Source organism: Tenacibaculum sp. SDUM215027, assembly GCF_050566205.1.
Classification (GTDB): Bacteria; Bacteroidota; Bacteroidia; order Flavobacteriales; family Flavobacteriaceae; genus Polaribacter.
Genome location: NZ_JBNXUE010000001.1, coordinates 461,374 through 519,044, shown reverse-complemented (window position 1 = coordinate 519,044; position 57,671 = coordinate 461,374). Strand labels below are relative to the sequence as shown.

At 32.3% G+C, this 57,671-nt stretch carries 57 protein-coding genes and 1 tRNA gene (2 of these 58 only partly in view); 46 read left to right on the top strand and 12 right to left on the bottom strand.

Translation table 11 applies throughout. From position 1 onward, the window contains the following. The 15 genes from ACQYZ7_RS02445 to ACQYZ7_RS02375 form a co-directional block, all read left to right on the top strand. Positions 1–10 carry the 3' end of a hypothetical protein gene (locus ACQYZ7_RS02445; protein WP_430728208.1) on the top strand. The gene continues 173 nt to the left of window position 1, outside the view, so the window shows 10 of its 183 coding nt (coding positions 174–183); the start codon falls outside the window, past its left edge; the stop codon is at positions 8–10. Between the two features lie 10 nt (positions 11–20). Next, complete coding sequence (locus tag ACQYZ7_RS02440) at positions 21–341, top strand: hypothetical protein (RefSeq protein WP_430728207.1); 321 nt, start codon at positions 21–23, stop codon at positions 339–341. Positions 342–681: 340 nt separating this feature from the next. After that, the gene (locus ACQYZ7_RS02435; RefSeq protein WP_430728206.1) at positions 682–1,113 is read left to right on the top strand and encodes a TIGR02594 family protein; all 432 of its coding nucleotides are present in this window, start codon (positions 682–684) and stop codon (positions 1,111–1,113) included. After that, the gene (locus ACQYZ7_RS02430; RefSeq protein ID WP_125066381.1) at positions 1,106–1,534 is read left to right on the top strand and encodes a phage holin family protein; all 429 of its coding nucleotides are present in this window, start codon (positions 1,106–1,108) and stop codon (positions 1,532–1,534) included. Before ACQYZ7_RS02435 ends, ACQYZ7_RS02430 begins: the two co-directional genes overlap by 8 nt. Before the next feature lie 69 nt (positions 1,535–1,603). Then, complete coding sequence (locus tag ACQYZ7_RS02425; protein ID WP_430728205.1) at positions 1,604–2,221, top strand: hypothetical protein; 618 nt, start codon at positions 1,604–1,606, stop codon at positions 2,219–2,221. A 121-nt stretch (positions 2,222–2,342) separates the two neighbouring features. Beyond that, positions 2,343–3,341 (top strand): hypothetical protein, encoded by a 999-nt coding sequence (locus ACQYZ7_RS02420; protein WP_430728204.1) that lies wholly within the window; start codon positions 2,343–2,345, stop codon positions 3,339–3,341. A 260-nt stretch (positions 3,342–3,601) separates the two neighbouring features. After that, the gene (locus ACQYZ7_RS02415) at positions 3,602–4,201 is read left to right on the top strand and encodes a hypothetical protein (RefSeq protein WP_430728203.1); all 600 of its coding nucleotides are present in this window, start codon (positions 3,602–3,604) and stop codon (positions 4,199–4,201) included. A gap of 10 nt (positions 4,202–4,211) precedes the next feature. Beyond that, positions 4,212–7,025 (top strand): hypothetical protein, encoded by a 2,814-nt coding sequence (locus ACQYZ7_RS02410; protein WP_430728202.1) that lies wholly within the window; start codon positions 4,212–4,214, stop codon positions 7,023–7,025. Positions 7,026–7,037: 12 nt separating this feature from the next. Continuing rightward, positions 7,038–7,520, top strand: coding sequence for an SMI1/KNR4 family protein (locus ACQYZ7_RS02405; protein WP_173360496.1), 483 nt, complete (start codon positions 7,038–7,040; stop codon positions 7,518–7,520). 280 nt (positions 7,521–7,800) lie between these two features. Then, a complete protein-coding gene (locus tag ACQYZ7_RS02400; protein ID WP_430728201.1) occupies positions 7,801–8,349 on the top strand; it encodes a zincin-like metallopeptidase toxin domain-containing protein in 549 nt (182 codons plus the stop codon). Beyond that, complete coding sequence (locus tag ACQYZ7_RS02395) at positions 8,346–8,657, top strand: hypothetical protein (RefSeq protein WP_430728200.1); 312 nt, start codon at positions 8,346–8,348, stop codon at positions 8,655–8,657. Before ACQYZ7_RS02400 ends, ACQYZ7_RS02395 begins: the two co-directional genes overlap by 4 nt. Positions 8,658–9,188: 531 nt before the next feature. Then, positions 9,189–9,473 carry a hypothetical protein gene (locus tag ACQYZ7_RS02390; RefSeq protein WP_430728199.1) on the top strand — a complete coding sequence of 95 codons (285 nt, stop codon included), beginning with the start codon at positions 9,189–9,191 and terminating at the stop codon, positions 9,471–9,473. A gap of 142 nt (positions 9,474–9,615) precedes the next feature. Further along, positions 9,616–10,461: a helix-turn-helix domain-containing protein gene (locus ACQYZ7_RS02385; RefSeq protein WP_430728198.1), complete on the top strand. Its 846-nt coding sequence runs from the start codon at positions 9,616–9,618 to the stop codon at positions 10,459–10,461. Between the two features lie 388 nt (positions 10,462–10,849). After that, positions 10,850–11,407 carry a carboxymuconolactone decarboxylase family protein gene (locus ACQYZ7_RS02380; RefSeq protein ID WP_430728197.1) on the top strand — a complete coding sequence of 186 codons (558 nt, stop codon included), beginning with the start codon at positions 10,850–10,852 and terminating at the stop codon, positions 11,405–11,407. Between the two features lie 103 nt (positions 11,408–11,510). Further along, complete coding sequence (locus tag ACQYZ7_RS02375; protein ID WP_121146511.1) at positions 11,511–11,873, top strand: cupredoxin domain-containing protein; 363 nt, start codon at positions 11,511–11,513, stop codon at positions 11,871–11,873. 77 nt (positions 11,874–11,950) lie between these two features. Here the strand turns inward: ACQYZ7_RS02375 and ACQYZ7_RS02370 are convergent, their stop codons facing one another. The 9 genes from ACQYZ7_RS02370 to ACQYZ7_RS02330 all read right to left on the bottom strand — a co-directional run bounded on the left by ACQYZ7_RS02370 (position 11,951) and on the right by ACQYZ7_RS02330 (position 19,259). Beyond that, positions 11,951–12,373, bottom strand: a complete 423-nt coding sequence (locus tag ACQYZ7_RS02370; protein WP_430728196.1) for a hypothetical protein — start codon at positions 12,371–12,373, stop codon at positions 11,951–11,953. Between the two features lie 16 nt (positions 12,374–12,389). Further along, positions 12,390–12,605, bottom strand: a complete 216-nt coding sequence (locus ACQYZ7_RS02365; RefSeq protein WP_430728195.1) for a PLD nuclease N-terminal domain-containing protein — start codon at positions 12,603–12,605, stop codon at positions 12,390–12,392. A 114-nt stretch (positions 12,606–12,719) separates the two neighbouring features. Next, on the bottom strand, positions 12,720–14,012 hold the full coding sequence (locus tag ACQYZ7_RS02360) for an aminopeptidase P family protein (protein WP_430728194.1): 1,293 nt from the start codon (positions 14,010–14,012) through the stop codon (positions 12,720–12,722). A 73-nt stretch (positions 14,013–14,085) separates the two neighbouring features. Further along, a complete protein-coding gene (locus ACQYZ7_RS02355; protein ID WP_430728193.1) occupies positions 14,086–14,670 on the bottom strand; it encodes a Crp/Fnr family transcriptional regulator in 585 nt (194 codons plus the stop codon). An 81-nt stretch (positions 14,671–14,751) separates the two neighbouring features. Further along, positions 14,752–15,528: a DUF4382 domain-containing protein gene (locus tag ACQYZ7_RS02350; protein ID WP_430728192.1), complete on the bottom strand. Its 777-nt coding sequence runs from the start codon at positions 15,526–15,528 to the stop codon at positions 14,752–14,754. A 110-nt stretch (positions 15,529–15,638) separates the two neighbouring features. Beyond that, the gene (locus ACQYZ7_RS02345) at positions 15,639–16,961 is read right to left on the bottom strand and encodes a DEAD/DEAH box helicase (RefSeq protein WP_430728191.1); all 1,323 of its coding nucleotides are present in this window, start codon (positions 16,959–16,961) and stop codon (positions 15,639–15,641) included. Positions 16,962–17,093: 132 nt separating this feature from the next. Beyond that, positions 17,094–17,348: a hypothetical protein gene (locus ACQYZ7_RS02340; protein ID WP_430728190.1), complete on the bottom strand. Its 255-nt coding sequence runs from the start codon at positions 17,346–17,348 to the stop codon at positions 17,094–17,096. Positions 17,349–17,424: 76 nt separating this feature from the next. Beyond that, positions 17,425–18,390, bottom strand: coding sequence for a succinylglutamate desuccinylase/aspartoacylase family protein (locus ACQYZ7_RS02335; protein WP_430728189.1), 966 nt, complete (start codon positions 18,388–18,390; stop codon positions 17,425–17,427). Beyond that, complete coding sequence (locus tag ACQYZ7_RS02330) at positions 18,357–19,259, bottom strand: ATP-grasp domain-containing protein (protein ID WP_430728188.1); 903 nt, start codon at positions 19,257–19,259, stop codon at positions 18,357–18,359. The genes ACQYZ7_RS02335 and ACQYZ7_RS02330 overlap by 34 nt, the downstream gene beginning before the upstream one ends. Before the next feature lie 141 nt (positions 19,260–19,400). Here ACQYZ7_RS02330 and ACQYZ7_RS02325 point away from each other — a divergent pair, with 141 nt between their 5' ends. From ACQYZ7_RS02325 to ACQYZ7_RS02180, 30 genes are all read left to right on the top strand, one after another. Next, the gene (locus tag ACQYZ7_RS02325) at positions 19,401–22,226 is read left to right on the top strand and encodes a VPS10 domain-containing protein (RefSeq protein WP_430728187.1); all 2,826 of its coding nucleotides are present in this window, start codon (positions 19,401–19,403) and stop codon (positions 22,224–22,226) included. 159 nt (positions 22,227–22,385) lie between these two features. Next, positions 22,386–22,748 carry a dihydroneopterin aldolase gene (gene folB / locus ACQYZ7_RS02320; protein WP_430728186.1) on the top strand — a complete coding sequence of 121 codons (363 nt, stop codon included), beginning with the start codon at positions 22,386–22,388 and terminating at the stop codon, positions 22,746–22,748. Between the two features lie 55 nt (positions 22,749–22,803). Further along, positions 22,804–22,874, top strand: a tRNA-Cys gene (locus tag ACQYZ7_RS02315). A gap of 79 nt (positions 22,875–22,953) precedes the next feature. Continuing rightward, positions 22,954–23,799, top strand: a complete 846-nt coding sequence (locus ACQYZ7_RS02310; protein ID WP_430728185.1) for an MBL fold metallo-hydrolase — start codon at positions 22,954–22,956, stop codon at positions 23,797–23,799. An 11-nt stretch (positions 23,800–23,810) separates the two neighbouring features. Continuing rightward, positions 23,811–25,448: a S8 family serine peptidase gene (locus ACQYZ7_RS02305; RefSeq protein ID WP_430728184.1), complete on the top strand. Its 1,638-nt coding sequence runs from the start codon at positions 23,811–23,813 to the stop codon at positions 25,446–25,448. A gap of 69 nt (positions 25,449–25,517) precedes the next feature. Then, positions 25,518–25,922, top strand: coding sequence for a hypothetical protein (locus ACQYZ7_RS02300; protein WP_430728183.1), 405 nt, complete (start codon positions 25,518–25,520; stop codon positions 25,920–25,922). A gap of 1 nt (position 25,923) precedes the next feature. After that, positions 25,924–27,774, top strand: coding sequence for a M1 family metallopeptidase (locus ACQYZ7_RS02295; RefSeq protein WP_430728182.1), 1,851 nt, complete (start codon positions 25,924–25,926; stop codon positions 27,772–27,774). A gap of 215 nt (positions 27,775–27,989) precedes the next feature. After that, positions 27,990–29,681, top strand: coding sequence for a glutamine--tRNA ligase/YqeY domain fusion protein (locus tag ACQYZ7_RS02290; RefSeq protein ID WP_430728181.1), 1,692 nt, complete (start codon positions 27,990–27,992; stop codon positions 29,679–29,681). Between the two features lie 227 nt (positions 29,682–29,908). Continuing rightward, complete coding sequence (locus ACQYZ7_RS02285; protein WP_430728180.1) at positions 29,909–31,351, top strand: PSP1 domain-containing protein; 1,443 nt, start codon at positions 29,909–29,911, stop codon at positions 31,349–31,351. Further along, positions 31,341–31,826 carry a gliding motility lipoprotein GldH gene (locus ACQYZ7_RS02280; protein WP_430728179.1) on the top strand — a complete coding sequence of 162 codons (486 nt, stop codon included), beginning with the start codon at positions 31,341–31,343 and terminating at the stop codon, positions 31,824–31,826. The genes ACQYZ7_RS02285 and ACQYZ7_RS02280 overlap by 11 nt, the downstream gene beginning before the upstream one ends. Then, positions 31,826–34,105, top strand: a complete 2,280-nt coding sequence (locus ACQYZ7_RS02275) for a penicillin-binding protein 1A (RefSeq protein WP_430728178.1) — start codon at positions 31,826–31,828, stop codon at positions 34,103–34,105. Before ACQYZ7_RS02280 ends, ACQYZ7_RS02275 begins: the two co-directional genes overlap by 1 nt. A 60-nt stretch (positions 34,106–34,165) precedes the next feature. Further along, positions 34,166–34,867, top strand: a complete 702-nt coding sequence (locus tag ACQYZ7_RS02270; RefSeq protein ID WP_073182417.1) for a CoA transferase subunit A — start codon at positions 34,166–34,168, stop codon at positions 34,865–34,867. Between the two features lie 2 nt (positions 34,868–34,869). Then, positions 34,870–35,523 (top strand): 3-oxoacid CoA-transferase subunit B, encoded by a 654-nt coding sequence (locus ACQYZ7_RS02265; protein ID WP_430728177.1) that lies wholly within the window; start codon positions 34,870–34,872, stop codon positions 35,521–35,523. Between the two features lie 67 nt (positions 35,524–35,590). Next, positions 35,591–36,352 (top strand): exodeoxyribonuclease III, encoded by a 762-nt coding sequence (locus ACQYZ7_RS02260; protein WP_430728176.1) that lies wholly within the window; start codon positions 35,591–35,593, stop codon positions 36,350–36,352. A gap of 7 nt (positions 36,353–36,359) precedes the next feature. After that, positions 36,360–37,868 carry a LysM peptidoglycan-binding domain-containing protein gene (locus tag ACQYZ7_RS02255; protein WP_430728175.1) on the top strand — a complete coding sequence of 503 codons (1,509 nt, stop codon included), beginning with the start codon at positions 36,360–36,362 and terminating at the stop codon, positions 37,866–37,868. 27 nt (positions 37,869–37,895) lie between these two features. After that, on the top strand, positions 37,896–38,885 hold the full coding sequence (locus ACQYZ7_RS02250; protein ID WP_430728174.1) for a DUF4837 family protein: 990 nt from the start codon (positions 37,896–37,898) through the stop codon (positions 38,883–38,885). A gap of 92 nt (positions 38,886–38,977) precedes the next feature. Next, positions 38,978–39,478, top strand: coding sequence for a DUF1761 domain-containing protein (locus tag ACQYZ7_RS02245; RefSeq protein ID WP_430728173.1), 501 nt, complete (start codon positions 38,978–38,980; stop codon positions 39,476–39,478). A 115-nt stretch (positions 39,479–39,593) separates the two neighbouring features. Next, positions 39,594–41,066, top strand: coding sequence for a DUF5687 family protein (locus ACQYZ7_RS02240; protein ID WP_430728172.1), 1,473 nt, complete (start codon positions 39,594–39,596; stop codon positions 41,064–41,066). A 21-nt stretch (positions 41,067–41,087) separates the two neighbouring features. Then, positions 41,088–41,783, top strand: a complete 696-nt coding sequence (locus ACQYZ7_RS02235) for an ABC transporter ATP-binding protein (protein ID WP_430728171.1) — start codon at positions 41,088–41,090, stop codon at positions 41,781–41,783. Positions 41,784–41,877: 94 nt separating this feature from the next. Continuing rightward, positions 41,878–44,109: a tetratricopeptide repeat protein gene (locus ACQYZ7_RS02230; protein WP_430728170.1), complete on the top strand. Its 2,232-nt coding sequence runs from the start codon at positions 41,878–41,880 to the stop codon at positions 44,107–44,109. A gap of 22 nt (positions 44,110–44,131) precedes the next feature. Then, the gene (locus ACQYZ7_RS02225; protein WP_430728169.1) at positions 44,132–44,539 is read left to right on the top strand and encodes a bactofilin family protein; all 408 of its coding nucleotides are present in this window, start codon (positions 44,132–44,134) and stop codon (positions 44,537–44,539) included. Beyond that, complete coding sequence (locus ACQYZ7_RS02220; RefSeq protein WP_430728168.1) at positions 44,508–44,738, top strand: AtpZ/AtpI family protein; 231 nt, start codon at positions 44,508–44,510, stop codon at positions 44,736–44,738. The genes ACQYZ7_RS02225 and ACQYZ7_RS02220 overlap by 32 nt, the downstream gene beginning before the upstream one ends. Then, a complete protein-coding gene (locus tag ACQYZ7_RS02215) occupies positions 44,731–45,111 on the top strand; it encodes a DUF6168 family protein (RefSeq protein ID WP_430728167.1) in 381 nt (126 codons plus the stop codon). Before ACQYZ7_RS02220 ends, ACQYZ7_RS02215 begins: the two co-directional genes overlap by 8 nt. 124 nt (positions 45,112–45,235) lie before the next feature. Then, on the top strand, positions 45,236–46,354 hold the full coding sequence (gene atpB, locus ACQYZ7_RS02210) for a F0F1 ATP synthase subunit A (RefSeq protein WP_430728166.1): 1,119 nt from the start codon (positions 45,236–45,238) through the stop codon (positions 46,352–46,354). A 42-nt stretch (positions 46,355–46,396) separates the two neighbouring features. Further along, on the top strand, positions 46,397–46,585 hold the full coding sequence (locus ACQYZ7_RS02205; protein WP_099215024.1) for a hypothetical protein: 189 nt from the start codon (positions 46,397–46,399) through the stop codon (positions 46,583–46,585). 107 nt (positions 46,586–46,692) lie between these two features. Next, positions 46,693–47,193 carry a F0F1 ATP synthase subunit B gene (locus ACQYZ7_RS02200; protein ID WP_430728165.1) on the top strand — a complete coding sequence of 167 codons (501 nt, stop codon included), beginning with the start codon at positions 46,693–46,695 and terminating at the stop codon, positions 47,191–47,193. Between the two features lie 7 nt (positions 47,194–47,200). Then, positions 47,201–47,758, top strand: coding sequence for an ATP synthase F1 subunit delta (gene atpH / locus ACQYZ7_RS02195; RefSeq protein ID WP_430728164.1), 558 nt, complete (start codon positions 47,201–47,203; stop codon positions 47,756–47,758). Positions 47,759–47,779: 21 nt separating this feature from the next. Continuing rightward, positions 47,780–49,360 (top strand): F0F1 ATP synthase subunit alpha, encoded by a 1,581-nt coding sequence (gene atpA, locus ACQYZ7_RS02190; RefSeq protein WP_430728163.1) that lies wholly within the window; start codon positions 47,780–47,782, stop codon positions 49,358–49,360. A gap of 73 nt (positions 49,361–49,433) precedes the next feature. Further along, positions 49,434–50,294 (top strand): ATP synthase F1 subunit gamma, encoded by an 861-nt coding sequence (atpG, locus tag ACQYZ7_RS02185; RefSeq protein ID WP_430728162.1) that lies wholly within the window; start codon positions 49,434–49,436, stop codon positions 50,292–50,294. A gap of 98 nt (positions 50,295–50,392) precedes the next feature. Beyond that, positions 50,393–50,932: an energy transducer TonB gene (locus ACQYZ7_RS02180; RefSeq protein ID WP_430728161.1), complete on the top strand. Its 540-nt coding sequence runs from the start codon at positions 50,393–50,395 to the stop codon at positions 50,930–50,932. Positions 50,933–50,985: 53 nt separating this feature from the next. On the opposite strand, the gene ACQYZ7_RS02175 is transcribed toward ACQYZ7_RS02180, so the two are convergent. Together ACQYZ7_RS02175 and ACQYZ7_RS02170 are read right to left on the bottom strand one after the other, a co-directional pair. Continuing rightward, complete coding sequence (locus ACQYZ7_RS02175; RefSeq protein ID WP_430728160.1) at positions 50,986–52,047, bottom strand: hypothetical protein; 1,062 nt, start codon at positions 52,045–52,047, stop codon at positions 50,986–50,988. Positions 52,048–52,171: 124 nt separating this feature from the next. Then, complete coding sequence (locus tag ACQYZ7_RS02170) at positions 52,172–53,050, bottom strand: hypothetical protein (protein WP_430728159.1); 879 nt, start codon at positions 53,048–53,050, stop codon at positions 52,172–52,174. A 193-nt stretch (positions 53,051–53,243) separates the two neighbouring features. On the opposite strand from ACQYZ7_RS02170, the gene ACQYZ7_RS02165 reads away from it, so the two are divergent. Beyond that, a complete protein-coding gene (locus ACQYZ7_RS02165; protein ID WP_430728158.1) occupies positions 53,244–55,937 on the top strand; it encodes an Ig-like domain-containing protein in 2,694 nt (897 codons plus the stop codon). A gap of 50 nt (positions 55,938–55,987) precedes the next feature. Here ACQYZ7_RS02165 and ACQYZ7_RS02160 read toward each other — a convergent pair whose 3' ends face one another. After that, on the bottom strand, positions 55,988–57,671 hold the 3' portion of the coding sequence (locus ACQYZ7_RS02160; RefSeq protein WP_430728157.1) for a 1-deoxy-D-xylulose-5-phosphate synthase. 86 nt of this gene lie beyond the right edge of the window; only the last 1,684 of its 1,770 coding nucleotides appear in the window; its start codon lies off the right edge, out of view; the stop codon is at positions 55,988–55,990.

The window sequence follows — 57,671 nt, the reverse complement described above, 5'->3', positions numbered from 1 at the left end:
CCCCTTTTAAAATTAAGATAATGAAAGAATTAGTAGAGAAAATAAAAAAAGACGTTGAGTACATGGAAAGCACTCATGTAAATGATCCTAAAATAGATGTTTTACTAGATGAAATAGAGCAGGTGTTGTTAAAAGAGCCTAGTGTTACTATAGAGTTGTTAAATCAGTTAGATCTTGTGTCTATCGAGTGGATATGTTCTAGATTTGAAAAGGTTTCTTATGAGTTACAAAGTAAAGAGTTTATAGATTGTCTAGACGGTTTAATTGATAAGTTTTCACCGAATATTAATGGTTTTAAAAATGAAGTTATAGAAGCTAAAGAAGCTTATCAAGCTTTATAGATTAAAAATATTTTTATAAAAGCTTAGTTAGATTTGATAGAAGTTTTAAAACCGCCTAAAATTTTAGGCGGTTTTTTTTATGTAAAAAGTTATAGGGAATTTTCAAGAACATTTCTGAATTAAAACATAATGCAAAATATTTGTAATTTGTTTTGTTTTTAATTGTAATATGTTGTATATTTGTCTTGCTTTTCTAACAGTTCATTGTTATTTATTAATCTTTAATGTAAGCAGAAACGAAAAAAAGTTATGATTAACCCCTTTCAGGTCTAGAAAAAGAAAAAGAATCAACAACTTACAAGTTTTGTCTGCAAGCGCTTTAAAAAAATTAAACATTTGTATGAATAATTTAATATCAGTAGCGTTATCGCAATACGGAGTCAAAGAGGTGAAAGGCTCAAAAGATCATCCTCAAATTGTAAACTATTTTACTTCATTAGGTTTTGATGGAGGAAAATTTAATGATGAAACCGCTTGGTGCAGTGCCTTTGCAAATTGGGTAGCCAAAAAAGCAGGTTATGAACACACTAACCAATTAACAGCACGTAGTTGGTTGTCGGTAGGAGACTCTACTACAAATCCAGAACCAGGAGATGTGGTGGTTTTATGGAGAGAAAATCCTAATAGTTGGAAAGGACATGTTGGGTTCTTAATTAAAGAAACCCGACGATATGTATATCTATTAGGTGGTAATCAAGGAAATAGTGTAAGTATTAAAGCATATCCTAAAAACAGGGTATTAGACTTTAGAAAACTAAAAAAGAATGGATAAATTTTCGCATTTCATTTTTTGGTTGCTTGCTTTACTGTCGCCTTTAAATGGAGTGTTAACTACCATGATGTTACTAATAGTAGTTGATTTTATTACAGGAGCCTATGCTTCTTTAAAATTACAAATACCTATAAAAAGTGAACGAATTGGACATACCATTTCTAAGTTTGTTATTTATAATTTGGTAATAATATCAGCTTATTTTTTAGAAAAACACATTGTAAATGAAGTTCCTTTTTTAAAAATAATAGCAGGATTTATAGCTATTACCGAAACAAAGTCAATTTTAGAAAACTACAACAAAATTTATGGAGTAAACCCCTTTAAAGCATTGCACAGTTTGTTAAAACAAGCGGGTATGCAAAGTACCTTAGAGCAAACAACCGAAAAACAAAAAAACAACGACAAAGAAAAAGTTTAGTCGCTAACACTCTTTTTAGCGACTCTTTTTTATCAAAAACAAATTTAAAAACGATAAAAAAGAACAAAAATGAAACAAAACAAAGAAACCTTAAAGCAATTTTTTGAAACAGGCGATAAACCTACTCAAGAGCAGTATTCCGATTTAATTGATAGTTATATTGATGCCAAACAACCAGAAGGAGAAGCCAACCGAAGGTTTGTAATTAACGAAACAGGAGAGGTAAGTGTAGCTTCTGAACAGCAAGTTCCAACTTACCAAGCAGGAACTAATATTATGATTGATGAAACAGATCCTTTACAACCAGTGATTAACGCAGCACCTAGAGTTAATGTTACAGAAGGTGTATTTACACCTAGTTTTTTTGCTACAGGTTCTTCATTTTCAGTAGAGAATTCAGAAGGGGAGTATTATACTATTGGAGATCGTGTTTTTGTAGATATAAGACTATCAGGTGTAACATCCGATGGGCAAGCTACTTATGAAGAGGTATATATAACTTTAAATGGTATAGGGTTTCCAGTAGGTGTGGGAGCTTCTGGAATAGTTTATAATATAGGTACTTATGAAAATTACGGATGTTTCATTCAGCCAGTTTTTGCAAGAGTAAAATTAAAAGATAGAGTCTGGAATAATGAAACGTTGTATATAAGCTTCTCATATACATCAAGACAAACAGAGGGTTAGAAGTAAAAAAAATAGAAATTAATATTTAAATTAAAAACAAAAGTCTAGCCTCTAACAAAAACAGTTTTTAGTGGCTCTTTTTTATCAAAAACAAATTTAAAAACGATAAAAAAGAACAAAAATGAAACAAAACAAAGAAACCTTAAAGCAATTTTTTGAAACAGGCGATAAGCCAACTCAACAACAATATTCCGATTTAATTGATAGTTATATCGATGCCAAACAGCCTGAAGGAGAAGCGAACCGAAGATTTGTCATTGATGAAACAGGAGAGGTAAGTGTAGCTTCTGAACAACAAGTGCCTGAATATAACTTATCACCCATTTCTGGAACTAATACGGTTGATTTATTAAAAGACGGAGTAAGCGTCTCACAAATTGACTTAACACCGTATTTAGATAATACCAACTTAGCACGTTTGGTTTCAGGTACTGTTGATGCTAATGGATTAGCAACGTTTACACGAGACGATAATTCTACTTTTACAGTAGACTTGAGTAACTTAAAAGATAGTATTCCTCAATATCAAGCAGGAACAAATATTACCATTGATAATACTGATCCATTACAACCCGTAATTAATGCTACTGGAGGTAGCGGAGGAGCCACCAATTTATCATACGATGCAACAACAAGAACTTTAGCCTCTAGCACAGGAACAGATGCAATTATACCAACAGTAACAAGTACAAATGCGGGTTTACAAAAACCTGATTTTTACAAGGAAGATAGTTTTACTCCATCTTTAGTAGATGATGGAGGTGGAGCTACTTATTCAGTAGGAACTACAATGGCTAACTACACGAGAACAGGAAATATTGTGAATTTTTATATATCTTTTGAAAATATTACTACTTCTGGAACTCCTACAGGCACTTTAAAAGTAACTGGATTACCAGAAAACCAAGTATTCGGAGGAACTAGTAATTTTATTATTAAAGTTTTAAAGAATTCAGATATAAGTAGTAGTAATTTAGATAGAGCAGTTATGGATTGGTTTGGTTTTACAGAAATTGCGTTATATAATTATACAGACGCTCTTAGTATACCTTTAGTCACTTTTACAGGTGGAGATTTTAGAATAAGTGGCTCATACAAAACAAACGTATACACACCATAACCCAAAACAAAGTCTAACCACTAACATCAGTTTTTAGTGGTTCTTTTTTCAAGTAATTTTTAGTGTTCTGTGTCATTTCGATCGCTACTGAAATCAAAATATATTTTGATTGAAAGTATGTTGCGAAGCAATCGAGGAGAAATCTCATCTTTAAGAGGTTTCTCGTCACTCATCCTTTGCTCTTTGAACTGACAAACATTTTTCTAATACCAGTTATAATTTCAAGTTGTAAATGGTATAAACGCTAAAACAACAACATCATGAATTTTTTTAATCATAAAACCGATAGGTTGCTATTGGGTGTCATTATAGTGCTGTTATTTGTCAATCTTTTTAGTAAGAGAAGTCAAAAAATAATACCCCAAACCCCTAAAATTACGGTAGTAAAAGACACCGTTTGGCAAACCAAAATAGACACGTTTAAGGTACAAACCATTAAATACCAAAAAGTGTATGTGCATAAAAATGATGTCACCAAGATTGTAAAAGACACCATTTTTATAAAAGATACCACCAATTATGTAGTGGCAAAAATATACCGAGATACCTTACAAAACACCGATATCGAGATTTACAACTACGATTTGGTAAAAGGAAAAATGTTAGATAGCCAGCTATCATACAAACTCAAAGTACCTCGAGAGATAACCATTACCAAAACGATTGAGCATCCAAAAACCTATAGAAGTGGCTTGTATCTCTTTACCGAGATGGGAGGAAATCCACAAACCTTTGACAACCTCAGTTTCGGATTGCAATACAACCGAAAAGGAAAATGGTTTGCTAGTTACCGAGTAAATATCAACCAACTCAATCAACCCACCCATAACATTGGGGTAGGATATCGATTGTTGAATTAAAAGAAAAAGAATGAAAAAAATTATAGATATAGAAGATTTACTTGAGTACTTGAAAATACCAGAATTCAAAGAAAAAGGAAGCCAAGAAGTAATTTTAAAGAAAATTACACAACAAGCATTATTTGAAGAAGAGGTAATGCAAATACGGGCTTTTCAACAAGTATACAAGGAAGTTAGTATACCTCAAATTTTGTATATAGGTGCTAATAATGTAGCATATACCATACATGCTTTTAGTTCGGGAGAAATTTTTTATAAAAACATTTCTTATGATAAAGATGAAAGAGTTTTTGATAAAGAAGATCTTGCTAGCCTTAAAGAAGTAAAGATACCAGATGAACTATATAAGGAAGGATATGAATTTTATATAAATGAAGAAAATCATTTAGTAGCGGTAGTTTCTAATACCTATGCTAGTAGTTCTAACGATTATATAAGCTATAAACCTAGTACATTTTCTTACATAAAAGAATTTACACCTATAGTAACATACCATTATACAAACGTATATGGAACTTCTGCTAATGAAAAAATAAAAATAGAATCTGAAAATACAGGAGGGTTATTACATCGTTTTCCTATTTTATCCAGAAGTGGTGCAAGAGGAGAATATACTTATCAATTATCATATTATTATAAAAAAGATAGTAACGAAGTTAGAAGAGCAGTACCTGCTGAAGAAGATTATCCTTTTATGGGGATACGAATTCACTTTAAAGAGTTAACAACAGTATTAAGCTTTTTAAACCAAACCATCTTTTATTATTACGATGAGTTTAATGATTACAGCTCAAAATGGCGTAGCTATTTTTTAGTAGAAGTTGCAGCACATATAGTAGGAATTTTAAATAGAAGTGGAGCCGATGGAAAAAAAGTAGCATTAATATATCACTTATCACAACCTTTATACGATAGGTTTAAAGGGAATGCCTCTTTATGGAACACCTTAGAAATTTTAGCAAAAGGGTATGTTCGTAATAACTTAAGTATTAACGAAGAAGACTTGATACTAAAGCTGTTAAAAATTATTTACCACAGATATACGCATAAACAGATAGAAGAGACATTTGGTAATAGAACTATTAAAACCGAAAAGGAAAAGCAACATATAGCAGGTATTAATAATGAATTTATCACCAATTTAATTACCAGAAAAGTAGATGGTAAACTATTGTTGTATAAGCTTGTAAAAGGGTTAGATGGAGAGCAGTTTCAAACCTACGTATATTTTATTTGGAAGATCTGGAAAAGTAGTTCATATGCTGACATCAACCCAGAAACAAATAAGCTAATCAACATTACCGAAAAAAGCCCTGTGTTGTTAGACTATCGTTCTGATAAGAAACTTGGGTTTTATACCGACAATGCTAATATAAACTGGGAAGGTAAAAATTCCCTAATGGATATTTCGGTAATTATAAAGACAGGAGAGTTAGAAGAAAAAGAAATAGAGAGAGAAGACACAACACAAAAAATTTTAGTAGAAAAGAAAGAAAAGATAGCGTATCAATATCATCCATTTTCACCTGTAGTATTGGTAAATAGTGAAAACCCTAAGTTTATTTTAAAAGAAGAAGAAAATTCAAATACACTATTTACTAAATTACCAGCCTTTATATTATTTGCAAATAACGAAACAGCTTTTTGGCAAAATGTGTTAAAAGGAGCGGAATATACAGTAGATATTTTAAGCACGATTTCTGGGGTAGGAAACATTCTAAAAGCAGGTCGCTTGGTAAACTTATTAAAAAACGGAAAAACCTTATTTTTTAAAACCAAACAACTCACTACAGCAATTACAGCAGTAACAGCTGCTACAGGGCTTATAGAAACAAGTGCAGCTACCGTAAATATTTTGTTTAAACTTACAGGTTTTGAAGATACTGAATTAGGAAAAGCCATAACCAAATACTTATTTTATTTAGAAATGTTGTCTTTAGCGGGTGAAGCAACAGTGTTTTTAAAAGATAAATTATCTAAAACAGCTAAGGAACTTGTTGAAAACCCTAAATTCACTAAATCTTTAGATGACCTTGTCCGAAATGAAAAGATTAGTGAATTAGAAGAGTTTAAATTTTATGAAGAATTATTTACAGTATATAGACAATATATAGAAGACTTAAAAGTATTAGGAATAGTACCAAAGTTAACACATGCTGCAGAAAAAGCATTTTTAAGAAGATTGAAACAGGTGTTTTATAAACAGTATAAAAGTGTTTTATTGAAATTAAATTCTGATGTAGTTATTATCGAAAAATGGAATAGCATTGCTTTATCAAAGCCATTATTAAAATCAGAGATAGAGGAATTATTAGACTTGAGAAAGTTAAAGAAAAGTGCTTTCAATAAAAATACAGCCATTTTAGAAGTAGATTTGTTAGTTCAGGGAAAAAAAGTAACTTTAAAGTATAAAGCAATTGCAGGAAAAGGACAATCAGCTGAAGGTTTAGTCAAGTCGGCAAACCAAGAAGATCTAATTAGGCAATTGGAGTTAAAAGACAGGAACGAATTAGATAGTCATTTTCAAGCGATAGACAAACAAACAGGTGATTTTAAAAATCGTTTTCAAGATAGTGAAGTAAAAATGCTAGATACGTTTGATGAAGATTTGTCTGTTTTTCATGTTACATATGGTAAAGAAAACATTCAGGTAACAAATATGATATTAAACACATTGTATGAACCCTGTATATCTTGTAAAAAACAGATTATTATTCGTCAAGAAATTTATGATATTAAGGACATAGATGTTAGAGCAGTTTATTTAGGGAAAGGAGAATTTGTTCAAGGAAATAATGATTTAAAAAAACTAGGAATAATCTAAAAAGCATAAATTATGGATATAAAATATTTGAAAAAGTTAGTAGAAAATAAAAAAATAGGAGTAAGAGAGATAAGAGGAGTTTCAGAGGAAGAAATTGACAAAGTAGAAAAAAAATTTAAAATAAAGTTTCCTCAAGCGTATAGAGAATTTTTGTTTTTGGCTGGAGACTATTGTGGAGCATTACCATTATATGATACTGCAGATTTGGAAACATTAGCATCCGATTGGCATCAAGAAATTATGAAAGAAACAATGGAGGAGTTTGGAACAAAAATTAAGAGACCCTTTTGGCTATATGCCGAAAGTAATGGTTGTGAGCAATTTGTTTTTTTCTATTTAGATGAAGGAGACGATCCATACATTTATGTTGTAGATTATGACCATAATAATAATTTTGAGACACAAAAAATAGTAAAATCTAAGAATACCTTTAGTAAAGGGATTGAAGGAGCTATTGAACAAGCCTATGACATTGTTGAAAGAGGGATATGGTAAGTATCAATAAATAGATCTATATAATAACATAGGTGCACAAATAAAAAGTGCACCTATTTTTATTTTGAATTTATACTTTTAAAACAAATTCTTGAGGCTAGAGGAAAAAAGTTAGTTTTATAGTAAAAACGGATAATAGAATAAAAAAATTTAAAAATTTAAAGGACTTTTATCCAGAATTAGAAGAAGTAATTAAAGATTACAAAAGAGCGCAAAAGAAATTGTCAAAAACACAGATGATTTAGAAAAGTATTTAGATGATTTAATAAAGAAAGGGGAGTTGGATGAGGTTGGTAAAAATGATGCTCTTAATGAAATAATTGAAGCCAGTTTAATGGCACGTCCACCAGAAATTGGTAAATTGGGAGGAAAAGTGTTAAGAGCTTCTCAAATAAGAAAATTAAGAGGAGAATTGAAGAAGAAAGGAGTTTTATTACTTTTGGAAGAAGATTTAAAAATCAAGAAATTAACCAATCAATTTAAACCAATATTACTAAACGGAATAAAATTTGAAAAAGCGCAAGATTTATTTTATTTCATGAAAAAAGAAGGTTTTGCAGGTGCTTTTGATGCAAAAACGAAACAGATGGTTTTGGGAGAAAAAGCAACTGAATTGGTTGCTTTTCATGAAAAGGCACATCTACAGCATTTTGAAGAATTAGGAGAAGTATATCATCCATTAAAGCCGTGGCAAAAAGAAACCTATGTTTGGGAACAAATTTGGTCAAGAAAAAGAAATTGGACACAAAAAGAGCTAGAGCATAGTTTAAGATACGTAAATAGTGTAAGAGAAAAAGCAGGTATAGATTTATTAAAAATAAAATTATGAAACATACAGAAGAACAAATTATAAAAAAAGCGAAGAAAATTATACAAGACTTTAGAGGTGAATATTATTTCGAAGATTGTACAGATGGAGCATTATTTAAAGAAAAATATAAAATAGGTTTTGGTATATCAGAGGGAGAAATTATACCTTGTTGGACAGTTTTCGTCAAAGCTATTTTTGATAATATAGATTTATTATTTATTTCAGATGAAACGGGAGAGCCTTTATACTACCATAATTTTAACATGATTTTATTTGAAATAGAAAAAAATAAAGAAGGGAAATACTATAAAATAGAAGAAGAATAAAGATTCTTTTTATAGAAGAAACTTAAAAAGCGATTCAAGATAAAATGGAATCGCTTTTTAGTATCAAAGATGATAGTTATATTTTTTTTCTTAAAAAAACCACGTAAATAAAATAAAGCTGATGAATTTGTGATAGAAACCAGTAATATTTTTGCTCAGTGTACCAGTTGTTCTCGTGAGTTTGTTATGTTGGAAGAATATTTAAAGACACTAGGTAAAAAAGTGAAGTTTGTGGTTAAAACTGATGAAACAATAGAAGGGTTTACTAAACTAAAGAGAACTTATCCAGAGATAAAAAAAAGTATTAATAAATATAATAAAATTTATAAAGAAAATCTAAAGAAATAGAAATATGGAATTAAAATATATGCAACAGTTGAAAGATAATCCTAAGTTGAGTCATAGGATTTCTTTAAAAGGTCTTGATGAAAAAAAATACAAAACATTAGAAATCAGTTTAATGAAGGGAAAGAGTTTCCTGAATCTTTAGAAGAATATTTTTTAATTGGAGGAGAAAGTGAAGCTACGGGAATGGTATATGAATATGATGATTTTGAAGAATTAAGAGAAGATTGTGAAGAAAGTTTAGAAAATTGTGGATATACAATGAATCGACCTTATTTTGTCTTTGATAGACTAGATAGTATATATAGTATCTTTTTTTTAGACGAAGATAAAGAAGATCCGGATATATATATATTAGATCCGTATGGCGCTTATGAAGAGCTTGAACCTTTTTTAAAAGATGTAAAGTATACGTTTAGTAAAATGATTAATGATGCTATTCATAGAAAACTAAATAATATACCGTTATAGGGTCTAGTAACTTAAATAAGCTTATTGAAATTCGCTTTAAAACCCGAACAATAAACTATTCGGATTTTAAAGCGAATTTTTAATTATAAAAAGCTTGTCAGCTCTTCCTGTTTTTTTCGACAAACGATAAAACTATGTATAAATGGCGGTACAAGATATTCAAAACTATTCCTATCAAAATATTTTTTCGTTACAAACAGTTCAGTTTGAAGAACTGTGTGTGGTAAACTCACCACAGCAAATAGATCAATACAAGGTGTTTTGGATAAAAGAAGGAAAAGGGAGGTATAATATCGATTTTAAAAGTTACTCTTTTGAAGATGGAGTATTGTTTTTTTTATCACCAGGGCAGATATTTTCAGTAGATTCAGAAAAAATTAAAGAAGCCTATCAGCTTAGTTTTACTAGAGATTTTTACTGTATTCAAACGCACGATGCTGAGGTATCGTGTAATGGAGTATTGTTTAATAATATATATGAAACACCTTTTGTAGTACCTTCAGAAAAAGAAACGCAAAAATTAGATTTTATTCTTCAAAACCTAATAGAAGAGTTTGAGTTAGAAGAAACAGCCCAATACGATATGCTACAATCGCTTTTAAAGCAGTTTATTGTATATTCTGTACGTATAAAAAAAGAAAAAGATGTTGTAAAGGAGAGTGTAGAAACCAAGCTTTTTAAAGATTTTAGTTTATTGGTAGAACAAAATTTTAAAAAGATACACCGAGTTACAGAATATGCCTATCGATTAGGTTTATCACCAAAATCCTTAACCAAACACCTTCAAAAAATAGGAACAGAAACACCAAGCGACTTTATAAAAAATAGAATTATAACCGAAGCAAAAAGGTTGTTGTTATATACAGATGATTCTATTAAAGAAGTTGCTTTTGATTTAGGATTCAATGACCCTGCGTACTTTTCTCGATTTTTTACAAAATCTACTGGGCAATCGCCAAAACAATTTAAAAGAAGCTATAGCTTATAAAAGAAAAAACCACGCAACGCGTGGTAAACTACACAACTAATAAAGTTTTTTGTTACACTAATACAAACAACCTTTTTTCGACGAGATAAAAGTACTACAGTAAACATGTTAATACGTTACCTGTACTTTATGAAACCGTGAATAAAAAGCTAGCTTTTTGTAAGAAAACTGTTAGCAAAAAAGTATGTCCAAGTTTTAAGAACCTTTGTCCATTTTTTAAGGTCTATTCCTGTCGCACCTTTGTACCAGAATTCAAAAACAAGGAATTATGAGAACAGAAATTAACCAATGCCCAAATTGTTGGGGATATCAAGAATACGACGAGCAGTTTCCAGAAAGAGAATTATGTAACTGCGAAAAAATAAACTAAAAAGACAACATTAAAATTATGAGTACAAGAATTGAAACTTTAGATCCAGAAACCACAACAGGAAAATCAAAAGAATTGTTTGATGCAGTTCAAAATAAGTTAGGATTTATTCCAAACCTAATTAAAGTAATGGGGAATTCACCAGCACTTTTACAAAGTTATTTAAGCTTAGGAGAATTAAACGGAAGTGGAAACTTTTCAAACAAGTTTAGAGAGCAATTAGCTTTAGTTATTGCAGAAGAAAATGAATGTAACTATTGTTTATCTGCACACACAGCCATTGGAAAAAACAATGGTTTATCAGAAGAAGAAATTGAACAAAATAGACAAGCTGAGGCTTCTGATGCAAAAACCAAAGCAGGTTTAAAATTTGCACAAAGTGTTACAAAAAACAAAGGAAATGTGAGTTCAGCAGAAATAGCTGAGGTAAAAGTAGCAGGATATAATGACGGAGATATTTTAGAAATCGTTTTAAATGTTGTTGCAAATACCTTAACAAATTATGTAAACCATATTGCAGAAACCGAAGTTGATTTTCCAAAAGTAGAAGCAGGAAAATTTAAACAAAACGCATAAAAAACGAATAGCTCTTGTAGCTTTATTAACAGAGTGTAGTTATGGGGTTTTGGTTGCAAAGCTATTCGTCTTAAAAAAAGTAAAACCATAAAAATCAATAAAAATGAAAAAAGTAGTAGCTATTTTAGTATTATTAGTAGGATTTGCATTTACAGCAAATGCACAAAAAGCAAAAACCATTTCTTTAGAACAAACAAAAGGAAAGTTTACCCAACAGTCTTTAACACTTTCTGAAGGAACTTATGTTTTTGAAATTTCTAATAAAAATGTTGGACATGATGTAGGTTTTGTATTAGCGCCAAAGGGAAAAACAGATGAAAAGCATCATATAAAAAATGCATACGTAACATCTTTGGTAAAAAACAATAGTAAGTCAAGCTCTAAAAAAGTAACCTTAACAAAAGGAGAGTACGTTTACTTTTGCCCGTTGAATCCAACACCTCAATACACTTTAACGGTGAAGTAATAATTAAAATTTGATTAATAATTTTAAAGAGCCCTTATTTAGGGCTCTTTTGTGTTTTTAATAAAAAAAGATTTTATTTATTCAACACGTGAAAACATGCTTCCTAGTCCGTCGTAATTATTATCGGAAATCTCTAAGACGTTAGGTTTTGTAACTCTAATGATTCCTGACAGTATAATTCCAGAAATTTGTTGGTCACCAGATAGTTGTATGAATCTTTCTTCTTTATTTGAATAAATAGCTTTTTTTGTTGTTAGAGCGTAGGTGCCTTTTAAAGTTTCTTTACCATCTTCAAAAATTGAAAACTGATAGTCTTTTTCTAAGGTAAGTTGTACTTTTTTATCAAGTGACTCAGGGGTTTTATGAATGTGGTTTCCAAAACCACCATCGGTATTGGTCCAATTCCATGTTCCGACCAAATCGGAATTATCAAATTTGTTTATTTGGCTAGAAGCACATGAAATCAATGCAAAAGCAAAGATGTAAAGTAGGTTTTTCATGGTGAAGGGTTTTTGTTTACTTTTTTATTTTTTGCTCTCTTCCAATTAGGAAATATAAAACAGTACCAAAAAAGTTAGCTAATAAAACAACGAGAATCCAAACAATTTTATTGTTTCCTTTAAACTCACTTTTTAAAATATCAACAAGAGCAATAATTGTTGGAATAATTCCAATTAAAATAATTAAGATTAAAATTAGTTGCCATACTCCAATCATTTCTAAATAAGTCATGATCATAACAATTTTTAAACACTAAAAATAGTAAAAAACAAGAAAAACAAAAACGTCATTAAAATTTCCAAAAAAAGGAGTTTTAATGACGTTTTAAAAGTATGGGAAATGATACTATTTATTCATAATATCTTCTATTTCGTCAGCTTCAATAGGTATGTTACGCATTAAGTTGAATGGCTCACCTGTTTCTTGAACAACAACATCATCCTCTAAACGAATACCAAAACCTTCATCAGGAATATAAATACCAGGTTCAACTGTAAATACTTGGTTTGCTTGCATTGGCTCATGTAACAATCCGTAGTCATGCGTATCTAGCCCCATGTGGTGAGAAGTACCGTGCATAAAATACTTTTTATATGCTGGCCAGTTAGGATCTTCGTTTTGAACATCTGCTTTATCTAATAACCCTAAACCTAATAATTCCGAAGTCATTAATTTACCAACTTCAACATGATACTCAGCCCAAAGAGTTCCTGGAACTAACATTTTTGTCGCGTCATTTTTTACACGATTTACAGCATTATATACCTCTTTTTGTCTGTCTGTAAAACGTCCAGAAACAGGAATTGTACGAGACATATCTGATGAATAGTTAGCGTACTCAGCACCAACATCCATTAAAATTAAATCACCAGCCTTACATTGTTGGTTATTTTCAATGTAGTGTAACACGTTTGCATTGTTACCTGAAGCAATAATAGGTGTATAAGCGAATTTCTTAGATCGATTTCTGATAAATTCGTGAATGTATTCTGCTTCAATTTCATACTCCCAAACACCTGGTTTTACGAAATCTAATACGCGTCTAAAACCTTTTTCAGTAATATCACAAGCCTTTTGAATTAAATCAATTTCAATTTGATCTTTTACTGAACGTAAACGTTGTAAAATAGGGTTACTTTTTGCAACTGAATGTGCAGGATATTTGTTTAATAACCATTTAGTAAAACGAGCTTCACGAGTTTCAGTTTCAACATTTGCACGATAGTGCTCGTTGGTATTAATATAAACGGTATCAGCTAAAGCCATCATTTCAGCTAATACTTTTTCTAAATCTTGTAACCAGTGTACGTTTTTAATCCCGCTAGTTTCTAAAGCCTTTTCTTTGGTTAGTTTTTCACCTTCCCAAACAGCAATATGCTCATTAGTTTCACGTAAAAATAGTACTTCACGTAAATTTTCTTTCGGACAATCAGGGAATAAAATTAAGATACTCTCTTCTTGATCAACTCCGCTTAAAAAGAAAATATCACGATGTTGTTCAAAAGGTAAAGTGCTATCTGCACTCACAGGATAAATATCGTTTGAGTTAAAAACAGCTAAACTATTAGGCTTCATTTGAGCCATAAAGTTCTTGCGATTTTTTATAAATAATTGACTGTTTATTGCGTCGTACTTCATAATGATTCAATTAAATTGATAAGATTCCCTCAAAAATACGGAAAGAAACTGTGCAAATATTAGCCATTTGGCGCTAATTTATATTTTTTCGAATTCTACTCATATGTCGAGTAGAAATTCCTAAAAAGGAAGCTAAATAATGTAGCGGAACTTCCTGAAGTAACTTAGGCTCATTTACAAGAAGTTTTTTATAACGTTCTTCAGGAGTTAAAATCAGTAAATCAATTCGATAATCATCAATTAAAAAAATTTGATGCTCAACTAAATTGTAATAAAATTGATGAAAAGCCTTGTTATGTTTCATTAAGTGTTTAAAATCATCTATAGTAATAATCCAAAGTTTGCAAGCACTAAGTGCTTTAATATTTTTAGGAGAAGAGGTTTGTTGTAAAAAGCTTTTTAACGATGAGGTAAAGCTATTTTTTAAAGCTAAATAGGTAGTTTTTTCTTCTCCAGAAACCGATACAGCATGTTGTAAAATGCCACTTTCCACAAAACAGAAATAGGAGCAAACTTCTCCTTTTTCAACAAAATATTCATTTTTTGATAAAGAAAATTCTTTAAAATGATCAATAACCTCAGGAATGAGATCGTTTAATATATTATCGTTTACGATTTCTTGAAGGTGTTGTGCTACTATTTTTTTTGAAGCGTCCATTTTACGGAATAAATTTTAGCTTAAAAGTATAAAAAAAGGATGCTTTTTACAGCATCCTTTGAAATAATTTATGTTGGTGAGTTATTCTAACTCAACTGTCCCCATATCGGTATTTTCTCCTAATACACTAGAAACTCCTTCAACTGTTTTAGCAGTTAATCCAGAAGCTTCATCAGGAGTAAAAGTTACATTGTATGTACCTGCAGGAACACCGTGTAACATAAATTTACCATCTTCGTTTGTTAACGTTGTAATTGTATCAGTTGCTGAAGCTGCTTCAACTTCTACTTGATACTCAAATGGGTTTACCATTCCAGAGATAGCTCCAGAAGCAGCTTCAGTAGTCACTCTAATAGTTGGTTTTAAACTATAACCACCGTTGCCTTGAACTACGATTGATTTATCAACCATAAAATCTAAGATAAACGTGTATTTTACACCACCTACTAAATCTTGGTGTACGTTTAGTTTTAATCCTGATTGTTGTGCGCTAGGTGTTGCTAATGGATGTGTTTCTCCATCTTTTACAAGCGTGTTGTTTTCACCTAATACCAAACGAATTTGATTGATTTTTCCTGAAGGGATTTCAGTATCCACTAACAAAGCATCAATTCCACCAGTTAACTCTAATAAGTTATACACTTTTGGCACTACGTTTCCAAGGCTTTGCCAACCGTTTTCTTCGTCTCCCGAGTTAATCATAACGTCCTGTACGTCGATGTTTACTTCATCATAATCTCCAGGAGCATCTACTAAGCGTACTGCTACTTTAGACGTTTGAGGGTCGTCACTAGAACAGCTAACAAAGGCGGTAAAAAAAGTTGCTAATGCAACTAGTAATAAAACATGTTTTTTCATAATTATTGGTTTTTGTAATACACAGTAATTATAACAAGATTTATACCAAAATATTGTTTTTCTTAATTAGTAAAGTTTTGAAACGGCTGATAACGAAAAAGATAAGGTTGTTATTGAGGTGTTTTATTATTATTTCTTCTATTACGGTTGTTTCGTTTTCTAGGAGTATGTTTTTTAGTATCTTCTGCTGAAGTTTTTTTTGCTTTTTTCTTTAAGTCAGAAGATGCTTTAAACGATTTTTTAGCTGGTTTATTTCTAGGTTGCTGCTTTGGTCGTTCAGTTTTAACTTCATCTTTTATGGTAGATAAATCAAACCCTTCTAACTGAGAAGCGACAATTTTTTGTCCTAATAACTTCTCAATACTTTTTAAGTATGCTTCCTCTTCTTGTGATACTAATGAAATCGCTTCTCCACTTGCGCCTGCTCTTCCTGTTCTACCAATTCGGTGTACATAATCTTCAGGAACATTAGGGAGTTCAAAATTAATAACGTGAGGTAATAATGGAATGTCTAATCCACGAGCAGCAATGTCGGTAGCCACCAATACTCTAATAGAATTGTCTTTAAAGCCTTTCAAAGCTTTGGTTCTTGCTCCTTGACTTTTGTTTCCGTGAATAGCTGCGGCAGAAATTCCTCGTTTAACTAGTTTTTCAGTCAACCTATTAGCTCCGTGTTTAGTTCGAGTAAAAATTAAGACTTGGCTCCAATTTCCTTTTGAAATTAATTGCCCGACTAATTCTGTTTTCTTGCTTTTCGGAACTTTGTATAACTTCTGATTTACTTTTTCAGCAGTTGTATTTTCAGGAGCTGCTTCAATCATTACAGGGTTGTGTAAAATACCTTGTGCTAATTTTTTTATTTCTTTTGAAAAAGTAGCTGAAAACAGTAAATTTTGACGGTTTTGAGGTAAAAAAGAAATGATTTTTTTAATATCTCGTAAAAAACCCATGTCAAGCATTCTATCAGCTTCATCTAAAACTAAAACATCTACACGTTTTAGTGATAGTTGATTTTGTTCGTGTAAATCAATTAATCTACCAGGAGTAGCTACTAAAACATCTACTCCGTTTTTAAGAGTAGCTATTTGAGAACTTGGTTTTACACCACCAAAAATAGCGGTAGATTTAATATTTAAATGTGTGCTGTATTCGCGTACATTATCATATACTTGAGCCGCCAATTCTCTTGTAGGAGTTAGCACTAATGCTTTGATTGGACGATATTTTGGATTCTTTTTTTCTGATATGTTTTGTAAAATAGGCAAGGTAAAACCTGCTGTTTTCCCTGTTCCGGTTTGTGCAGAGGCTAATACGTCTTTGCCTTCTAAAATAACAGGAATTGCTTTTTCTTGAATAGGAGAGGGTGTTTCGTACCCTTTTTCGGTTACAGCTTTCACTAAAGCTTTTGATAAACCTAACGATGTAAATGTCATATATAATTCTTCAGTAGTTTCTAAATAAAACAACTACTATGAGCCAACAAAGGTACTGCTATTTATTGGCATCGCTTATAAATAAAAAAGACGCCTTATTTAAGACGTCTTTTTTTGAGTTTTAATATGTGTTTAATTTTTAGCCATGGCGCTTTTAATAACACCAACAATAACCAGTAAAACAGCTCCACCAACACCACTACCTGCAATGTTGCCGATAATACCAGAAATATCAACATTTAACATTCCTAATAATTGAGCTCCTAGACCACCGCCTAAAATCCCTACAACAGAGTTCCAAAGGGTACCTAAAGAAAACTTTTTTAATAAAGCACCCGCAAGATTACCACCTACTGCTCCACTTAATAAGCTAATAAGAAATTCCATAATTTATAATTTTTGATTAGTTAATTGGAATTAAAGTAAGTGAAAAATTACGGATAAAACAAATAAAATCAGTTTGTTATATTTTTCCTAAATGAAATAAAGCGTCGCCCATATTAATAATAGGGAAGTTGTTTTTAGCAATTATATAACCGTCGTAAGGAGATTTTACTGAAAAATTTGTTTCTCCATAGGTATCCATAATATGTCCTAAAATTTGCCCTTTTTTTACTTTTTGACCATTATGTACAGTGGGAGTGAACAATCCTGCAACCTTAGCTCGAATCCATTTTCGTTGGTTAATGTGTATTGAAGTAGCATTTTTAGTTATTTTGATACTTTGATTTATCATTTTAAAGTGTTTTAAAATGCGAAGTGTTCCGTTGATACCTTGTTCAATAGCTTTTTCTTCGAGTCGTAATGATTCTCCTCCTTCATACACAATAACAGGAATGTTGTTTTTATAGCATTGATTTCTAAAAGATTTTGGAATAAGTTTAGAACCAAACATAAAAGGAGCATTAAAAATATTGGCTAGTTGAAGTCCTCTTTCATCTTCAGGAGTATATCGTATTTGCGGAAAGTTGTTTCGTTGTTCTCCTCCTGTATGGAAATCAATAGCAAAATCTACATTATTTGTAATTTCTTTCATTAAGTAATATGCCATTCTGCTTGCTAAAGAACCAGTTTTTGAGCCTGGAAAACTTCTATTTACATCTTTACCATGCATATCACGAGACATGTTTAAAAAACCAAAAATGTTCAATAATGGAACTACAATAACACAACCACGATGAATTTTGTACGATTTATCAATTAACATTCTACGCACCAATTCAACACTATTTACTTCGTCACCATGTAAACCACCTTGTAGTAGAATGGTTGGTCCTAATTGGTCACCATTAAAAATATACACAGGAATTTCTATTAGAGTTCCTGTAGGTAACCTGTCAATAGGAATTTTAATTAATTTAGATTCACCTAAACCAATTTTTTGTCCACGAATTTCTATGATTTCGTTTTTAAAGTTTTGTTCGAACATTTTTCTTCTAAAAATTTAATAATAGCCTTAGCAATATTATTCTTGGTGTAAGCTTCAATTCCTTGTAATCCAGGAGTCGAGTTAACTTCAATTAATAAGGATCCTCTTTTTGATCGTATCATATCAACGCCAGCAATTGGAAGTTCTAAATATTGAGCAGCTTTAATAGCTATTTCTTCCTCTTCAGGAGTTAACGTAATTTTATGTCCACTTCCTCCTTTATGAATGTTAGAACGAAAATCTTCCTCTAGCCCTTTACGTTTCATTGAAGATACTACTTTACCATTTACAACAAAAGCACGAATATCTTCACTATTACTTTCTTTAATAAACTCTTGTAGTAAAATACTTGTATCTGTTCCGTGCATGGTATCTATAATCGATATGGCAGATTTTTTACTTTCAGCCAAAATTACACCTGAGCCATGTGTTCCTTCTTGTAATTTAATAATTACAGGAGAACCACCTAATAAATTTATTTGCTCACCAATATTTTCAGTATCAACTGAAAAAACAGTTTGCGGAATAGGAAGTCCATTTCGACTCATTATTTGCAAGGTACGAGCTTTGTTTTGAGCATTAACAATACCTAAATAACTAGCAGAGCTGTAAGTTCCATTCATTTCAAATTCTTTTACAACCGTAGCTCCGTGTTTCATGGCTGAAACACCTATTCGAGGAATAATTACATCAGGAACATCAATAATATCTTCTCCTTGATAGATAATTGCAGGCTTATCATTTCCTAGTTTTATAGAGCATTTTAAATGGTTTATAATCTCAACGTTATGTCCACGACGACGAGCTTCTTTGTATATTCTTTGTGTTGAATAAATTTGGTCACTAACAGAAAGAATAAAAATAGTCATAGCCTAAAAATTTTGAGGTTAAACAAAGCTAATAATTTTTTGTTTGACAAAAGCTTCTGAATGAAGTCTCTCAATATTCTGTTAATTTTTTTGAAATAGTATTTGCTTACAGTATTTTCACTTCTTCTAAACCAAATTATAATGAGAATCTTAACCAAAGTTTTTATTGCTTTATTCCCGCTTGCACTAGTAGCACAACAACCTACTTCTGCAGAAAAAACACAAAAAGCTTTACAACAAAAGGAAGTTTTAACAACAAATTCGATAGTAAAAAACATACCGTTTAAAAATATTGGACCTACAGTGATGAGTGGGCGTGTGGTAGATATTGATGTAAATCCAGAAAATACTACAGAGTTTTATGTAGGATATGCTTCAGGAGGAGTATGGCATACCAATAATAACGGAACAACTTTTACTCCAATCTTAGATAGTTCTCCTACACAAAACGTAGGCGATATTGCTGTAGATTGGAAGAGTGGTACAATTTGGGTAGGAACAGGAGAAAACAATTCTTCTCGTTCGTCATATGCTGGAATTGGAATTTTAAGATCTACCGATAAAGGTAAAACTTGGACAAACGTAGGATTACTAGATTCACATCACATAGGTCGTATTTTAATCAATCCAAACAATCCTGATGAGGTAATCGTTGGATCTATTGGTCATTTATATTCATCAAATAAAGAAAGAGGAGTTTTTAAAACTACTGATGGAGGAAAAACATGGATAAAAACGTTGTTTATTGATGAAAATACAGGGATTATCGATATCCAACCTGTACCAAACAACTTCAATACTTTATACGCTGCTGCATGGGAACGAGAGCGTAAAGCATGGAACTTTGATGGAGATGGGAAAAATTCAGCAATTTATAAATCGACTGATGCTGGAAATACTTGGACTAAAATTTCTGACAATAATGGTTTTCCAAATGGTAAAGGAGTTGGTAGAATAGGATTAGCCGTATATGACGAAAACACAGTATACGCTTTTCATGATAATCAATTTCGAAGAAAAAAAGACTCTACTAAAAGTGCAAAAGGATCTGGAGCTCTGACAAAAGAAGAACTTGCATCAGTTTCAACTGATGAGCTTTTAAATATGAAAGACAAAAAATTGAATTCATATATAAAAATGAATGGTCTTCAAGAAAAATACCGAGCAGAGAATGTAAAACAAATTATACGTTCTAGTCCAGGGGAAATGAAACCAAGTGATTTAGTTGGTTATTTAAAAGATGCGAATGCAGCATTATTTGATACTCCAGTAATAGGAGCGGAGGTTTTTAAAACTACTGATGGAGGAAAAACTTGGAAAAAAACACATGAGGGTCATTTAGATGATTTATACTATTCGTATGGATATTATTTTGGAGAAATTCGTGTTGATCCGCAAGACAAAAATGGAATCTATGTATTGGGAGTTCCAATTTTAAAGTCGAAAGATGGGGGAAAAACATTTACATCTATTAGTAAAGAAAATGTACATGCTGATCATCAAGCATTGTGGGTAAATCCTAAAAAACAAGGACATTTAATTGATGGGAATGATGGTGGTTTGAATATCTCTTATGATGACGGTGAAAGCTGGATTAAATTAAATCAGCCAGCAGTTGGTCAGTTTTACACGGTATATGCCGATAATCAGGAAAATTATAAGGTGTATGGAGGTATGCAAGATAATGGCGTTTGGGCAGGAAACCACAATGCCAAAATTGATAAAAGATGGCATCAAACAGGAAAGAACCCTTATGAAAGTTTGATGGGTGGTGACGGAATGCAAGTTGCGGTTGATGACAGAAATCCAAATATTGTATATACAGGATATCAATTTGGAAACTATTATCGAATAGATAGAGCTACAGGAAAACAGACCTACATTCAGCCAAAACCCAAAGAAGACAAACCAGCTTACCGATTTAATTGGCAAACTCCTATTCAGTTATCAAAACACAATCAAGATATTTTATATTTAGGAGGAAATAAGTTACACCGTTCATTAAACAAAGGTAATAACTGGGAAGAAATCTCAGGAGATTTAACCAAAGGAGAAAAGGAAGGAAATGTGGCTTACGGAACCTTAACTACTATTTCTGAAAGTCCGTTTCAATTTGGGTTAATCTACGTAGGTTCTGATGATGGATTGGTGCAGGTAACTAAAAACGGAGGAGGAAGTTGGGAAAAAATTTCAAATACTTTTCCACAAAATTTATGGGTAAGTCGTGTAATAGCTTCAAAATATAAGAAAGAACAAGTGTATGTTACGTTAAACGGGTATCGTTTTGATGATTTTACTTCGTATGTATACATGTCTGATGATTATGGGAAAACATGGAAAAACATTAGTAGTAACATTCCGACTTCTGCGGTAAATGTGATTAAGGAAGATCCAGAAAAAGAAAATATCCTATATCTTGGAACTGATAATGGATTGTACGTTTCTTTCAATCAAGGTGAAACATGGGAAGCTTTTAGTAACGGATTACCAAATGTTGCAGTACACGATTTAGTAATTCAACCTAAAGCAAAACATTTATTAATAGGAACACATGGGCGTAGTTTATACAAAGCAAATATTACTTCTTTACAAGAGTTTGATAATAAAGAGGCTGTTTTCAGCATTAAGGATATTAAGAAAAGAAAATCTTGGGGGAGTTCTTGGAGCAAATGGTTAGAACCTAATACACCAAAAATTACCATTCCGTTTTATGTTAATGCGAATAAAGAAGTTGAGTTAAAAATGTATTCAGGTAAAGTTTTGGTAAACACTATAAAAACTAACGCGACAAAAGGATTTAATGAAGTAGTATATGATGTTTCTTTTTCTGAAAAAGGAAGAAAAAAGTATTTAAAGAAACATAAAGATGCTGAGATAAAAAAAGCAAAGAATGACAAATACTATTTACCTAAAGGGAAATATAAAGTAACGATGGGTGAGTTGAATCAAACATTTGAAATAAAGTAGTTTGTAACATTTTTTAGTTTCTTTACGAATTAATAAATACGTCGTTTCTGACGAAGTGAGAAATCTTATTACTTAAAAAAGTGAATAACCGTGTTAAGGTCTTTTGCGCTTTTCGAAAAACAATAAGTTTAAATAAGCAAACATTCCTATTTTTGCGGTATGGGAATAATACGTGTAAACGACATTCGTGTTTTTACAAATCACGGATGCTTAGAGGAAGAAGCAAGAATAGGTTCGGAATATAGAGTTGATATCGAAGTAAAAGCCGATTTACAAAAATCATCACAAACTGATGAACTGGTTGATACGGTAGATTATGTGCATTTGAATCAAATTGTAAAAGAAGAGATGGCAATTCGTTCTAAATTACTAGAGCATGTTGCTCAACGAATTTTAGATAGAATTTTTAAAGAAATACAACTGGTTGATGAAGCGGAAGTTAGCGTAGCAAAAATTAACCCACCCATTGGAGGAAATGTTGCTGAGGTAGCAATTGTTTTATCAGAAGTGCGTAAAAAGTAAAAAAAGCTTGCAAAAAAAGATAAAAGCTGTAAATTTGCAGTCCTTATCAATATAAGGTGTCGTGGCCGAGTGGCTAGGCAGTGGTCTGCAACACCATCTACAGCGGTTCGAATCCGCTCGACACCTCAAAAAGCTCATCAAATTTGATGAGCTTTTTTGTTTTCCTTAACAAATTAATTCGCTAAAATTCTGCATCTTTGTAGCTATGCGAATTTATCCGATAGAAACAGGAAACTTTAAATTAGACGGAGGAGCTATGTTTGGCGTGGTTCCGAAAACGATTTGGCAAAAGACAAATCCTGCCGATGAAAAAAACATGATCTCAATGGGCATGCGCTGTATGCTAATTGAAGATGGTGATCGTTTAACACTGATTGATACAGGTATTGGTAATAAGCAATCCGATAAATTTTTTGGATACTACTATCTATATGGAGACTTTTCATTAGATACTTCTTTAGCAAAATATGGTTTTCATAGAGATGATATTACCGATGTGTTTTTAACACACCTACATTTTGACCATTGTGGAGGAGCAATCCAATGGAATAAAGACAGGACTGGGTACGAACCAGCTTTTAAAAATGCACGTTTTTGGAGTAATCAACGTCATTGGGATTGGGCAGTACACCCAAATGCAAGAGAAAAAGCGTCTTTTTTAAAAGAAAATATCTTGCCAATTGAAGAAAGCGGACAATTAAACTTTTTGCATCTAAATGCAAAGGATTATGTTGGGTTTGATGTGCTGTTCAAAGATGGACATACCGAAAAACAAATGCTGCCGAAAATAGAATACCAAGGGAAAACATTGGTGTTTATGGCAGATTTATTGCCTACCGTAGGTCACATTCCGTTACCCTATGTTATGGGATATGATACAAGACCACTACTTACTTTAAAAGAAAAAGAAGCTTTTTTAAACGAAGCGGCTGATAAAGAATTTTACCTTTTTTTAGAGCATGATGCTTATAATGAGGTAATAACAGTAAAGCATACTGAAAAAGGAGTTCGTTTAAACGAGACATTTAAATTTACAGATATTTTTAATTAAGAATAGAGATTATGAGAGTTTTAAAGCCCGTATTTTACTCGGCAATTGCAGTGGCTACCTTAGCTAGTTGTAAAACAGTAAGCAATATCCCTGTGCCAGCAGGAAGTAATACCGTAGTAAACATTCCAGCAAAAAAAGCTGAATTAACCGATTACGAACAAGAAAATTGGCAACATTTAGATTTAGCGACTGATACTATTCCAGGTATGAGCGTAAATAAAGCGTATGATTTCTTAAAAGGAAAAAAGAATGTAAAAGTTGTGGTAGGTGTAGTTGACTCTGGTACCGATTTAAAACATGAAGATTTAGTTGATGTTGCTTGGGTTAATACTAAAGAAGTAGCAGGAGACGGAATTGATAATGATAAAAATGGTTATGTTGATGATATCAATGGATGGAACTTCTTAGGAGATTCATACAAAGAACATTTAGAATACGAGCGTATTTTAATGAAGCCAGAAGTAGCAGATGCTGAAACTTTAGCAGAAGTAAAAGCTTTTCAGGCTGAAAAAGTAGAAGAGGCTAAAAAAACAGTTAGTCGTTATGAGAACTTAAAAACAGGAGCTGTTGAGTCTGATAAAGAATTTGCTAAATACTTTGGAAAGTCAACATATACTAAAGAAGAAGTAGAAGCTATCAATACAAACGACCCAATGTTAATCAAAGCAAAAGGGTTTTCAGCTAAAATGTTTGGATATTTTGATACGCTTGAAGAGGCAAAAGAGTATTTTGAGGATGGAATAAAGAAAGCTCAAAAAACAATTAGCGGAGACAATTTAAAAACTGATTACCGTACAGTTGTTGGTGATAATGCGTATGACATTAACGATAAACCAGGGTATGGAAATGGTAATACAGGTCATTCAGAAAAAGATGAAGCGCACGGTTCTCACGTATCAGGTATCATTGGAGCAACAAGAAATAACGAAAAAGGGATGAATGGGGTTGCTAATGTGAAAATCATGGCAGTACGTTCGGTATCTGAAGGAGATGAGTATGATAAAGATGTTGCTTTAGGTATTCGTTATGCAGTTGATAATGGAGCAAAAGTAATCAACACAAGTTTTGGTAAAGGATTTTCACCAAACAAAGAGTGGGTTTATGAGGCTATTAAATATGCAGCATCTAAAGATGTATTAATCGTAAACGCAGCAGGTAATGATGGTAAAAATATTGACGTAGAGAAAACATTTCCTAACGATGCACCAGATTTAGTAAATGAAATTGCAGACAATGTGTTAACAATTGGAGCAATGAGCGCAAAGTATACTGAAGAATTGCCAGCAACTTTTTCTAATTATGGTAAAAAGAATGTAGATGTATTTGCTCCAGGAGTACAAGTATATTCAACAACTCCAGATAATGAATACAAAAAATTCAACGGTACTTCTATGGCATCTCCAGCAGCAGCAGGAGTTGCAGCATTAGTACGTTCTTATTATCCAGAATTAACAGCAAGTCAAGTAAAACATATTTTAATGAACTCTGGAACTAAAATAGATTTAGAGGTTGTTAAACCAGGAACAGGAGCTAGATATGGTACTGCACCAGTAAAAGTTCCTTTCTCTGAGTTATCGGTATCAGGGCGTGTTGTAAACGCATACAATGCGGTTAGAATGGCTGATAGAATGGTAAACGGAAGAAAATAACATCATTATAAACAAGCTAAAAAAAGAGCATTATTTTTTGATGCTCTTTTTTTGTTATAAGAAAACACAATGCAATTAGAATTCAATAAGAAAACACAAGAATTAACAATTAAAGATGAAGTACCAATGCATTCATGGTTAATTATCTCTTTGATGTTAGTTAATGGAATTAATATGGGGGTTCAGTTGTATTTAATGAGTTACCAAAATAATGAAACTCTTTTTGTTTTTATGCTCTTACTTGCGGTAGCTTCTGTAATAGTAATATTTTATTATGTAGTAAAAAGATCATGGAAGTCTAAATACTTGCTTGATAAAATAGAAGGAATAGAAACAAGGAAAGTTTATGGAAAAGAACGAATTTTTCTAAAGTTACGTAACGGGAAAAGGCGTAGTTTTCCAGTATTAAAAAATGAAAAAGAACTAGATGACTTTAAGAAAACACTAATCTCAATGGGAATTAAACCAGTTTAATATGAAGAAAATAATCTTAAGCCTTTTACTGTTGCCGGTTATTTCTTGTGCTACCGTAAATAGTACAAAAAATAAAACCGTAACAAAAACAAAAGTACACAAGCAATCAAACCAAGCGTATTGGCAACAACATGTTGATTATACCATGGATATTGATATGGATGTTAAAACATATCAATACAAAGGAACGCAGAAATTGGTGTACACAAACAATTCTCCTGATGCATTAAACAAAGTATTCTATCACCTATACTTCAATGCATTTCAACCAAACTCTCAAATGGATGTTCGTTCAAGAAACATCAAAGACCCAGACAGAAGAGTAGGAGATCGTATTAGTAAGCTATCACCATCAGAAATAGGATACATTAAAGTTAACTCATTAAAACAAGATGGATCGATAGTAAAACACGAAACTGTTGGAACGATTTTAGAAGTAACATTGAATAAATCAATTCAACCTGGAGAAAGTGTAACGTTTGATATGGTTTTTGATGCTCAAGTACCAAAACAAATCCGTCGTTCTGGGCGTAATAGTGCTGAGGGAGTTGCCTTATCTATGACGCAATGGTACCCAAAAATGGCTGAATACGATTTTGAAGGTTGGCATACACCCCCATACTTAGGGAGAGAATTTCACGGAGTTTGGGGTAATTTTGATGTAACACTTCATATTGATAAAAACTATGTAGTTGGAGGGACAGGATATGTGCAAAACCCGCAAGAAGTAGGTCACGGATATGAAGATAAAACAAAGGCAATGAATCTTCCTTCAGGAGACAAGTTAACTTGGAAGTTTACAGCACCAAATGTACACGATTTTACTTGGGGGGCAGATCCAGAGTTTATCCACGACACCTATAAAATGGATAATGGAGTAGATTTACACTTCTTATACAAAGAAACATTAGATGCTGAATATTTAGAAAATTGGAAAAAATTACAACCTAAGACAGCAGAGTTAATGGATTATTTTGGTTCACATATTGGTCAATACCCATACAAGCAATACTCGGTTATCCAAGGAGGAGATGGAGGTATGGAGTATGCAATGTGTACTTTAATTACAGGTCAACGTAAATGGGGAAGCTTATTCGGTGTTACAGCACACGAGTTAGCACATACTTGGTTCCAATTCTTGTTAGCAACCAACGAAAGCAAGCATCCTTGGATGGATGAAGGGTTTACAACCTATATTTCAAACAAAGCAGAAAATGAAATTTTAGGAGAAGGAAAAGAAAATCCACATGCAGGTTCTTATAGAGGGTATAATTACGTAGTAGGCAACAATATTGAAGAACCTTTAACAACGCATGCTGATAGATATCATACTAACACAGCATATGGAGTAGCTAGTTATTCAAAAGGAAATATTTTCTTATCTCAGTTAGAATATGTTATTGGAAAAGAAAATGTAGCTAAAACTTTAAAGAAATATTTTGAAAATTTTTCTTTTAAGCATCCAACACCAAATGATATAAAACGTACTGCTGAAAAAGTTTCAGGACTTCAGTTAGATTGGTATTTGAATGAATGGACGCAAACAACACATACTATTGATTACGGAATTAAATCAGTAAATGGAAAAGAAATTACCTTAGAACGTATTGGTCAAATGCCAATGCCAATTGATGTTGAGGTAACTTATACTGACGGTTCAAAAGAATCATTCAACATTCCGTTACGTATGATGCGTGGAGAAAAACCAACAAACGCAACAGTTATTACCGACTGGACTTTCGCACATCCAACTTATACTTTTACAGCTAAAAAAGATGTAAAATCAGTTGAGATAGATTCGTCCAAATTAATGGCAGATGTAAATCAAGCAAACAATTCGTACGGTAAGTAAAATTTAGCGATAAAAAATACTAAAAACGGAAAATCTATATAGGTTTTCCGTTTTTTTATTGCTAAAACTTAATCCATAATTTTCTTTGTGTAATTATCTCATAGATTCTATGTAATTTTGTCGCTTAAACCTTTTAGGTAGCTCTTAATTGATTATGTTTTAAGAAAGCTAGATTAAGGGCTGAAAAAATAGAACACCGTACATAATTTATAAAGATGTCAGAAGAAAAGAAATCATTGAATTTTTTAGAGCAAATTGTTGAAGAAGATTTGGCAAATGGAATGCCAAAAGAAAATTTGCGTTTTCGTTTTCCACCAGAACCAAACGGATACCTACATATAGGTCATACAAAAGCTATTGGTATTAGTTTTGGTTTAGGAGAAAAATACAGTGCTCCAGTAAACCTTCGTTTTGATGATACAAATCCAGCAAAAGAAGAACAAGAATACGTAGATGCTATTAAGCGTGATGTATCTTGGTTAGGATATCAATGGGAAAATGAATGTTATTCTTCTGATTATTTCCAGCAATTATACGATTGGGCAGTTCAATTGATTAAAGATGGGAAAGCATATGTAGATAACCAATCTTCTGAAGCTATGGCTGAGCAAAAAGGAACGCCAACGCAACCAGGAGTCGCAGGTCCGAATAGAGACAGAAGTGCTGAAGAAAATTTAGATTTATTCACACGTATGAAAAATGGTGAGTTTGAAGAAGGATCTCATGTGTTACGTGCTAAAATAGATATGGCTTCACCAAATATGTTAATGCGTGACCCTATTATGTATCGTATTTTAAAGAAGGAACATCACCGTACGGGAAGCGATTGGGTAATTTACCCAATGTACGATTGGACTCATGGTGAAAGTGACTACATAGAACAAATCTCTCACTCATTATGTTCATTAGAGTTTAAACCTCATCGTGAGCTATACAATTGGTTTAGAGATAATGTGTATAATTATAGCCAATCAGAATATCCATTACCACCAAAACAACGAGAATTCTCACGCTTAAACTTAAGCTATACAGTAATGAGTAAACGTAAGTTGATGAAGTTGGTTGAAGAAGGAATTGTTTCTGGATGGGATGATCCGCGTATGCCAACTATTTCAGGGTTACGTCGTCGTGGTTATACACCAGCTTCTATTCGTAGTTTTGTGAATACTGTAGGGGTTTCTAAACGTGAAAATGTGATTGATGTAGCGTTGTTAGAGTTTAAAATTCGTGAAGATTTAAACAAAACAGCGAATCGAGTGATGGGAGTTTTAGATCCAGTAAAAGTGGTAATTGATAATTATCCAGAAGATCAAGAAGAGATTTTAATTGCTGAAAACAATCCAGAGGATGAAAATGCTGGAACGAGAGAAGTGCCTTTTTCAAGAGAAATTTATATAGAACGTGAAGATTTTAGAGAAGAAGCAAACAAAAAGTTCTTCCGTTTAAAATTAGGAAAAGAAGTCCGTTTAAAGAATGCGTATTTTATTACTGCTAATAGCGTGGAAAAAGACGAAAACGGAAATATTACAGTAATCCACTGTACGTACGACCCATTAACAAAATCAGGAAGTGGAACCGAAGAAAGTAAGCGTAAAGTAAAAGGAACCCTACACTGGGTGTCGGTAAAACACGCGGTAAAAGCTGAGGTAAGAGCGTATGACAGGTTGTTTTCAGATGAAGCACCAGATAGTCACAAAGACAAAGACTTTATGGAGTTTTTAAATCCAAATTCGTTAGAAAAAATCACGGCTTATGTTGAGCCAAGTTTACAAACAGCAAAAATTGGAGACCGTTTTCAGTTCCAACGTTTAGGGTATTTTAATGTTGATGACGATTCAACACCTGAAAATTTGGTGTTCAATAAAACAGTTGGATTACGAGATAACTGGGCAAAAAAAAATAATTAGTACCAAAAGACATAAAACAAATAAAAAACGCTGCTTTTAACTTAAAAGCAGCGTTTTTTTTAACAAAAAAATCAATTTTCACTTTTCATTAGAATATGTATCTTTACAGATTAAGGATAGTTGTTATAAAGTAAATTTTATACAACTGAAAATCAAATAATAAAAATGTTTTTTGATACTGTAAATATCACAGGTTTAAAAAATATTTCAAAAAAATATACTATCTTATGAGTTGTAGCAGTTGCTCAACTAACAAAAGCGGTGTGCCAAATGGCTGTAAGAGTAACGGAAATTGTGCTTCAGGTACATGTGGAAGTGGAAATAAGCTCGCTGTTTTTGATTGGTTATCGAACATGACTTTACCTACGGGTGAAGCCCCATTTAATATTTTTGAAGTCCGTTTTAAAAATGGAAGGAAACACTTTTATAAAAATCCAGAAAACCTAACCCTTTCAATGGGAGATGTGGTTGCGGTTGAAGGATCTTCAGGACACGATGTTGGTATTGTTTCTTTAGCAGGAGAACTTGTAAGAGTTCAAATGAAAAAAAGAAAAATTACTGCAGATAGTGATGAGGTAAAGAAAATTTACAGAAAAGCATCTCAAAAGGACATTGATGTTTGGCAGACTGCTCGTGATCGCGAGCAAGAAACCCAACGAAAGGGAAGGGAAATTATTAGTCGTTTAGGCTTAAAGATGAAACTTTCTGATGTTGAGTATCAGGGAGATGGAACAAAAGCTACTTTTTATTATACAGCAGATGAACGCGTAGACTTTCGTCAGTTAATTCGTGATTTGGCTAGTGCTTTTTCTATTCGTGTAGAAATGCGTCAGGTTGGTATGCGTCAAGAAGCAGCCCGTTTAGGGGGAATAGGTTCTTGTGGTAGAGAACTATGTTGCTCTACTTGGTTAACCGATTTTAGAAAAGTAAATACCGCAGCAGCTCGTTATCAACAGCTATCATTAAATCCGCTAAAGTTAGCAGGACAATGTGGTAAGTTAAAATGCTGCTTGAATTATGAATTAGATACGTATTTAGATGCGTTACAAAGTTTTCCTAAACAAGACAAAGTACTAAAAACAGAAAAAGGAGATGCTGTTTTCGTTAAAATGGACATCTTTAAAAAATTACTTTGGTATACTTACAAGGAAGAAAGTTTTAAATGGTATAAACTATCGTTAGATCAGGTTCAAGAGATTATAGAATTAAATAAAAATAATGAACTTGCTTTACCGTTAGAAGAGTACGAATTAGAAATAACTGAAGAGGTTTCTGTCGACTTTGAAAATGTTGTTGGTCAAGACAGTTTAACACGTTTTGATATCCCTAAAAAAGGGCGTAAAAATAATAGACGTAAAAAAAGAACCCCAACAAATAAGAAAGAAGCAGAGAAACAACCTTCTACACCTACAAGCAAAAAGCCAAAGAAAAAGCCACAAGTAAAACCAGCAAAGACTGAAGGAGGTCAGAAAACAGAAAAGAAGAGAGTTGATAATAGGAAACCAAAACCTAAAAACAACCCAAGAAGCAGAAAACCTAAACCAGAAGGTAATACAGCTGAAAAACCACAAGCTCAAAATAAAAAGCCAAAAAACCAAAGAAGAAAAAACAACAATCAACGTAAAAAAAACAATAACGACAATAAAAACAACACCAATAATGAGAAGTAAAATTGGCATCTTTTTTTTAGTAGCTACGCTATTTGCTTCATGTGATTCAAATAGTGAGTTTGACAACTATCTGGCGCTTCCAAAAAGTTCATGGAATAAAAAAAATGCAATACAATTTACATTTCCAATTAACGACTCTATTGGTAAGAAAAACCTTTTTATAAATCTTAGAAATAATAAAGATTATGCATACAGTAATCTTTTTTTAATTACACAAATGGATTTTCCTGATGGGCAAATAATCATAGATACATTGGAGTATGATATGGCAGATGTTAGAGGAAAGTTTTTAGGACAAGGTTTTACTGATATTAAAGAAAACAAACTTTTTTATAAAGAAAACATAACGTTTCCCCGCAAAGGAGAGTATACTTTTAAAGTTCGACAAGCCATGCGAAAAAATGGAGAAATTGAAGGTGTTGAAGAACTAAAAGGGATAACTCATGTAGGGTTTAGAATTGAAAAAATAAAGTAATGACAGAGAAAAAAACAACAAATTTTAGTAAGTACATTAAATGGTTTTGGGGTATCATTTTAGGAGGTTTCCTGTTTGTTTGCCTACTTTTTTTACTAGCTTCTTGGGGAGTGTTTGGAGCATTGCCAACTTTTGAGGAGTTAGAAAATCCAGAGAATAACTTAGCAACCGAAATTATTTCTTCAGATGGTAAAACCTTAGGGAAATATGCTGTTGAAAATAGAACACCTATAAAATATAAAGATATTCCTGAGAACATGGTGAAAGCCTTGGTTTCAACAGAAGACGAACGTTTTTATGAGCATTCTGGAATTGATTTTAGAGGAACGGCAAGAGCTATTTTAAAACCAGGAAGTGGAGGAGCGAGTACGATAACTCAACAGCTAGCAAAAATGTTGTTTACTAAAAAAGCTTCTCGAAATATTTTTAAAAGAGTACTTCAAAAGGTAAAAGAGTGGGTAGTGGCCGTAAAACTAGAAGGTCAATATACTAAAGAAGAAATCATAACCATGTATTTAAATAAATATGATTTCTTAAATCAAGCAGTAGGAGTTCGTTCAGCAGCTCGAATTTATTTCGGAAAAGAACCAAAAGAACTAGATGTAGAGGAATCAGCAATGCTGGTAGGAATGCTTAAAAACTCTTCTCTTTTTAATCCATTAAGAAGAAAAGAGATGGTAAAACAACGTAGAAATGTTGTTTTAAAGCAAATGAATAGAAATGATTTTATTACTGAACAGGTAAAAGATTCCTTACAAAAACTAGGTTTAGGGCTTAATATTAATAGAGAAGGTCATAGTGATGGTTTAGCAACATACTTTAGAGAGCACTTAAGAAGTATTTTGAAAGAATGGGTAAAAGAACACCCAAAGCCAAATGGAGAAGAGTATAATATTTATAGAGACGGATTAAAAATTTATACAACGATAGATTCTCGTATGCAAAAATATGCAGAAGAAGCAGTATATGAACATATGGCGAACCTTCAATCATATTTTAACAAAGAACAAAAAAGAAATAAAAAAGCTCCTTTTTACGATATAAGCAAAAAGGATATAGAGAAGATTATAAGAAGAGCGAAGCAAAATTCAGATCGTTACAAACGAATGAAAGCTGAAGGTAAGTCAGAAAAAGAAATAGACAAGTCTTTTAATACAGCTACTGATATGCGTATTTTCACATGGAAAGGTGAACGCGATACAGTAATGACACCTTATGACTCAATACGACATTATAAGTACTTCTTACGTTCAGGGTTACTATCTATTGAACCACAGACAGGTCACATTAAAGCTTGGGTAGGAGGAATAAATCATAGGTATTTTAAATATGATGCAGTTGAGCAGCAAAAACGTCAAGTAGGTTCTACATTTAAACCTTTTGTGTATGCTACTGCAATTAATCAATTAAAAATGTCTCCTTGTGATAAATTGCCAAACACACCATACACTATTCCTAAGGAAAAATATGGAATGCCAGAAGATTGGACACCTAAAAATGCAGGAGGTAAATATGGAGGAGAACTCACGTTAAAAGAAGCCTTAGCAAAATCAATAAATGTAATTACAGCACAATTAATTGATAAAGTCTCACCTATAAATGTAGTTAGGCTTGCTGAATCTTCAGGAATAACGTCTAAATTAGAGGCAAACCCGTCTATTGCATTAGGAGCAATTGATTTATCGTTATTAGAAATGGTAAGCGCTTATTCAACATTTGCTAATAAAGGGTTACGTGTAAGTCCTTTAATGATTACCCGAATAGAAGATAAAAATGGAACTGTTTTAGAGGAATTTGTACCAGAAACTAAAGAGGTATTAAGTGAAGAGTCTGCTTATGTAATTTTAGATTTAATGCAAGGAGTAACAAGGTTAGGTTCAGGAGTTCGTTTACGATCAACGTGGACATCAGGAGGAGATGCAGTAACAGGTTTCCCTTATAAATTTACTAATGCTATTGCAGGTAAAACAGGTACAACGCAAAACCAATCAGATGGTTGGTTTATGGGAATCGTTCCTAATTTAGCAACAGGAGTTTGGACAGGAGGAGAGGATAGAGCTACACACTTTGCAGGGTTAAAGTATGGACAAGGAGCAACAATGTCGCTACCTACATGGGCTATATTTATGAGGAAGTGTTATGAAGATAAGACATTAGAGATAAGTAAAGGGAATTTTGAGAAGCCTAAAAATATAAGTATAAATTTAGATTGCTCTAAAACAGAGGAACCGAAAGAAGGAGAGGAAAAAGAGACAACCCCAGACGATACAGATTTTTAGTATAATTGTAGCGTATTTAAAACCTCACTTAGTGAGTAAAGCTTAAAAACAACAACTATAATGATAAATAAAAAAGTAAATAACGTACAAGAAGCACTACAAGGTGTACAAGACGGAATGACCTTTATGTTAGGAGGGTTTGGTTTATGTGGAATACCTGAAAATGCTATTGCTGAGTTAGTAAAAATAGGAGTAAAAGATGTTACTTGTATTTCCAATAACGCAGGAGTTGATGATTTTGGTTTAGGGTTGTTATTGCAAAATCGTCAAATAAAAAAAATGATTTCTTCTTATGTTGGAGAAAATGATGAATTTGAACGTCAAATGTTGTCTGGAGAATTAGAAGTAGAATTAACACCACAAGGAACTTTAGCAGAAAAATGTCGGGCAGCTCAAGCGGGTTTCCCCGCTTTTTACACACCAGCAGGTTATGGTACAGAAGTAGCAGAAGGAAAAGAAACTCGTGAGTTTGACGGAAAAATGTATGTTTTAGAACCAGCATTTAAAGCAGACTTTGCCTTTGTAAAAGCATGGAAAGGTGATGCAGCTGGGAATTTAATATTCAAAGGAACTTCAAGGAATTTTAATCCAAATATGTGTGGGGCAGCTACAATAACAGTTGCTGAAGTTGAAGAATTAGTTCCAGTAGGAGAATTAGATCCAAATCAAATTCATATTCCAGGAATTTTTGTACAACGCATTTTCCAAGGAGAAAAGTATGAGAAGAGAATTGAACAACGAACTGTAAGACAAAGAAGCTAGTTATGTTAGATAAAAACGGAATAGCGAAAAGAATCGCAAAAGAAGTAAAAAACGGATATTATGTAAATCTTGGTATCGGAATTCCAACATTAGTAGCCAATTTTGTTCGTGATGATATTGAGGTTGAGTTTCAATCAGAAAATGGAGTATTAGGTATGGGGCCTTTTCCTTTTGAAGGAGAAGAAGATGCTGATGTTATCAATGCAGGAAAACAAACCATAACAACTATGGCAGGAGCTAGTTTTTTTGATTCTGCAACCAGTTTTTCAATGATTCGAGGTAAACACGTTCACCTAACTATTTTAGGAGCTATGGAGGTTGCCGAAAATGGAGATATTGCCAACTGGAAGATACCAGGAAAAATGGTAAAAGGTATGGGTGGAGCTATGGATTTAGTAGCTTCTGCCGATAATATTATTGTAGCAATGATGCACACCAATAAAAGAGGAGAATCTAAGCTACTTAAAAAATGTTCATTGCCATTAACAGGGGTAGGTTGTGTAACAAAGATTGTAACAAACTTAGCCGTATTAGAAATTAAAGACAATAAGTTTTACTTATTAGAAAGAGCACCAGGGGTTACTGTTGAAGAGATTCAGGAAGCCACTGAAGGAACTCTGATAATTAATGGTGAAGTTCCAGAAATGGATATTTAACAAAATTATAAGGTTAAATAAAGACGTAAAGCACTATGCTTTACGTTTTTGTATTTTAAATATATAGATGAAAATAATCTCATACAACGTAAACGGAATTAGAGCGGCATTAAAAAAAGGATTTATCGATTGGTTACAAGCGGCAAATCCTGATGTAATATGTATTCAAGAAACCAAAGCACACAAAGAGCAGTTAGATGTAACTGAGTTTGAAAAGGCTGGGTATCCATATCATTATTGGTTTTCAGCAGAAAAAAAAGGATATTCATCCGTAGCAATTTTCTGTAAAGAAGAACCAAAACATATAGAGTACGGAACAGGAATAGAATCGATGGATTTTGAAGGAAGAAATCTTCGTGTAGATTTTGATGAGGTTTCTGTAATGAGTATGTATTTACCCTCAGGAACAAACAGTGCTCGATTAGACTATAAATTCAATTACATGGATGAAATCTTAGCGTATGCTACAGAGTTAAGAAAAGAAATTCCTAACTTAGTTATTTGCGGAGATTATAATATCTGTCATGAAGCAATAGATATTCATAACCCTAAAATGAAAGGGGTATCTGGTTTTTTACCAGAAGAACGTGAGTGGTTAGGAAAATTTATAAATAGTGGATTTATAGACAGTTTCCGTCACTTACATCCAGAAAAACAAGAATACTCTTGGTGGAGCTACAGAGCAAATGCAAGAGCAAATAATAAAGGTTGGCGTATTGATTACAACATGGTAACTGAAACTTTAAAAGATAAAATCTCAAGAGCGTATATTTTACCAGAAGCAAAGCATTCAGATCATTGCCCAATTGCAGTTGAATTAGATTTATAAAACCAAGATGAAAAAATTACTAACACTACTCCTTTTTACAACTTCAATTTTCGCACAACAACCTATTGATAGCCTTCTTGTAGCTAAAGACAGTGTTGATGTTGTGGTAAATGATTCTATAAATTCAGCGCAAAACCAAGAGCTATTTTCTACGGAAGATTTAAAGATGATTGATAGCTTACTAGTTGAAGAAAAATTTAATTCATCATTGTTTGATAGCATTCAATATGTAATTAATGATAAAGATATCTTAGGTAACACAACAACAATTCTTACAACCGATTTATTAAAGAAAAGGTTACAAGACTTAAACGTAAGAACACCTTTTCATTTAGAGTACAACCCTGCGTTAGAAAAAGTAATTAATAGTTATTTAAAATATCGTAAAAAGTACTATCCTGCATTGATGGCTCGTGCTCAATATTATTTCCCAATGTTTGAGCAATACCTAGATCAATATGATATTCCGTTAGAGATGAAATATTTGGCTATTGTTGAGTCAGCGTTGAGACCAGACGCTCGTTCTTGGGTAGGAGCTACAGGTTTATGGCAATTTATGTATGGAACAGGAGTCCAGTTTGATTTAAAGGTGAACTCGTATGTAGATGAACGTCAAGACCCAGTAAAATCAACAAAAGCAGCTTGTCAATACTTAAGTCAACTATATAAAATTTTCGGTGATTGGGACTTAGCTTTAGCAGCATACAACTCAGGTCCAGGAAACGTATCAAAAGCAATAAGACGTTCTGGAGGCTATAAAAATTATTGGAATATTCGTCCGTTTTTACCTCGTGAAACGGCAGGATATGTACCGGCATTTTACGCAACGATGTATATTTTTGAATATGCAGAAAAGCATCATATTTATCCAGAAGCACCTAAGATTTTCAATTTTGAAACCGATACCGTTCGTGTAAAAAGAACGATTAGTTTTGATCAAATTTCAGAAAAAACAGGAATAGACTCAGATTTATTAGCGTTCTTAAATCCGTCGTATAAGCTAGATGTTATTCCGTATGTGAAAGAAAAAAACTATGCAGTTCGATTACCTCGAAGAGACTTAATGGATTTCTTAGAAAAGGAAAAAGAAATATATGCTTTAGCAAATGAAGATGATGCTAAAAGAGAAAAGCCATTACCAAAATACTTCGAAATGGATAAGCGCATTCGTTACAGGGTTCGAAGTGGAGATTATTTAGGTAAAATAGCTAATAAATTTGGAGTACGAGTAAGTGATATTAAACGTTGGAATGGTTTACGTACACATCACTTGAAAATAGGTCAAAGATTAAGTGTTTATCCTAAAAGAATGGCTGTTCCAAAAAAGGTTTCAAAGAAAAAATATAAAACACCAACAGGCAAGCATGAGGTGTATGTTGTTAAAGAAGGAGATTCATTATGGATCATTTCAAAAAAATATCCATCAGTTTCTGTTGATGAAATTAAAAAATGGAACAATATTTGGAGTGTTAAGAGTTTGAAACCAGGAATGAAACTTAAAATTTTTAAAAGCTAAAAATACAACTACTAAACACCACAAACTATGAATAAACTAATAGCATTATTTGCCCTAATTTGTATAACAGTTTCGTGTAAAAATAAAGGGAAAAGCGATTATATTTTACCAACTTCAAATGGAAACACCAATAAAATATTGGTAGTTATTAAAGGAAATGATTGGGAAGGTAAAATAGGAGATGAAATTCGTAGTGTTTTTGGAGAGCATCAAGTAGGATTACCACAACCAGAAACATTACTTTCAGTAGGTCAAATAGATCCTGTAGGGTTTAAAGGTTTTATGAGACATGCAAAAGCAGTTTTAATTGTTAGAGAAGGTGAAAAAGAAAAAATAACTGTAGAAAAAAATAAATATGCAGAACCTCAAATACTAGTTTATGCAACAGCCAAAGGTAAAGGAGCTTTGGTAGATTTAATTAGAAACAGAGGGAAAGAAATAATTAAGTTATTTAAAGATGAAGATATAAGATTTACACAAAGAATCTTTAAAAAAGAAAAACTTGATGAAAGTAAGTTTCAAACAGTTAAAAACTTAGGAATTACATTAACCATTCCTGAGAGATTTAGACTTGTTGAAGATACGGGAGATTTTTTATGGTTACGTCAACATCTAAAAAGTGGAATTGCAAGAGGTGATGGAAGTAACAATGTTTTAGTATACAGTTATCCGTTAGAAGACGAAAGTAAAGTAGCAGACAACATTACAAGAATGAGAGATACAATAGGTAAAAAATATATTCCTGGAACTAAAGAAGGGATGCATATGATTACCGAACAAGCATATACTCCATTTACTTTTGATGCAGAAATTGATGGTAAAAAAGCTTATGAAACTAGAGGTAAATGGGAAGTGAAAAATGATTTCATGGCAGGACCATTTATTAACTATACAATAATTGATAAAGAAAACAAACGTGTAATTGTTTTTGAAGGGTTTACATATGCTCCATCAGTAAATAAACGAGATTTTATCTTTGAATTAGAAGCGATAGCAAAGTCTTTAAAAATAAAATAAAAGATAACTCATAAGAAATAAGTAAAAGCATTAAACGTAAGTTTGATGCTTTTTTTGTTATATTTGATTGACAACCAAAACTTTATAGTCTTATGAAATTTAATTTTTTAATTACAGCAATTGCTGCATTAGTTCCTATGGTAATGGGATTTATTTGGTATGGACCTATGCTTTTTAAAAATGCATGGATGAAAGAGGTAGGTTTTACCGATGAATCTATGAAGGGTTCAAATATGGGGCTCATTTTTGGGCTAGCCTATGTATTTAGTTTTTTATTAGCTTTTATCTTACAAACATTAGTTATTCATCAATGGGGAGTTGAATCAACCTTAATGGGTGAGCCAGGTTTTGTAGAACAAACAGGTGGAGCTTATGCTTACTTCCAAGAATTTATGGCCAATTTTGGAGATCGATTTAGAACATTTAAACACGGAGCACTACACGGAACTATGATAGGTTTATTTATAGGTTTACCTATTTTAGCTACACAAGCATTATTTGAAAGAAAAAGTGTTAAGTATGTAGCTATTAATGCTGGTTATTGGATTATTACATTAGCCTTAATGGGAGGAGTAATTTGCCAATGGGCATAGTAATCTTTTTAAAATTATAAATTCAAAAGCATCAATTTTTAAATTGATGCTTTTTTTATGTAACAAAAGGTTGTAGAAAAAGACATATAAGATAATCAACTAAATACATAACCAAATGATTGCACATTTTTTTAAGTTAGAGTGGAAGCAATTTTTTCGCTCTTCTTATTTCGGAAAAAGTATTGCACTAAAAATTATCATGGGCTTTTTTGCATTGTATATGCTAGCTTCATTTTTAATGATAGGAATAGGAGGGTATTTTTTTATTAAAAAAGAATATCCAAATACAGACCCATTGTTGTTTGTAAATGGATTTCTTATTTTTTTACTAATAGCAGATTTAATTTTTCGCTATTTAATGCAAAAGCTACCAGTACTAAACATCAAGCCGTTTCTAAACTTACCTGTAAAAAAAGAAAAATTAGTTCATTTTGTATTAGGAAAATCAGCATTATCATTTTTCAATATAATGCCGCTGTTTTTTTACGTGCCTTTTTCAATAGTGTTAATAGGACAGGGATATAATACTATGGGAGTTCTAGGATGGTTGTCTTTAATGATTATGCTAGTATTAAGTGCTAACTATGTAAACTTTCTAATCAATAAAAATAATTATGCATTAGGAGGGATGATTGCTGTACTCGGAATATTATTTCTTGCAAATAAATATCAGTTATTTAACGTAAATGATGTGTTTGCGCCTATTTTTCAATCAGTATATAACTTTCCTGCTTTGTCAGTAATAGGAGTGGTCTTGTTAGTAGGACTATACTATGTAAATTTTAAATTATTAAGAGAAAAAGTATATTTAGATGATGCTATAAAAAGTAAAGAAGAAGTAGCAAAAGAATCAGACTTATCTTTTGTTGATAGATTGGGAGATGTAGCGCCATTTATTAAAAATGATATTCGTCAAATTTGGAGGAATAAACGAACTAAAACAGTGTTTTTTATGTCGTTTTTATTTCTTTTCTACGGAGCTATTTTCTTTGGACAAGAAATGTATAGAGAACAAATGCCTGCTTTTTTAGTCTTTGCTGCAGTTTTTGTTACAGGAGGGTTTACCCTAAACTATGGGCAGTTCATCCCTGCATGGGATAGTGAGTATTACAAAATGCTTATGAGTCAAAATATCCGTTATCGAAAGTTTTTAGAAAGTAAATGGTATTTAATGGTTGTAGTCTCAGGAGCATTATACCTGTTAAGTATTCCTTATGTTTATTTCTACGGATTAGATATTTTTTTAATGATAACTGCTGGGGCAATTTTTAATATAGGGTTTAATTCTCTCTTTTTGCTCTTTGCGGGCTCTTTTAATAGGAAGCGTATAGACTTAAATAAAAGTGGATTCTCAAACTATCAAGGTACTAGCGCAACACAATTTTTAATAATAATTCCAATAATGGGAATTCCTATGTTTCTTTTCTGGGTTTTCAACAAGTTTGTTAGCTTTAATGCAGGGATTTTAGCAATTGCAATTGCTGGAATATTAGCTCTCGTATTTAAAAACTACTTTATGGACTTAATAGAGAAAAGGTATATTAAAAGTAAGTACGCAGTAATACATGCATTTGGCCAAAAATCATAACCAACCAAAAAACTAAACAAAATGATATCTATACATAATATTTCAAAAACATACGGAACCACACAAGTTTTAAACCTAGAAGAGTTGAAGATTCCTAGCGGACAATCTTTTGGGTTAGTAGGGAATAATGGAGCAGGAAAAACAACTTTGTTTAACTTGTTATTAGATTTAATTAGACCAACAACAGGGCAAATTATAAATAATGAAGTTACTGTAAACATAAGTGAGAACTGGAAAACATTTACAGGATCGTTTATAGATGAAACTTTTTTAATAGGATACTTAACACCTGAAGAATATTTTGATTTTGTTGGAGATTTACGTGGAATGAATAAGGCAGATGTAAAAGGGTTCTTAGCTCAATTTGATGAGTTTTTTAATGATGAAATTTTAGGAAAGAAAAAGTATTTACGAAGTTTAAGTAAAGGAAATCAAAAGAAAGTTGGTATTGTAGCTGCAATGATGGGAAATCCACAAGTAATAATCTTAGACGAACCTTTTGCAAACTTAGATCCTACAACGCAAATCAGACTAAAAAAAATAATTAAAAAACTAACAGAGAATAATGATGTAACTGTGTTAGTTTCTAGCCATGATTTAAGCCATGTAACAGAGGTTTGCGAGCGTATTGTAGTTTTAGATAAAGGGAACGTTGTAAAAGATATAAATACATCGCAAAAAACCCTGCAAGAATTAGAAAGCTATTTTTCTGCATAAAACAGGGTAAAAATCATCTTATAATTATTATTTTTACCTCTTTACGTACAAAAAACATAATTATTACGTTGTTGTACTGTAAAAGCAATAGTATATGAAAAAAGGGGTAAAGATAATAGTATTCAGTGTTTTAGCGGCTATCGCGTATTCGTGTAGTGTTAAAAAGGATGCTTTTTTAAATAGAAGTTATCATGCTGTTACCACTAAATACAATGTGCTTTTTAATGGAGAGCAAGCGTATTTAAAAGGACTTGAAGAAATTCAAGAAAAGCATGAAGACAACTTCTGGAAACGCTTACAAATTGAACCTATATCTTTTGATGAAAGTAAGCTAACAACAAAAGTACTTACTCCTGGTACAGGATTTAATGCTGAAGAAGAGGAAGAAAACAAAAACCTAACACCTTTTGAAAAAGCAGAAGAAAAAGCTATAAAAGCTGTTCAAACCCATTCGATGAATATTAATGGGTATGAAAAGAATAGCCAAATAGATGATGCTTATTTACTGTTAGGAAAGTCTAGATACTATACACAACGCTTCATTCCTGCATTAGAAGCTTTTAATTATGTGATAGTTAATTATCCTAAAGCCGATTTAAACTACGAAACAAAAATTTGGAGAGCTAAAACAAATATTCGTTTAGGTAACGAAAAAAGAGCTATAGAAACATTATCGTTATTATTAGACGTTTTAGATGAGAAAGAAAAAATAAATAAATCGGTAAAAGAACAAGCTTATACAGCCATGGCAATGGCTTATGAACAAACAGATACCATTCAAAAAATGGTAGATTATCTAAAGTTAGCCACTAAAACACACTATAACAAAGAACAATCAGCTCGAAACATGTTTGTTTTAGGGCAAATTTATAGCGAATTAGATAGAAAAGATTCGGCAAGAATGGTGTTTCGTAAACTAGCAGACCACAAAAGAGCACCAGATAGGTTTCGTATTAGAGCTGATATTGAACTAGCTAAGAATACTCCGAATGACTCAACATCAATATTGATGCTAGCTAGGTTAAGAAAATTAATTAAAAACTCAGATAACCGAAAGTTCTTAAACGAATTATACTACCAGGCAGGAGTTATTCAAGAAGGAAGAAATAACCCAGAAGCGGCAGCAGAATATTACAAAAAATCTTTAGAAGCAAAACATAATAACAATTATCAAAAAACCTATGCGTATGAACGTTTAGCAAATATGGCCTTTGAAAAAGAAAATTATTTGCTAGCAGGCTCGTATTATGATAGTGTAATGCAAGTAGTTTCTAAGGAATTTGATCAAGAAAAAAGAATCAGAAGAATCCGTAGAAAGAATAAAGGTCTTACAACCTTAAGAAAGTATGAGGAAACTGTTAAAAATAACGACAGTATTCTTAGTTTGGTTGCAATGACACCAGATGAAAGAACTTCTTTTTTTAAAGCATATATTGAAAAAATAAAAAAAGAAGACGAAGAAAAGAGGCAACAAATGCTTAATGCTCAAAATTTCGGAAGTGGTTTTGGAGGTGGAGCTTCTATAAATAATAATGCAAATAAAGGGAAGTGGTACTTTTACAATACACAAGCATTAGGTTTTGGAAGAGCAGAGTTTCAAAAAACATGGGGAACACGCCCTTTAGAAGATAACTGGCGATTATCAGATAAATCCATCAGTGTTGCAGATGATGTGTCAGAAGACGATAATGAAACAAAAATAAACAAGAGATATGAGCTTTCAACATACCTTGATGCAGTACCTACAGATGAAAAAATAATTAGCGACCTAGTACAAGAGCGAAATGATGCATTATACCAATTAGGGCTAATTTATAAAGAGCAGTTTACAAATGCTACACTAGCAATTAAAAACTTAGAACGCTTAAGAGAAGTTAGTACAGATGATAAGTTGGAGTTACCAATAAGTTACCATTTGTATCAAATATATAAAAAGGAAGGTGATGTAGCTAAAGCAAATGAGTATAAGAATGTTATCATACAGAAATACTCAGAAACAAGTTTTGCTCAAATAATTTTAAACCCTGATAAAAAACTTGTAGAAGAGAAAAAAGAAGATGAAGTTTTAAATAAGTATAAAGAAATATACTATTTATATAAAGAGAATAAGTTTGAAGAAACTGTTAAAGAAATAGATAATTTTTCAACTACAATAAAAAACTCAAATTTAATCCCTAAATTCGCACTCCTAAAGGCCTTGGCTATAGGTAAATATCAAGATAAAGATACCTATAAAAAAGCGTTAGAGTTTGTTGCGGTTAGTTATGCAACTACTCAAGAAGGTAAAAAGGCAAAAGAAATAATAGAACAATTAAATAAAACATAAAACACCCTTAAATTCCCCGAATATGTTTGGTAAAGAGAGTAAAAAAACAACCGAAAACAAAGTTGCAGAAAGAAACATTATTGGAAAAAACACTAAAATAACTGGTGAAATTATTTCTGAAGGAGATTTTAGGATCGATGGAACTTTAGAAGGAACTATAGAAACTAATGGCAGAGTAATAATTGGTAGTACTGGTCTTATCAAAGGAAAAGTTGAGTGTACTAATGCAGATGTAGAAGGAGAGTTTTCAGGAGAGTTATTTGTATCAAACACACTTACAGTGAAATCTTCAGCAAACATTACCGGAGATGTTGTTATAGGGAAACTATCTGTAGAGCCAGGAGCTGAATTCAATGCTACTTGTGCAATGAAAGGAGCGGTAAAAGAATTAAATAAAAATGAGGAAGGACTCAAAGAAAAAACCGCTTAATAAATACATACGATTCACAGGAATTGCACTTCAAATGGGACTAACTATTTACTTAGGAAGTTTACTAGGTGAATGGTTAGACCAAAAATACCCAAACGATAACCAACTTTACGTAAAAATTTGTACACTTGTGGCAGTTTTCGGAGCTATGATTTCGGTAATTATGCAAGTGACAAACCTAACGAAGAAAGATGATTAAACGAATTATATTTTTTGCTGTAGTTGTAGTTGTTTTAGCAGCTTTAGGATTTTTTATTAATAATTATTTCATAGAGAAAAATACTATAAACCTATCTTTTTCGTTAATATCAGTATATGTATTTAATGTACTTGCTTCGCTGTTAATTTATATTGCTGTAGAAATAGTCATAAATTATTTACCTAATGAAACAGGTTACTTATATCTTGGTTTAATGTTGGTAAAGTTTGGAGTCTTTATTATGTTGTATCAAGATTCTATTTTTTCTGAAACGGGTTTAACTAAACCTGAAAAAGTTTCAATATTACTTCCTATTCTTACTTTTTTATTAGTTGAGGCTATTGGTGTTTCAAAGTTATTGAATAATAGATAGTTTGCTGTTTTTGTAAGCCTTTAAAAGACTCAGGAAAACTAAATAAAAAAACCGTTTGTAGTTTTAATTTATTGTGTACCTTTGCACGGAAATTTAGAGACCATAATTCTATATTTAGTAAGGTATGACGATAGCAAAAAAACCTATCTATTTTTTAACGGTACTAGCAATAGTATTTAGTTCATTTACAGCATTTGCTGGAGGAGGTGATACTTCAAACGGAGGTCAAATTAATACAAGAGAGCAAATTGATGGATACATTAAACATCACTTAGCAGATTCACACGATTTCACATTGTTTTCGTACACAAACGATACAGGAGAGCGCAAGCATGTTGGGTTTTCGTTACCAGTGATTGTTTGGACGAGTGAAGGTTTGAAAACCTTTATGTCTTCTGAATTTCACCACAACGATGACGGTCATGTTATTGTGGCAAAAGGTGGAGTAAAACTTACTAAAATTCACAGTAAAATATACGAGTTAAACGAAGGAGAGGAAGCAGTTGCTTTTGATGAAACTCATCACGCTACCAATGCGCATAGAGTATTAGATTTTTCTATTACTAAAAGTGTGTTCGGTATGTTGTTCGTAGGGTTGTTAATGCTGTTAGGTTTTGGGTCGTTAGCTAAAAGTTATAAGAAAGGAGCAATTCCAACAGGGTTTGGTCGTGTATTAGAGCCTTTAGTGCTTTATGTAAGAGATGAAATAGCAAAGCCTAATATCGGTGAAAAAAAATACATGAAGTTTATGCCTTATTTGTTAACAGTATTCTTCTTTATTTGGATATTGAACTTGTTAGGGTTAACTCCTTTTGGATTTAACGTAACAGGACAAATAGCAGTAACGGTATGTTTAGCATTGTTTACGTTGGTAATCTATTTGACAAATGGTAGCAAAGATTTCTGGGCGCACACATTATGGATGCCAGGTGTACCTGTGATTTTAAGACCAATTTTAGCGGTAATCGAATTGATTGGGTTTATTTTAATTAAACCTTTCTCATTATTAGTGCGTCTATTTGCAAACATTACAGCAGGTCACTTTGTAGTAATGAGTTTAATAGCATTAATGATTACGTTAAAGAATCAGTTCGGAGCTGTAGGTTCAACAAGTATTTCATTACTATTGGCGTTATTTATCACAGTAATCGAAATTTTAGTAGCGTTCTTACAAGCATTTATTTTTACAATGTTATCGTCATTATTTATTGGTATGGCGGTTGAAGAGCACGAACATCATTAATTTAGAATAAGAATTTGTTTAATTATATATAAATCAATCAGTATGTACAATTTAATTGGAGCAGGATTAATCGTTATCGGAGGAGGATTAGGATTAGGTAAAATTGGTGGTAGTGCAATGGAAGCTATCGCACGTCAACCAGAAGCAGCTAATAAAATCCAAACAGCGATGATCATTATCGGAGCATTATTAGAAGGATTAGCATTTGGTGCTTTAATCTTAGGAAAATAATTCCGAAACAAAACAGAAGTAAAACATTTTCCTGTGACGATTGGTCGCAGGAAATGTTTTCAAATTAAACAAAAAACAAACAGTAAAAAGATTAAATTTCAGATACAATGGATCAGTTAATAAATGATTTTTCTCCAGGGCTATTTGCTATGCAAACATTAATATTAGTAATCTTACTAGTTTTATTGTTCAAATTTGCATGGAAACCAATTATGGCTGCTTTAACAGAGCGTGAAGAAGGTATTCAAAATGCATTAGATCAAGCAGAAAATGCTCGTAAAGAAATGCAAAATTTGCATGCAGATAACGAACGTTTATTAAAAGAAGCAAGAGCTGAGAGAGATGCGATGATGAAAGAAGCTCGTGAGATTAAAGATAAAATCATTGCTGATGCAAAGCAAGAAGCTGAAGAGCAAACTTCTACTATGGTAGAGAATGCAAAGGCTACTATTAAGCAAGAGCAACAAGCAGCAATTGCTGAGTTAAAGAAAAAGGTAGGAGACTTATCTATCGAAATAGCTCAGAAAGTTGTAAGAAAAGAATTAGCTTCACAAGATGATCAATTAAGGCTTGTGGAAGGAATGTTAGAAGAGGTTATTTTAAACTAATCAGCAGATGAAAGAAGCAAGAGCAGCATTACGTTACGCAAAGGCAGTTTTAAATTTAGCTAAAGATTCAGGAAGCGAAACTTTAGTAAACGATAACATGAAGTTAATCGTTGATACAATTGCTGGAAGTGCTGATTTAGATGTTATGCTTAGAAGCCCTGTAATTAAAGCTGCAGATAAACGTAAAGTTTTAAATGCACTTTTTGGTGATAAAGTAGATAACATAGTAAAAGGGTTATTTAATTTATTAGAGGAAAATAAGCGTATGGTAATGTTAGAGTCTATTGCTAAGCAATATGCCGTTATATACGATTACCACAAGAACATTAACGTTGCTAAAGTTACCACAGCAGTAGCTTTAACAAAAGAATTAGAAGATAAAATACAAGCTAAAATTGTAGCCCTTACAGGAAACAATGCAAGTATTGAAAATATAGTAAATCCTGATATTTTAGGAGGATTTATCTTACGTGTTGGAGATGTGCAGTATGATGCAAGTATCTCGAACCAATTTAATGAGTTAAGGAGAGAGTTTGACAAGAGTCATTACATTCCAAAAATTTAATTATACATCAAAAGAAATAAGATGGCAGCAATTAAACCAGCTGAAGTATCAGCAATTTTAAAGGAACAATTAACAAATTTTGAGTCTAAGGCTTCATTAAACGAAGTAGGGACTGTATTACAAGTAGGTGATGGTATTGCACGTGTTTATGGATTATCTAACGTACAATACGGAGAATTAGTTGAATTCGATAATGGATTAGAAGGTATCGTATTAAACTTAGAAGAAGATAATGCAGGTGTTGTATTATTAGGGGCTTCTACTTCAGTAAGAGAAGGATCTACTGTAAAACGTACAGAAAGAATTGCTTCTTTAAAAGCTGGAGAAGGAATCGTAGGACGTGTTGTAAATACATTAGGGCAACCAATTGATGGTAAAGGACCAATTCAAGGTGAAACTTTTGAAATGCCTTTAGAACGTAAAGCACCAGGGGTTATTTTCCGTGAGCCTGTAACTGAGCCTATGCAAACAGGTATCAAGTCTATCGATGCAATGATTCCAGTTGGTCGTGGTCAACGTGAATTAATCATTGGAGACCGTCAAACAGGTAAGTCAACTGTTGCTATTGATACTATCTTAAATCAAAAAGAATTTTATGATGCAGGACAACCAGTGTACTGTATCTACGTAGCTATCGGTCAAAAAGCTTCAACAGTAGCAGCTATTGCTAACATGTTAGAAGAAAAAGGAGCGTTAGCATATACAACTATTGTTGCTGCAAATGCATCTGACCCTGCACCAATGCAGGTATATGCACCATTCGCAGGAGCTGCAATTGGAGAATATTTCCGTGATACTGGTAGACCAGCTTTAATTGTTTATGATGATTTATCTAAACAAGCTGTTGCTTATCGTGAAATTTCATTATTATTAAGAAGACCACCGGGACGTGAAGCATATCCTGGAGATGTATTCTACTTACATTCAAGATTATTAGAGCGTGCTGCAAAAGTTATCAATGATGACAAAATTGCAAGTGAAATGAATGATTTACCAAATTCTTTAAAAGGAATTGTTAAAGGTGGAGGTTCTTTAACTGCATTACCAATTATTGAAACACAAGCAGGAGACGTTTCGGCATATATTCCAACAAACGTAATTTCGATTACAGATGGTCAGATTTTCTTAGAGTCAGATTTATTCAACTCAGGGGTTCGTCCAGCGATTAACGTAGGTATCTCGGTATCACGTGTAGGAGGAAATGCTCAGATTAAATCAATGAAAAAAGTATCAGGTACTTTAAAATTAGATCAAGCTCAATATCGTGAATTAGAAGCTTTCGCTAAGTTTGGTTCTGATTTAGATTCTGCTACCTTAAATGTAATTGAAAAAGGTAAGCGTAACGTTGAAATCTTAAAGCAAGCTCAAAACGACCCTTATACTGTGGAAGATCAGGTGGCTATCATCTATGCAGGTTCTAAAAACTTGTTAAAAGATGTACCTGTAAACAAGGTGAAAGAATTTGAAAAAGATTATTTAGAGTATTTAAATGCTAAGCACAGAGATACTTTAGATACTTTAAAAGCAGGAAAGTTAACTGATGAAGTAATTGATACTTTAAGAGACGCTGCTAAAGAAGTTTCAGTTAAATTTTCAGCTTAATAAAAGACTTTAGTATTGAGTATTGAGATGAAACTTCTCAATACTCAGTGCTCAATACTAAATACTACAAAGTATGGCAAACTTAAAAGAAATACGTAACAGAATTACTTCGATTAAATCAACAATGCAGATTACGTCTGCCATGAAAATGGTGTCGGCTGCAAAGTTGAAAAAAGCTCAAGATGCAATTACAGCAATGCGCCCGTATTCATCTAAGCTTACCGAATTATTACAAAACTTAAGTGCTACATTAGATAGTGATGCAGGTGGAGTGTATTCAACAGAAAGAGAAGTAAACAAAGTATTGTTAGTTACTATTACCTCTAACAGAGGTTTATGTGGAGGTTTTAACTCGTCTATTATTAAAGAAACAGTTAAAACAATCAATAAGAAATACAATGCTGCTGCTGTTGATTTATTAACAATTGGTAAAAAAGGAAATGACATTTTATCAAAAGAGTACACAGTTATTGAAAATAGAAGTAATATTTTTGATGACTTAACTTTTGACAATGTTGCCGAAATAGCTGAACAGTTAATGGATTTATATGTAGATGGATCTTACGATAAAATAGAGATTATTTACAATAGGTTTAAAAATGCGGCAACGCAAATACCTCAAGTAGAACAGTTCTTACCAATTCAACCAATTGAAGGAGATGAGAATGTAAATTCAGATTACATTTTTGAACCGTCTAAAGAAGAGATTATTTTAGAATTAATTCCTAAGTCATTAAAAACGCAATTATACAAGGCAATTCGTGATTCATTTGCTGCCGAACACGGTGCTCGTATGACTGCAATGCACAAAGCAACTGATAATGCAACGGAATTACGTGATGATTTATTATTAACGTATAACAAAGCACGTCAAGCTGCAATTACGAATGAGATTTTAGAAATCGTTGGTGGAGCAGAAGCATTGAACAACTAGAAAAATATTTTCAATCATATAAAAAAGCCAAAACTTATTTAAGTTTTGGCTTTTTTCCTTTTTTAAGAATCACTATTTTCGAATTAAAATTTATAGCTATGAAAAAATTATTAAAAGCAACGATGTTTTTATTTATTCTGTTTTTAACAGATCTTTCTATTTCTCAAGAAAAAAAAGATAACGATCAAAACAATGAAAAAGCAACTAATTTAACTGAAGAAATTACAGAAGACATCCCTTTCGTTATAATTGAAGAGGTTCCTGTTTTCCCAGGTTGTGAAAAATCTTTACAAAAAAGAAGATGTTTTAATTTAAAGTTAAATAAACATGTTACAAGGAAATTTAATGATAAAATTATAGACTGTTTAGAAGAAAAAGAAGTTTATAATGAAGAAAGCAAGGTTTATGAGAAACGTTGTGTTAGTGTTCTTAGCTCAGGAAAAAAAAGAATTTATCTTCAATTTAAAATAGGTAAGACAGGAGAGGTAGAGGATATTAAAGTTAGGGCACCACATCCAAAACTCAAAGAAGAAGGTATAAGAATACTAAAATTATTACCTCAGATGAAACCAGGATTTCAAGAAGGTGAACCTGTAAGAGTTGGTTATACATTACCAATCACATTTAACGTTGAGTAACTTATAAAAAGAAAAGCGAACCAATTTGGTTCGCTTTTTTTATTAATCTAATCCTACTCAAAGTCTGATGAGAGGTAATAGTTTTCTATCGTAACTGGGTATAAATCATTTTCAAAAAACTGATTCATAATTCTTGTGGTAACAGGACTAATTCCAGTATTTACTCCATCTACTTCATGAGGGTATGTCATATTTGAAGAATGATTGTAGCCAATAGTATGTCCTATTTCATGTGCTGTTATAAAACCAGTTTCTTTACGAATATAATCTCTTAGCACATGTTCAGCTACACCAAAGGTTGCACCACCACCTAAACCAGAAACATTAACAACCTTACCACAGTTATAGCGTGTTTTGTTTAAAATAATGTTATAAGCTCCTTTTTTTTCGTTTTCTGTTAAAGCAGTTGTGCCATCATTTCCTATAATGTTTTCATTAATAAATTCATTTTTAAAATTATCAGAAGCAAAAACAACACCAAGGTTAATTATTAACCCTGTGAATCTACGGATGTCTTTTGGAGTAATATCCTCAGCCCAATTGTTATCTGGATTGTTGTCTGTATCAAAATCGTGGTATTTTATCGTCCATTTTAGTTTATGTAAACTTTTAAGTTTTTGGATAATTTCGTTATCACCAGTAAAATCAAAAACAATATTACTAGGGTCTATACCTGTATCTTTAAAAGTTGAAAGATCAACTTCTTGATTACTGGTATTTAAAAATAAAGAAGAATTATCTATAAAAGGATAGTTAATTTCTTGCTTACCATGAGCTCTAATTTTATCGATTTTAAACAACTTAATAGGTTTATGAAAACCTTCTGTCTCAATCGTAGCTGTAATAGTGATATCTTCTATATCTATTGGCGCAAAATTAGCGACTTCAATAGTTTTATTGTCAACGGGTTTAACTCTTATTACTTTACTAATTTCATACATACGAGACTCTGAAGTCATTATTTCTTGTGACTCTCCGTCTTGAAACATCAAGCTAGAATTGGTTTCAGAATCAAAAGAATAAGTTTTAAGCTCAACGTTAGGGATACTTTCTTTACCACTACATGAAAGGAATAAAAAAATAGAACAAATTAAAGTTTTAAATAATAGTTTCATTTTTGAAAAATTTGGGGGTTATTTTTCGCGAATATAAACCTTACAAATCATTAGTTTCTGAAAGTTCAACAAAACAACTTCAAATTTATTTTACCAAGTGTCATTTAAATATTAATTAAGTAAATCAAGTAGAAACCAAACTGTTGTTAGTTCTAGGCTTTTTAGAATTGTTTTTGACTAAGTATAGATAAACCATTAGTGGTATTAATCCGTGAGGAAGTCTATATATTGTTAAGTATAAATACTGATGCATAATACTTAAAGAAAAACCATAATGAAAGCCACTAAGAATTCTTGCAAAAGCAGTTACAATACCCCAAAAGCATGCATATAGCAAGGCTGCTTTTGAAAGTTTAGGAATAAATATAGCGATAGCAATAATGAAATCTAAAACACCAGCTACAAATAATAGGTTTTTAGCCATTTCTTCTTGTACAGGTAGTATGTTTAAGGTCATGGTAACAAAATTACCTGGTAACGGATAAAAAACACCAATAGCGTACATTCCGTGACAAGTAAAAGCCAATGCAATAAAAACTTTTAAGTAAAAAATCAAGAGAGATATGTTTTTATGTCTTAAGAAATATAACAAAGCAACAGGCACTCCAAATTGAATGGTGTGCTCAAAAAACATTATAAGGTGATAAAATTTATCTTTTGTAATCATTAAAGCTAAAAAAACTAAACTTACTGCGCCTAACTTTAAAATATTACGCATCCACTTTTTTGAGTTTTCATTTATTAAAATTGAAATAACAGCACAAACTAGATATAAAACACCAATGCTTTTGGTAAGAAATTGTATAGCATGGTCGGTGTTTAGGTTGGTAACATACGATTGCCAAGTAGTGTCAAAAACAAAACTAATTACAGGTTCTAACAATAGTTGATCCCAGAAGAAACTTCTGTATGGAGCATCCCAAAATAAGTGCTGATAAGCTCTACCAAAAAAAATAAAAAAGGAACTAATTTTTAAGAACTGGAGAAGGGTTTTGTTATTCATAAGTAAGGTTTAAACAAAAGTAAAAATAGGGGGTATGTAGTTTGTTAAAATAAGATTAGTAAACCATAAAAATATAGTTAGGTGAATGTTAACCAGATTATTATATGATTATTTTTAATAAAAATAACCTATTAAATTGAAAGGGAAAAAATATATTTGTGTAACTAACTATTAAACTTTAAAGTCCCTCACAATGAAAAAAATTATTTTAACACTGTTATTATTAGCAGCTCTTAGTACTTATGCCTCTAATGATAAGTACCGATTAATCATCACAGACAATCCGGCAACAACCATTATGATTGGCTGGAATCAAATTTCAGGATCTAACCCAGTTGTATACTACGGAACCAGTGATAATGGAACTAATTGGTCAAGTTACCCAAGTTCTAAATCTGTAGATCGTTCAGTTTCTTATAAAGGAATGAGTAACACCTTTGCTAAATTAACTGGATTAAGCCCCAATACCAACTATTATTTTGTAATTAAAGACAGCGAAGGAGTAAGCAGTCGCTTCTGGTTTAAAACAGCACCTAGCACTAACGATAAAATGTCATTTATTGCTGGAGGTGATTCAAGAAACAATAGAACACCAAGAAGAGATGCTAATTTATTAGTTTCTAAATTGAAGCCTACCGCTGTGTTTTTTGGAGGAGATATGACGAACGGAGATTCAAGCTCTGAATGGCAAGATTGGTTTAACGATTGGCAATATACGACTGCAAATGACGGAAGAATGTTTCCTATTGTACCAACGCGAGGAAATCACGAAGGTTCAAATAGTAGTATTTATAACCTGTTTAATGTTCCTTCAACAAGTGTTTATTACGACATAACTTTTGGAAATAACTTATATACAATTTATACGTTAAATTCAGAAATTTCAGCTGGAGGAACTCAGTATACATGGTTAAGTCAAAAGTTGAATGCAAATAATTCTATTTGGAAATCAGCTCAATATCACAAACCTATGCGTCCACATGTATCATCAAAATCAGAAGGAAATGATGAGTATTCAAGTTGGTCTCAATTGTTTTATGATAAAGGCGTGAATTTAGTATTTGAATCAGATTCTCATACAGTAAAAACAACATGGCCAGTAAAACCGTGTTCTAGTGGAAGTAATTGTGACGAAGGTTTTGTTAGAGATGATGCTAATGGAACTATATACGTAGGAGAAGGCTGCTGGGGAGCACCTTTACGTTCATCTAATGATTCAAAAAACTGGACGAGAAATGCGAGTACATTTAATCAGTTTAAATGGATTTTTGTTGAAGAATCTAAAATTGAAGTTAGAACTATTAAGGTAGATAATGCTAATAGTGTAGGTTCAGTTTCAAATCAAAATCCATTCACAATACCATCGAATTTAGATATATGGAATCCATCTAATGGAAGTGTAGTAACAATTATAAGTAGTAATGTTAGCTACCCAGAAGTTGCAATTACAAGCCCATTATCAGGGTCGTCACATACAGTAAACACTCCAGTAACAATTTCCGCTACAGCAAATGATAGTGATGGAACAATTTCAAGTGTTAAGTTTTATGTAAATAATACTTTAGTAGGTACAGATACAAGTGCTCCTTACTCTTATAATTGGACACCTTCAATTGATAACCAATCATATACTATTAAAGTAAAGGCTACAGATAATGACGGATACGAAACTACTTCTGAAGAGGTTTCAGTTTTTGTAGGAAATGTTTCTAAGACGGTTACATCAACAATTAATAGTACAAATGATGATGCTGAACAATATGAGTCGTCTGGAACGATGTATATGAATAGTTCTGATTTAGAATTAGTTTATGATGGAAGCTCGAAAGGAAATCAGCATATAGGATTATTATTTAGAAATTTAAACGTACCAGCTGATGCTACGATTACAGATGCATACATACAATTTACTACAGATGAAACAAATTCAGGAAGCACATCATTAGCAATAAAGATTCAAGATTCATCAAACGCACCAGACATTACTTCTCAAAGCTATAATATAACGTCAAGGAGTTATTATAGTCAATCAGTTGCTTGGAATCCTAGTTCGTGGAGTTCAGTTGGAGCCTCGGGGACAGCACAAAGAACACCAGATTTAAAATCACTGGTACAATATGTTGTGAACAAATCTAATTGGGCAACTGGTAATTCAATGATGTTTTATATTTCTGGAACAGGAGAACGAACAGCAGAATCGTACGATGGAACTAGTGCGAGTGCACCAAAATTAGTAGTTACTTATAGCACTGGAAATCCCGATAATGGAGATGGAGGAGGAGAAACTCCAGAATGTGAGGATGTAAACGTAACAATTACCTTTGATAAGTATTCTTCAGAAACTTCATGGACTTTAAAGAACTCTAATGGAGAAACGGTAATGAGTGGGGGAGATTATTCACAAGGAAATGGAGAAACAATAACTGTATCTAAATGCTTACTAGTGGGTTGTTATGACTTTACAATTAATGATACATATGGTGATGGCATTTGCTGTAGTTATGGAAGCGGTTCGTATGAAATAACTAATAATAATGGCGACGTATTAGCTTCAGGAGGAAGCTTTGGGTCTTCGGAGACTAAACAGGTTTGTTTGAATACCTCTGCAAAAGCACAATTAAGAAGCCAAAAAATAGAAGAAACAAATACCTCAGGAATGAGTATTTATCCAAATCCAGCTGTTGATAGGATTTATATTAAAGGAGGAAAAAATACAGTTTTGTGGATAGCAAAAATAATAGACGTATCAGGAAGAAAAGTAATAGAAGCACCTGTAATTAATAATTCGATAGATGTTTCCATAATTTCAAAAAACTCAATCTACATTGTTGAAATATATGATGAATTAGGACAAAAGAAACTTTCTGAAAAAATAATTTTGAAATAGAAGTTTTTTAATAGTTGAAAAGGTGAAATACTAATAGTATTTCACCTTTTTTATAATAAATTTTGAATTGTTTTTCTAATAGAAGCAGCATCTATTTCACAAACCTCTTGTAACTGCTGAATAGTTCCATGATGGATAAACTCATCAGGAATTCCTAATAGTTTAATTTTTCCTTGATAGTTTACTTCGGAAGCATATTCTAAAATTTCACTTCCAAATCCACCTTTAATAGTGCCATCTTCAACAGTGATAATAGTGTCAAATTTTTTGAAAATAGTGTCTAAAAGTTGTTTGTCTAAAGGTTTTACAAAACGTAGGTCGTAATGTGCAGCAACCTTTTTATTTTCAAGCTGATTTATTGCTTCTGAGACATTATCAGCAATAGTTCCAATAGATAGCACTGCTGTTTGATTTCCTTCTTTTAAACAGGTTCCTTTTCCAATTTTAATTTTTTCAAAAGGAAGTTGCCATTGTTCTAATTTACCTTTTCCTCTTGGATATCTAATAGCTATCGGATGTTCAAGACCCTGTTGAGCGGTAAACATTATGTTACGTAGCTCTATTTCGTTACGAGGGGCAAATACAATTAAATTGGGTATGCAACGTAAATACGCTAAATCAAAAACTCCGTGATGTGTTGCTCCATCTTCACCTACTAACCCTGCTCTATCTAAGCAAAAAATGACAGGCAAGTTTTGCAAAGCAACATCGTGAATTATTTGGTCGTAAGCACGTTGTAAAAAGGTAGAATAGATATTACAAAAAGGAATTAGCCTTTGAGTTGCCATACCCGCAGCTAAGGTTACCGCATGTTGTTCAGCAATACCTACATCAAATGTTCTATCAGGAAATTCGTGCATCATGAACTTTAATGAGCTTCCTGTTAGCATTGCAGGAGTAATCCCCACAATTTTTTCGTTTTGTTGCGCTAGTTCAACAATGGTTTTCCCAAAAACATCTTGAAACTTAGTGTATTTGCTTTCTTCTTTGGGTAGCACATCTCCAGAAATTTTATCAAACTTCCCAGGAGCATGATATTTTACCTGATCTTGCTCAGCTTGTCGTAGTCCTTTACCTTTCGTGGTAATTACATGAAGAAATTTAGGCCCTTGTATATTCTTCAAGCGCTCTAATTCTGATAATAATTCACCAAAATTATGTCCGTCAATAGGCCCTGAATAGTCAAAATTTAATGCTTCAAAAATATTGTGCTGTTCAATCTCTAGTCGCGGAGCTTTTATTTTTGTCAAATAATCTTTCAATGCGCCTACCGATGGATCAATTCCAATTGCATTATCGTTTAAAATAACTAATAAATTTGCATTGGTGTCCCCTGCATGGTTTAAGGCTTCAAAAGCCATTCCGCTTGCGATAGAAGCATCTCCAATCACAGCAATATGATGTTTTTTTGCTCCTTGTAGTTTTGAAGCAATAGCCATTCCTAAAGCTGCTGAAATAGCAGTAGAGGAGTGCCCAACACCAAAGGTGTCGTATTCACTTTCTGAACGTTTAGGGAAACCAGAAATACCATCAAATTGTCGATTGGTATGAAAAGCGTCTTTTCTTCCTGTTAAAATTTTATGTCCGTAGGCTTGATGCCCTACATCCCAAACTAATAAATCGTTCGGGGTATCAAACATATAATGAAGCGCAATAGTCAATTCTACCACGCCTAAACTTGCGCCTAAATGCCCTTCTTTTGTGGCAACTATATCAATAATAAACTCACGCAAT

Excerpts from the sequence above, each read along its gene's own strand:
- ACQYZ7_RS02440 (WP_430728207.1), top strand. The coding sequence starts at position 21 with ATGAAAGAATTAGTAGAGAAAATAAAAAAAGACGTTGAGTACATGGAA.
- ACQYZ7_RS02435 (WP_430728206.1), top strand. The coding sequence starts at position 682 with ATGAATAATTTAATATCAGTAGCGTTATCGCAATACGGAGTCAAAGAG.
- ACQYZ7_RS02430 (WP_125066381.1), top strand. The coding sequence starts at position 1,106 with ATGGATAAATTTTCGCATTTCATTTTTTGGTTGCTTGCTTTACTGTCG.
- ACQYZ7_RS02425 (WP_430728205.1), top strand. The coding sequence starts at position 1,604 with ATGAAACAAAACAAAGAAACCTTAAAGCAATTTTTTGAAACAGGCGAT.
- ACQYZ7_RS02420 (WP_430728204.1), top strand. The coding sequence starts at position 2,343 with ATGAAACAAAACAAAGAAACCTTAAAGCAATTTTTTGAAACAGGCGAT.
- ACQYZ7_RS02415 (WP_430728203.1), top strand. The coding sequence starts at position 3,602 with ATGAATTTTTTTAATCATAAAACCGATAGGTTGCTATTGGGTGTCATT.
- ACQYZ7_RS02410 (WP_430728202.1), top strand. The coding sequence starts at position 4,212 with ATGAAAAAAATTATAGATATAGAAGATTTACTTGAGTACTTGAAAATA.
- ACQYZ7_RS02405 (WP_173360496.1), top strand. The coding sequence starts at position 7,038 with ATGGATATAAAATATTTGAAAAAGTTAGTAGAAAATAAAAAAATAGGA.
- ACQYZ7_RS02395 (WP_430728200.1), top strand. The coding sequence starts at position 8,346 with ATGAAACATACAGAAGAACAAATTATAAAAAAAGCGAAGAAAATTATA.
- ACQYZ7_RS02390 (WP_430728199.1), top strand. The coding sequence starts at position 9,189 with ATGGTATATGAATATGATGATTTTGAAGAATTAAGAGAAGATTGTGAA.
- ACQYZ7_RS02385 (WP_430728198.1), top strand. The coding sequence starts at position 9,616 with ATGGCGGTACAAGATATTCAAAACTATTCCTATCAAAATATTTTTTCG.
- ACQYZ7_RS02380 (WP_430728197.1), top strand. The coding sequence starts at position 10,850 with ATGAGTACAAGAATTGAAACTTTAGATCCAGAAACCACAACAGGAAAA.
- ACQYZ7_RS02375 (WP_121146511.1), top strand. The coding sequence starts at position 11,511 with ATGAAAAAAGTAGTAGCTATTTTAGTATTATTAGTAGGATTTGCATTT.
- ACQYZ7_RS02370 (WP_430728196.1), bottom strand. The coding sequence starts at position 12,373 with ATGAAAAACCTACTTTACATCTTTGCTTTTGCATTGATTTCATGTGCT.
- ACQYZ7_RS02365 (WP_430728195.1), bottom strand. The coding sequence starts at position 12,605 with ATGACTTATTTAGAAATGATTGGAGTATGGCAACTAATTTTAATCTTA.
- ACQYZ7_RS02360 (WP_430728194.1), bottom strand. The coding sequence starts at position 14,012 with ATGAAGTACGACGCAATAAACAGTCAATTATTTATAAAAAATCGCAAG.
- ACQYZ7_RS02355 (WP_430728193.1), bottom strand. The coding sequence starts at position 14,670 with ATGGACGCTTCAAAAAAAATAGTAGCACAACACCTTCAAGAAATCGTA.
- ACQYZ7_RS02350 (WP_430728192.1), bottom strand. The coding sequence starts at position 15,528 with ATGAAAAAACATGTTTTATTACTAGTTGCATTAGCAACTTTTTTTACC.
- ACQYZ7_RS02345 (WP_430728191.1), bottom strand. The coding sequence starts at position 16,961 with ATGACATTTACATCGTTAGGTTTATCAAAAGCTTTAGTGAAAGCTGTA.
- ACQYZ7_RS02340 (WP_430728190.1), bottom strand. The coding sequence starts at position 17,348 with ATGGAATTTCTTATTAGCTTATTAAGTGGAGCAGTAGGTGGTAATCTT.
- ACQYZ7_RS02335 (WP_430728189.1), bottom strand. The coding sequence starts at position 18,390 with ATGTTCGAACAAAACTTTAAAAACGAAATCATAGAAATTCGTGGACAA.
- ACQYZ7_RS02330 (WP_430728188.1), bottom strand. The coding sequence starts at position 19,259 with ATGACTATTTTTATTCTTTCTGTTAGTGACCAAATTTATTCAACACAA.
- ACQYZ7_RS02325 (WP_430728187.1), top strand. The coding sequence starts at position 19,401 with ATGAGAATCTTAACCAAAGTTTTTATTGCTTTATTCCCGCTTGCACTA.
- folB (WP_430728186.1), top strand. The coding sequence starts at position 22,386 with ATGGGAATAATACGTGTAAACGACATTCGTGTTTTTACAAATCACGGA.
- ACQYZ7_RS02310 (WP_430728185.1), top strand. The coding sequence starts at position 22,954 with ATGCGAATTTATCCGATAGAAACAGGAAACTTTAAATTAGACGGAGGA.
- ACQYZ7_RS02305 (WP_430728184.1), top strand. The coding sequence starts at position 23,811 with ATGAGAGTTTTAAAGCCCGTATTTTACTCGGCAATTGCAGTGGCTACC.
- ACQYZ7_RS02300 (WP_430728183.1), top strand. The coding sequence starts at position 25,518 with ATGCAATTAGAATTCAATAAGAAAACACAAGAATTAACAATTAAAGAT.
- ACQYZ7_RS02295 (WP_430728182.1), top strand. The coding sequence starts at position 25,924 with ATGAAGAAAATAATCTTAAGCCTTTTACTGTTGCCGGTTATTTCTTGT.
- ACQYZ7_RS02290 (WP_430728181.1), top strand. The coding sequence starts at position 27,990 with ATGTCAGAAGAAAAGAAATCATTGAATTTTTTAGAGCAAATTGTTGAA.
- ACQYZ7_RS02285 (WP_430728180.1), top strand. The coding sequence starts at position 29,909 with ATGAGTTGTAGCAGTTGCTCAACTAACAAAAGCGGTGTGCCAAATGGC.
- ACQYZ7_RS02280 (WP_430728179.1), top strand. The coding sequence starts at position 31,341 with ATGAGAAGTAAAATTGGCATCTTTTTTTTAGTAGCTACGCTATTTGCT.
- ACQYZ7_RS02275 (WP_430728178.1), top strand. The coding sequence starts at position 31,826 with ATGACAGAGAAAAAAACAACAAATTTTAGTAAGTACATTAAATGGTTT.
- ACQYZ7_RS02270 (WP_073182417.1), top strand. The coding sequence starts at position 34,166 with ATGATAAATAAAAAAGTAAATAACGTACAAGAAGCACTACAAGGTGTA.
- ACQYZ7_RS02265 (WP_430728177.1), top strand. The coding sequence starts at position 34,870 with ATGTTAGATAAAAACGGAATAGCGAAAAGAATCGCAAAAGAAGTAAAA.
- ACQYZ7_RS02260 (WP_430728176.1), top strand. The coding sequence starts at position 35,591 with ATGAAAATAATCTCATACAACGTAAACGGAATTAGAGCGGCATTAAAA.
- ACQYZ7_RS02255 (WP_430728175.1), top strand. The coding sequence starts at position 36,360 with ATGAAAAAATTACTAACACTACTCCTTTTTACAACTTCAATTTTCGCA.
- ACQYZ7_RS02250 (WP_430728174.1), top strand. The coding sequence starts at position 37,896 with ATGAATAAACTAATAGCATTATTTGCCCTAATTTGTATAACAGTTTCG.
- ACQYZ7_RS02245 (WP_430728173.1), top strand. The coding sequence starts at position 38,978 with ATGAAATTTAATTTTTTAATTACAGCAATTGCTGCATTAGTTCCTATG.
- ACQYZ7_RS02240 (WP_430728172.1), top strand. The coding sequence starts at position 39,594 with ATGATTGCACATTTTTTTAAGTTAGAGTGGAAGCAATTTTTTCGCTCT.
- ACQYZ7_RS02235 (WP_430728171.1), top strand. The coding sequence starts at position 41,088 with ATGATATCTATACATAATATTTCAAAAACATACGGAACCACACAAGTT.
- ACQYZ7_RS02230 (WP_430728170.1), top strand. The coding sequence starts at position 41,878 with ATGAAAAAAGGGGTAAAGATAATAGTATTCAGTGTTTTAGCGGCTATC.
- ACQYZ7_RS02225 (WP_430728169.1), top strand. The coding sequence starts at position 44,132 with ATGTTTGGTAAAGAGAGTAAAAAAACAACCGAAAACAAAGTTGCAGAA.
- ACQYZ7_RS02220 (WP_430728168.1), top strand. The coding sequence starts at position 44,508 with ATGAGGAAGGACTCAAAGAAAAAACCGCTTAATAAATACATACGATTC.
- ACQYZ7_RS02215 (WP_430728167.1), top strand. The coding sequence starts at position 44,731 with ATGATTAAACGAATTATATTTTTTGCTGTAGTTGTAGTTGTTTTAGCA.
- atpB (WP_430728166.1), top strand. The coding sequence starts at position 45,236 with ATGACGATAGCAAAAAAACCTATCTATTTTTTAACGGTACTAGCAATA.
- ACQYZ7_RS02205 (WP_099215024.1), top strand. The coding sequence starts at position 46,397 with ATGTACAATTTAATTGGAGCAGGATTAATCGTTATCGGAGGAGGATTA.
- ACQYZ7_RS02200 (WP_430728165.1), top strand. The coding sequence starts at position 46,693 with ATGGATCAGTTAATAAATGATTTTTCTCCAGGGCTATTTGCTATGCAA.
- atpH (WP_430728164.1), top strand. The coding sequence starts at position 47,201 with ATGAAAGAAGCAAGAGCAGCATTACGTTACGCAAAGGCAGTTTTAAAT.
- atpA (WP_430728163.1), top strand. The coding sequence starts at position 47,780 with ATGGCAGCAATTAAACCAGCTGAAGTATCAGCAATTTTAAAGGAACAA.
- atpG (WP_430728162.1), top strand. The coding sequence starts at position 49,434 with ATGGCAAACTTAAAAGAAATACGTAACAGAATTACTTCGATTAAATCA.
- ACQYZ7_RS02180 (WP_430728161.1), top strand. The coding sequence starts at position 50,393 with ATGAAAAAATTATTAAAAGCAACGATGTTTTTATTTATTCTGTTTTTA.
- ACQYZ7_RS02175 (WP_430728160.1), bottom strand. The coding sequence starts at position 52,047 with ATGAAACTATTATTTAAAACTTTAATTTGTTCTATTTTTTTATTCCTT.
- ACQYZ7_RS02170 (WP_430728159.1), bottom strand. The coding sequence starts at position 53,050 with ATGAATAACAAAACCCTTCTCCAGTTCTTAAAAATTAGTTCCTTTTTT.
- ACQYZ7_RS02165 (WP_430728158.1), top strand. The coding sequence starts at position 53,244 with ATGAAAAAAATTATTTTAACACTGTTATTATTAGCAGCTCTTAGTACT.